Annotated in this window: 39 protein-coding genes and 8 pseudogenes (1 of these 47 running past the window's edge); 24 read left to right on the top strand and 23 right to left on the bottom strand. The window is 53.4% G+C overall.

Annotated elements, in window-relative coordinates:
• Window positions 1-201: the end of an AI-2E family transporter gene (locus HA41_RS00240; protein ID WP_094119052.1), read on the top strand. Its footprint begins 834 nt before the window's first position; 201 of the gene's 1,035 nt are visible here — the last part of the coding sequence; its start codon lies beyond the left edge, outside the window; it ends in the stop codon at window positions 199-201.
• On the opposite strand, the pseudogene HA41_RS00235 reads toward HA41_RS00240, so the two are convergent.
• A pseudogene (locus tag HA41_RS00235) lies at window positions 190-2,918 on the bottom strand (cation-transporting P-type ATPase). The gene HA41_RS00240 and the pseudogene HA41_RS00235 overlap by 12 nt on opposite strands.
• Before the next feature lie 515 nt (window positions 2,919-3,433).
• On the opposite strand from HA41_RS00235, the gene HA41_RS00230 reads away from it, so the two are divergent.
• The 4 genes from HA41_RS00230 (at window position 3,434) to HA41_RS21255 (ending at window position 8,534) form a co-directional block, all read left to right on the top strand.
• Window positions 3,434-4,522, top strand: a complete 1,089-nt coding sequence (locus HA41_RS00230; protein ID WP_094119051.1) for an efflux RND transporter periplasmic adaptor subunit — start codon at window positions 3,434-3,436, stop codon at window positions 4,520-4,522.
• A complete protein-coding gene (locus HA41_RS00225; protein ID WP_094119050.1) occupies window positions 4,522-7,578 on the top strand; it encodes an efflux RND transporter permease subunit in 3,057 nt (1,018 codons plus the stop codon). Before HA41_RS00230 ends, HA41_RS00225 begins: the two co-directional genes overlap by 1 nt.
• Entirely contained in the window at window positions 7,571-8,140 is a 570-nt protein-coding gene (locus HA41_RS21260; protein WP_244175076.1) for a hypothetical protein, read from the top strand. Before HA41_RS00225 ends, HA41_RS21260 begins: the two co-directional genes overlap by 8 nt.
• Window positions 8,141-8,237: 97 nt before the next feature.
• On the top strand, window positions 8,238-8,534 hold the full coding sequence (locus HA41_RS21255; protein WP_244175075.1) for a hypothetical protein: 297 nt from the start codon (window positions 8,238-8,240) through the stop codon (window positions 8,532-8,534).
• Here the strand turns inward: HA41_RS21255 and HA41_RS00215 are convergent.
• The 4 genes from HA41_RS00215 to HA41_RS00200 all read right to left on the bottom strand — a co-directional run bounded on the left by HA41_RS00215 (window position 8,484) and on the right by HA41_RS00200 (window position 11,263).
• Complete coding sequence (locus HA41_RS00215; RefSeq protein ID WP_094119049.1) at window positions 8,484-9,212, bottom strand: DJ-1/PfpI family protein; 729 nt, start codon at window positions 9,210-9,212, stop codon at window positions 8,484-8,486. The genes HA41_RS21255 and HA41_RS00215 overlap by 51 nt on opposite strands.
• A gap of 54 nt (window positions 9,213-9,266) precedes the next feature.
• Window positions 9,267-10,175 carry an alpha/beta hydrolase gene (locus HA41_RS00210; RefSeq protein ID WP_094119048.1) on the bottom strand — a complete coding sequence of 303 codons (909 nt, stop codon included), beginning with the start codon at window positions 10,173-10,175 and terminating at the stop codon, window positions 9,267-9,269.
• 99 nt (window positions 10,176-10,274) lie between these two features.
• Window positions 10,275-10,598, bottom strand: coding sequence for an AzlD domain-containing protein (locus HA41_RS00205; RefSeq protein WP_094119047.1), 324 nt, complete (start codon window positions 10,596-10,598; stop codon window positions 10,275-10,277).
• Complete coding sequence (locus tag HA41_RS00200) at window positions 10,595-11,263, bottom strand: AzlC family ABC transporter permease (protein ID WP_094119046.1); 669 nt, start codon at window positions 11,261-11,263, stop codon at window positions 10,595-10,597. The genes HA41_RS00205 and HA41_RS00200 overlap by 4 nt, the downstream gene beginning before the upstream one ends.
• Before the next feature lie 110 nt (window positions 11,264-11,373).
• On the opposite strand from HA41_RS00200, the gene HA41_RS00195 reads away from it, so the two are divergent.
• Window positions 11,374-11,922 (top strand): helix-turn-helix domain-containing protein, encoded by a 549-nt coding sequence (locus HA41_RS00195; RefSeq protein WP_094119045.1) that lies wholly within the window; start codon window positions 11,374-11,376, stop codon window positions 11,920-11,922.
• Between the two features lie 7 nt (window positions 11,923-11,929).
• On the opposite strand, the gene HA41_RS00190 is transcribed toward HA41_RS00195, so the two are convergent.
• Complete coding sequence (locus HA41_RS00190) at window positions 11,930-12,268, bottom strand: ASCH domain-containing protein (RefSeq protein ID WP_094119044.1); 339 nt, start codon at window positions 12,266-12,268, stop codon at window positions 11,930-11,932.
• A 124-nt stretch (window positions 12,269-12,392) separates the two neighbouring features.
• On the opposite strand from HA41_RS00190, the pseudogene HA41_RS00185 reads away from it, so the two are divergent.
• A pseudogene (locus tag HA41_RS00185) lies at window positions 12,393-13,309 on the top strand (GTP-binding protein).
• Window positions 13,310-13,434: 125 nt separating this feature from the next.
• Window positions 13,435-14,616, top strand: a complete 1,182-nt coding sequence (locus tag HA41_RS00180; protein WP_094119043.1) for an NAD(P)/FAD-dependent oxidoreductase — start codon at window positions 13,435-13,437, stop codon at window positions 14,614-14,616.
• A gap of 3 nt (window positions 14,617-14,619) precedes the next feature.
• On the opposite strand, the gene HA41_RS00175 is transcribed toward HA41_RS00180, so the two are convergent.
• Entirely contained in the window at window positions 14,620-15,990 is a 1,371-nt protein-coding gene (locus HA41_RS00175; RefSeq protein ID WP_094119042.1) for an aldehyde dehydrogenase family protein, read from the bottom strand.
• A gap of 474 nt (window positions 15,991-16,464) precedes the next feature.
• Here HA41_RS00175 and HA41_RS00170 point away from each other — a divergent pair, with 474 nt between their 5' ends.
• From HA41_RS00170 to HA41_RS00155, 3 genes are all read left to right on the top strand, one after another.
• On the top strand, window positions 16,465-17,394 hold the full coding sequence (locus HA41_RS00170; RefSeq protein WP_094119041.1) for a RepB family plasmid replication initiator protein: 930 nt from the start codon (window positions 16,465-16,467) through the stop codon (window positions 17,392-17,394).
• A gap of 1,959 nt (window positions 17,395-19,353) precedes the next feature.
• Window positions 19,354-20,553: an AAA family ATPase gene (locus HA41_RS00160; protein ID WP_094119039.1), complete on the top strand. Its 1,200-nt coding sequence runs from the start codon at window positions 19,354-19,356 to the stop codon at window positions 20,551-20,553.
• 7 nt (window positions 20,554-20,560) lie between these two features.
• Window positions 20,561-21,532 carry a ParB family protein gene (locus HA41_RS00155; protein WP_094119038.1) on the top strand — a complete coding sequence of 324 codons (972 nt, stop codon included), beginning with the start codon at window positions 20,561-20,563 and terminating at the stop codon, window positions 21,530-21,532.
• A gap of 1,348 nt (window positions 21,533-22,880) precedes the next feature.
• On the opposite strand, the gene HA41_RS00150 is transcribed toward HA41_RS00155, so the two are convergent.
• From HA41_RS00150 to HA41_RS21505, 5 genes are read right to left on the bottom strand one after another with little or no spacing between them, the layout of a single operon-like run.
• Entirely contained in the window at window positions 22,881-23,891 is a 1,011-nt protein-coding gene (locus tag HA41_RS00150) for a transketolase family protein (protein WP_094119037.1), read from the bottom strand.
• Window position 23,892: 1 nt separating this feature from the next.
• The gene (locus HA41_RS00145; RefSeq protein ID WP_094119036.1) at window positions 23,893-24,735 is read right to left on the bottom strand and encodes a transketolase; all 843 of its coding nucleotides are present in this window, start codon (window positions 24,733-24,735) and stop codon (window positions 23,893-23,895) included.
• A 12-nt stretch (window positions 24,736-24,747) separates the two neighbouring features.
• Window positions 24,748-26,046 carry an MFS transporter gene (locus HA41_RS00140; RefSeq protein ID WP_094119035.1) on the bottom strand — a complete coding sequence of 433 codons (1,299 nt, stop codon included), beginning with the start codon at window positions 26,044-26,046 and terminating at the stop codon, window positions 24,748-24,750.
• Window positions 26,047-26,100: 54 nt separating this feature from the next.
• Window positions 26,101-26,367 (bottom strand): SDR family NAD(P)-dependent oxidoreductase, encoded by a 267-nt coding sequence (locus HA41_RS21510; RefSeq protein WP_279627053.1) that lies wholly within the window; start codon window positions 26,365-26,367, stop codon window positions 26,101-26,103.
• Window positions 26,289-26,993 (bottom strand): SDR family NAD(P)-dependent oxidoreductase, encoded by a 705-nt coding sequence (locus tag HA41_RS21505; protein ID WP_279627052.1) that lies wholly within the window; start codon window positions 26,991-26,993, stop codon window positions 26,289-26,291. Before HA41_RS21505 ends, HA41_RS21510 begins: the two co-directional genes overlap by 79 nt.
• Before the next feature lie 53 nt (window positions 26,994-27,046).
• On the opposite strand from HA41_RS21505, the gene HA41_RS00130 reads away from it, so the two are divergent.
• The 4 genes from HA41_RS00130 to HA41_RS00115 all read left to right on the top strand — a co-directional run bounded on the left by HA41_RS00130 (window position 27,047) and on the right by HA41_RS00115 (window position 32,036).
• Window positions 27,047-27,949 carry a LysR substrate-binding domain-containing protein gene (locus HA41_RS00130; RefSeq protein ID WP_094119180.1) on the top strand — a complete coding sequence of 301 codons (903 nt, stop codon included), beginning with the start codon at window positions 27,047-27,049 and terminating at the stop codon, window positions 27,947-27,949.
• A gap of 193 nt (window positions 27,950-28,142) precedes the next feature.
• Window positions 28,143-29,591, top strand: a complete 1,449-nt coding sequence (locus tag HA41_RS00125; RefSeq protein WP_094119034.1) for a sugar porter family MFS transporter — start codon at window positions 28,143-28,145, stop codon at window positions 29,589-29,591.
• A gap of 360 nt (window positions 29,592-29,951) precedes the next feature.
• A complete protein-coding gene (gene pagP, locus HA41_RS00120) occupies window positions 29,952-30,518 on the top strand; it encodes a lipid IV(A) palmitoyltransferase PagP (protein WP_094119033.1) in 567 nt (188 codons plus the stop codon).
• 18 nt (window positions 30,519-30,536) lie between these two features.
• Entirely contained in the window at window positions 30,537-32,036 is a 1,500-nt protein-coding gene (locus HA41_RS00115; protein ID WP_094119032.1) for an alpha/beta hydrolase, read from the top strand.
• 45 nt (window positions 32,037-32,081) lie between these two features.
• Here HA41_RS00115 and HA41_RS00110 read toward each other — a convergent pair whose 3' ends face one another.
• Complete coding sequence (locus tag HA41_RS00110) at window positions 32,082-32,936, bottom strand: aldo/keto reductase family oxidoreductase (protein WP_094119031.1); 855 nt, start codon at window positions 32,934-32,936, stop codon at window positions 32,082-32,084.
• Between the two features lie 95 nt (window positions 32,937-33,031).
• On the opposite strand from HA41_RS00110, the gene HA41_RS00105 reads away from it, so the two are divergent.
• Complete coding sequence (locus HA41_RS00105) at window positions 33,032-33,946, top strand: LysR family transcriptional regulator (protein WP_094119030.1); 915 nt, start codon at window positions 33,032-33,034, stop codon at window positions 33,944-33,946.
• Here the strand turns inward: HA41_RS00105 and HA41_RS00100 are convergent.
• From HA41_RS00100 to pdxR, 7 genes and pseudogenes are all read right to left on the bottom strand, one after another.
• Window positions 33,930-38,533: pseudogene (locus HA41_RS00100) on the bottom strand (ATP-dependent helicase). The gene HA41_RS00105 and the pseudogene HA41_RS00100 overlap by 17 nt on opposite strands.
• Window positions 38,534-38,648: 115 nt before the next feature.
• Window positions 38,649-39,848 carry an MFS transporter gene (locus HA41_RS00095; protein ID WP_244175074.1) on the bottom strand — a complete coding sequence of 400 codons (1,200 nt, stop codon included), beginning with the start codon at window positions 39,846-39,848 and terminating at the stop codon, window positions 38,649-38,651.
• Between the two features lie 589 nt (window positions 39,849-40,437).
• A complete protein-coding gene (locus HA41_RS00090; RefSeq protein WP_094119029.1) occupies window positions 40,438-41,046 on the bottom strand; it encodes a glutathione S-transferase in 609 nt (202 codons plus the stop codon).
• 547 nt (window positions 41,047-41,593) lie between these two features.
• Window positions 41,594-42,657 (bottom strand): annotated as a pseudogene (locus tag HA41_RS00080) (mechanosensitive ion channel family protein).
• 1,137 nt (window positions 42,658-43,794) lie between these two features.
• Window positions 43,795-44,313 (bottom strand): Ail/Lom family outer membrane beta-barrel protein, encoded by a 519-nt coding sequence (locus HA41_RS00070; protein WP_094119028.1) that lies wholly within the window; start codon window positions 44,311-44,313, stop codon window positions 43,795-43,797.
• Between the two features lie 117 nt (window positions 44,314-44,430).
• Complete coding sequence (locus tag HA41_RS00065) at window positions 44,431-44,814, bottom strand: hypothetical protein (RefSeq protein ID WP_094119027.1); 384 nt, start codon at window positions 44,812-44,814, stop codon at window positions 44,431-44,433.
• Between the two features lie 778 nt (window positions 44,815-45,592).
• Window positions 45,593-47,059, bottom strand: a pseudogene (pdxR, locus tag HA41_RS00060) (MocR-like pyridoxine biosynthesis transcription factor PdxR); the annotation flags it as partial.
• Window positions 47,060-47,161: 102 nt separating this feature from the next.
• Between pdxR and puuE the strand changes: the two are divergent.
• From puuE to HA41_RS00035, 5 genes and pseudogenes are all read left to right on the top strand, one after another.
• Window positions 47,162-48,426: pseudogene (gene puuE, locus HA41_RS00055) on the top strand (4-aminobutyrate transaminase).
• A 120-nt stretch (window positions 48,427-48,546) separates the two neighbouring features.
• A pseudogene (locus HA41_RS00050) lies at window positions 48,547-49,524 on the top strand (Glu/Leu/Phe/Val family dehydrogenase); the annotation flags it as partial.
• Between the two features lie 2 nt (window positions 49,525-49,526).
• Window positions 49,527-49,790: pseudogene (locus HA41_RS00045) on the top strand (GNAT family N-acetyltransferase); the annotation flags it as partial.
• Between the two features lie 198 nt (window positions 49,791-49,988).
• The gene (locus HA41_RS00040) at window positions 49,989-51,107 is read left to right on the top strand and encodes an alkene reductase (RefSeq protein WP_094119023.1); all 1,119 of its coding nucleotides are present in this window, start codon (window positions 49,989-49,991) and stop codon (window positions 51,105-51,107) included.
• A 16-nt stretch (window positions 51,108-51,123) separates the two neighbouring features.
• Window positions 51,124-51,441, top strand: a complete 318-nt coding sequence (locus tag HA41_RS00035; RefSeq protein WP_094119022.1) for an ArsR/SmtB family transcription factor — start codon at window positions 51,124-51,126, stop codon at window positions 51,439-51,441.
• 234 nt (window positions 51,442-51,675) lie between these two features.
• Here HA41_RS00035 and HA41_RS00030 read toward each other — a convergent pair whose 3' ends face one another.
• Both HA41_RS00030 and HA41_RS00025 read right to left on the bottom strand, forming a co-directional pair.
• Complete coding sequence (locus tag HA41_RS00030; RefSeq protein WP_094119021.1) at window positions 51,676-52,152, bottom strand: nucleoside deaminase; 477 nt, start codon at window positions 52,150-52,152, stop codon at window positions 51,676-51,678.
• Complete coding sequence (locus HA41_RS00025) at window positions 52,145-53,458, bottom strand: nucleobase:cation symporter-2 family protein (protein ID WP_094119020.1); 1,314 nt, start codon at window positions 53,456-53,458, stop codon at window positions 52,145-52,147. Before HA41_RS00025 ends, HA41_RS00030 begins: the two co-directional genes overlap by 8 nt.
• Before the next feature lie 127 nt (window positions 53,459-53,585).
• Between HA41_RS00025 and HA41_RS00020 the strand changes: the two genes are divergently transcribed.
• Together HA41_RS00020 and HA41_RS00015 are read left to right on the top strand one after the other, a co-directional pair.
• Entirely contained in the window at window positions 53,586-54,476 is an 891-nt protein-coding gene (locus tag HA41_RS00020) for a LysR family transcriptional regulator (protein ID WP_244175073.1), read from the top strand.
• A 426-nt stretch (window positions 54,477-54,902) separates the two neighbouring features.
• Window positions 54,903-55,472, top strand: a complete 570-nt coding sequence (locus HA41_RS00015; RefSeq protein WP_094119018.1) for a DUF4142 domain-containing protein — start codon at window positions 54,903-54,905, stop codon at window positions 55,470-55,472.
• 657 nt (window positions 55,473-56,129) lie between these two features.
• On the opposite strand, the gene HA41_RS00010 is transcribed toward HA41_RS00015, so the two are convergent.
• Window positions 56,130-56,564 carry a winged helix-turn-helix transcriptional regulator gene (locus HA41_RS00010; RefSeq protein ID WP_094119017.1) on the bottom strand — a complete coding sequence of 145 codons (435 nt, stop codon included), beginning with the start codon at window positions 56,562-56,564 and terminating at the stop codon, window positions 56,130-56,132.
• A gap of 163 nt (window positions 56,565-56,727) precedes the next feature.
• Here HA41_RS00010 and HA41_RS00005 point away from each other — a divergent pair, with 163 nt between their 5' ends.
• Window positions 56,728-57,618 carry an alpha/beta fold hydrolase gene (locus HA41_RS00005; RefSeq protein ID WP_094119016.1) on the top strand — a complete coding sequence of 297 codons (891 nt, stop codon included), beginning with the start codon at window positions 56,728-56,730 and terminating at the stop codon, window positions 57,616-57,618.
• The last annotated feature ends 53 nt before the right edge of the window (window positions 57,619-57,671 follow it).

Here is a 57,671-nt window from a genome sequence, read left to right as displayed (position 1 = left end):
AGTTCGGTGATTGAACCGCTACTGATTGGAAAGCGGCTTAATATGGCACTGACCAGCCAGCTGCTGGCGTTTCTGTTCTGGCAGGCACTGCTGGGAATAACCGGGGCAATACTGGCAATTCCATTAACCTATCTGATCAAAAAAGTCCTGCTGGCGGGCTATCCGCAACAGCAGGACCAGGAGTCAACATTAACGCAATGAGGCGGTTTTATTGCGCCATGAGCGGGTCAGGCGTTTTTCAATCTCTACCACGATGAAGATCGCCACACTGACAATCAGGGAGATCAGCCAGTAGTTGATCGGCAGCGGACGGGTACCAAACAGGGTATTCATCAGCGGCACATAGATAATGATCGCCTGCAGTACTATCAGCACCAGCGTCACCAGCCAGATACCGCGGTTTTTCAGCAGACCGCGATCCAGTGAGAAGCCATTACCGTTACGGCAGTTGAGCATATAGGCCCACTGTGCGGTCACCAGCATCTGCAGCAATACAGTGCGGATAAATTCCGCACTGTAGCCACGCGGTTGCAGCCAGGCTTCCAGCACGAAGGCGCTGATGGAGATCAGCAGCCCGACAAACACCACCCGCCAGATGGCGTAACCATCCATGACGTGCGCTTTCACATTCCGCGGCGGACGCCGCATGGCATTCGCTTCCGCAGGTTCAAACGCCAGACCAAACGACAGCGTGGCGGACGTCGCCATGTTCATCCATAAAATCTGTACCGGGGTTAACGGCAGCAGGTTCCCCATCAGGATGGCGATAATAATCAGCAGTCCCTGTGCCAGGTTGGTGGGCATGATGAACAGAATGGTCTTCTTGAGGTTGTCATACACCCGACGTCCCTCTTTTACCGCAGCGGCAATGGTGGCGAAGTTGTCGTCGGCAAGGATCATATCTGCCGCTTCTTTCGTCACCTCGGTGCCTTTAATCCCCATCGCGATACCGACGTTGGCCTGTTTCAGCGCAGGTGCATCGTTGACGCCATCGCCGGTCATCCCGACGATTTCGCCACTGGCTTCCAGCGCTTTTACCAGTCGCAGTTTATGTTCCGGACTGGTTCGGGCGAAGATATCGTAGGTTTTCGCCGCTTCAGCCAGTTCGGCATCGCTCATGTGTTCCAGCTGGTAGCCGGTGATGGCCGCGTGACTGTTGCCAATCCCCAGCATCTGACCAATCGCCATCGCGGTTTCCTGATGGTCACCGGTGATCATCTTGACGCGGATCCCCGCCTGCTGGCACTCATCAATGGCCGTGATCGCCTCTGGGCGCGGTGGATCCATCATGCAGGCGAGACCCAGCAGCACCATGTCATGTTTCAGCTCATCATGATCGAGGGAGGTGACCGGTGCAGTGGTTTTCTTCCAGGCCGCCGCCACGGTGCGTAATCCTTCACTGGCATAGGTGGTGATGGCGGCATCCCAGTAAGCCCGGTCGATCGGCTCGACGCCTCCGGGGTTTGCTGCAGCTGGCACAAATTCAGTAATACATCTGGCGCGCCCGTCAGCAGCACATAGGATTCGCTCCCGGCCACGCAGCTGACCGACATATATTTATAAAGAGAATCGAACGGCAGTTTGCTGACCACCTCAACCGGCTGTGGGGCGCTCTGCCCTTTCGCCGCCAGCACTTTTAGTGCGCCTTCGGTCGGACCACCGACAATGGCCCAGTGTCCCTGACTGTCCTGACGAAGCTGACTCTCATTACAGGTATCGACCGCATGCAGAAACTGCTGAAACAGCGGGTCCTGCGCCGCATTCGCGCCGTCGGCTGTAGCCTGCTCGGCCACAATCTCGCCTTTAGGTTCATAACTGTTGCCGCTAACGCGCCAGCGACTTTTCGCCAGCACCACCGCTTTGACCGTCATCTCATTCATGGTCAGCGTGCCGGTTTTATCGGAACAGATGACTGACATAGCACCCAGGGTTTCGACGGTCGGCAGCTTGCGGATAATCGCCTGGGTCCGCGCCATCGACTGCACGCCCAGCGACAGGATGATCGAAATAATGGCTGGCAGCCCTTCCGGTACCGCCGCGACCGCCAGGCTGATCACTGACAGTGACAGCTCACCCAGCGGAATATCGCGCAGCAGATAGCCAAAAATGAACAGCGCCACCATCATCAGCAGGATGATGAAGAAGATTGCTTTACCCAGCTTATCGATCTGCACCAGTAGCGGGGTTTTCACCTCTTTGATGCCGCTGATCATCTCATTGATATGGCCGAGTTCGGTATCGCCACCGCTGGCGATGACCACGCCAGCAGCGGTGCCTGAGCTGACAGTGGTGCCTGAAAAGGCCAGATTAAGCCGATCGCCCAGCGACTTTTCGCCGCTCAGCGTATCGACGCTTTTTGAGACCACCGTCGATTCACCGGTCAGAATCGCCTCTTCGACCCGCAGATTGTTCACTTCAAACAGCCGCAGGTCAGCCGGGATTTTGTCGCCGGGACGCAGCATCACCACGTCACCGACCACGATCTCACGCGTCGGCACGGTGACCTGTTTACCATCGCGCACCAGCATTGCTTCATTTGCCAGCATATTCTGGATGCTTTTCAAAGACTTCTCGGCGTTGCTTTCCTGAATAAATCCGATGAGTGCGTTGATGACAGCAACGCCGAGAATGACAAAGGTATCGACCCAGTGGCCCATAATGGCTGTAATCACCGCGGCAGCCAGCAGGATATAAATCAGTACATCTTTGAAATGTGAAATAAATTTAAGCAGCGCAGACTTTTCTGCTTTTTGCGGTAAGGCATTTGGCCCATATTTCTGCAGACGGTCATGTGCCGTGGCCGAACTTAATCCCGCTGACGAACTTTGTAAGTCAGAAAATATCTCGGCCACACTACGCTGATACCAGGGACGATCGGATAAAGCGGGCGCTTTACCCTGTTTTTCGTTGTTTAGCATATATACCCCGTGCCATTAAGCGATAAATTAAAGGCGGAAATTAAAAAAAACGCATTTTGCGGGATGCAAAACCCGCAGGTAATGACCGACATCATTTTTCTGCAAAAAAAGTTCTGCTGAGTGACAGGAATGGCTAAATTAAATTTAACCTATATTATCAGAATGACAACGTTGTTTTTGTTTAGCTAATGTTTACCCTGGCTCATGCAGTGTGCATCGGATCATCTCGTGGTCTGAAAAAGGAAACTCTGATGAAAAAACAGAGCATTATCGCGCTTTGCGGTTTCGTTATTCTCGCGGTTGCCGCGACAACGCTGGTGGGGTTACTCACCTGGCTGGTTGTTTCACAAATGGCAATCTGAAAGGTAACAGACGAAGCGGCAATGCCGTCTGGCTAAAAAATATTTTGAGCACGTTAAACTTAATTTTAAATCGGTGGCAATAAGCATCAGGCGACGTTATTCCTCAACGCTTATTAAACCGCGGCTAAAATAGCGGAAGTTAAGGCGAAGATAATGATAAAACACAAAATCATCTCGATTTTTTTCTGTTGTGTATTTATGACAGCGTGCGACGAGAAAAAAGAGCCGGATGCGCCGCCGCCGCGTGTAATTAAAACTTTCACTATTGAATCGGATTTTGCTAAAAATATCCGTATTTTTCCTGCACGTATTCAGGCCGGTGACAATACCGATCTGGCGTTTAAGCGTGCAGGACAGCTGATCACACTGAATATACGCGACGGAACAGCGGTTAAGGCGGGTCAGACCCTCGCCACGCTCAACGACGCCGAAGCGCAATTACGGGTACGTGATCGTCAGACCAGCCTGCAACTCGCCGAACGGCAATATCAACGATTCAGCACCCTGGCAAAGCGCAGCGCCGTCTCGCAGTCGGAGATGGATGTGCAAAAAGCCAATCGCGATGCGGCGGCGACGGCGTTGAAACTCGCCAGAGAGGAGTTGCAGTTCCTGACGCTGCGCGCTCCTTTTGATGGTGTTATCGCTCAGGTTCAGGTGCGTAATCATCAGGTCGTCGCTGCCGGACAGCCGGTGGCCCTGCTGACCCGCCCAGACTTACTGGATGTGATTTTTACGCTGCCTGAAACCCTGTTTTCCAGTCTCGATATTCAGAACATCAATTATCAACCCGAGGTGCAGTTTAATGCGCTGCCGGGCCGGGTATTTAAGGCCCGGTACAAAGAACATACCAGCCAGACCGATGCCGCCACCCTCACCTATCAGGTGGTGCTGACTATGCCGCGTCCGGCAGATTTACCCGGCGTTGCAGGACTGAGCGGCTCGGTGCGGGTCCAGTTGCATAATTTGCCCAATGCCCCGGCGCTGCCGCGTCTGGTGGTGCCCGCCGCCGCGGTATTTAATCCCAATCACAGCCCGACTAGTCAGCCACACGTCTGGCTGGTGGAGCAACAAGGTGATGTGTTGCGGGTGAAAGATCGTCAGGTTGAGGTCGGCAGTCTGAGTGCGCAAGGTGTTGAGATTGTTAGCGGACTGCAACCGGGTGACCGGATTGTCGCCGCCGGAGTTGGCGAACTGCGTGACGGAGAAGCGGTACGGATCTGGCAGCGTGAGCGGGGGTTATAATGCGTATTCAGCAGCATTTCCTCGATAAACCGATCCGCTACTGGATGGTCATTCTGCTGCTGGGCGTGGGCGGAATTTATGCCCTGCTCAATATCGGACGACTGGAAGACCCGCTATTTACTATCAAATCCGCCGTGATTGTGACCGCCTATCCCGGTGCCTCGGCGCAGCAGGTGGAGGAAGAGGTCACCCTGCCGCTGGAAAATGCCTTACAGCGCCTGCCGTCGCTGGATAACGTCAGTTCTATTTCGGCCAATGGCCTGTCGCAAATCACCGTCAACATTCATACCCGCTACCTTGCCGATCAGCTGCCGCAGATCTGGGATGAACTGCGGCGGCGCGTTGATGATGCTGCCCGCCAGTTTCCGCCAGGCGTTCAGACGCCGCTGGTAAACGACGATTTCGGCGATGTCTATGGCTACTTTTTTGTCATCCACGGCAAAGATTTCACCAATAGCGAACTGCGTAACTATGCCGATCAGCTGCGGCGCGATCTGGTACTGGTGCCCGGCGTGGCTAAAGTCGCGGTAGCGGGCGTTGAGCAGGAAGAGATAAGGATTGCCCTCTCCGCCAGTAAAATGACCGCCTATGGCCTGACACCACAGCGGGTGGCCGATCTACTCAGCCGCAACAACAGCGTAGCCAATGCCGGTAGCGTGCGGGTGGACAGTGAATCAATCCGGTTCCATTCAACTGGCGAGTTGCAGACGCTGGACGACCTGGCCAGCCTGCCCATTCTGCCGGCTGGCAGTCCGCAAAATGTCCATCTGCGCGATATCGCTACCCTGACGCGCGGCGTGACTGACAATCCGGCAAATCTCTATTTTGCTGATGGCGAGGCCGCGCTGGCGATGGGTGTCTCTTTTGCGCCAGGCGTTAATGTGATTGACGTCGGCGATGCGCTCTCCAGCAGGCTGGCACGCTATCAACAGGATACGCCAGCGGGGATCAGCCTGAAGGTGTTCTATAACCAGGCGCACGAGGTCAAACAGTCGGTTGATGGCTTTATCCTTAATTTCCTGATGGCTCTGGCCATTGTAGTGGGTACGCTGCTGCTGTTTATGGGCTTACGCAGCGGTCTGGTGATTGCCGCCTCGCTGGCGCTCAATGTGCTGGGCACTCTGCTGATCATGAATTTGTTTAGCCTGGAGCTGCAACGGATATCGCTGGGAGCATTAATTATTTCGCTGAGTATGCTGGTCGATAACGCCATTGTGGTGGTTGAAGGGGTCAAAATTGACCACCAGCGTGGCCAGTCATTACAGCAGGCAATGAATCGGATGATACGCCGTAGCGCATTGCCGTTGCTGGGTGCGACCGTGATCGCCATCATCGCCTTTGCCCCGATCGGCCTCTCCCAGGACTCCACCGGCGAGTATTGTAAATCGCTGTTCCAGGTCTTGCTGATTTCCCTGATGCTGAGCTGGGTCACCGCGCTGACCTTAACCCCGGTGTTTATTCGCTGGAGCGAGAAGCGCCAGCCGGCCCGCCAGCCGGAACAGCAAACCGCGCCTCATCAGGGCGTGGTTTTCCGCCTTTACCGCCAGATGCTCAGTGGCTTGCTGCGTTTTCGCCTGATTACCCTGACCGTGATGGTGGCGCTGTTAGCCCTGTCGCTGTACGGCTTTGGTCTGGTTAAGCAGAATTTCTTTCCCTCCTCCAGCACGCCGATCTTCTTTACCGACCTGTGGCTGCCCTATGGCACCGATATCCACTACACCGCCGAGACGGCGGCATCGATTGCACGATTTATCAATCAGGACCCGGCGGTAGAGGCCACGGTCACGACTGTCGGTCAGGGCGCGCTGCGCTTTACGCTGACCTATGATGGCGCACGCCAGTACAGCAACTTTGCGCAAATCATGGTGCGGGTCAAAGATGCCCGTCAGCTGGATGCGTTAGCGCTGCAAGCTGAACACTTTATTCAGCAGCACTACCCACAGGTTAATGAGCGGATTAAACGCATTCAGTTTGGCAGCGCCAGTGACAGCGCAATCGCCCTGCGCGTCATCGGTCCTGATCCGGAAAAATTGCGCCACATTGCCAGCCAGCTGGACGCTATCTTCCTCGCTGACGGCACCACCTTCCCGGTCCGCAATGACTGGCAGGAACGCAGCAAAGTGATCCGGCCGCTCTATTCTGCGCTACGCGGTCAGGAGCTGGGGATTGATAAACGCGATATCGATCAGGCACTGCGAATGAATTTCAGCGGCGATGCGGTGGGAATTTTCCGTGACGGCTCGCGACTGATGCCGGTAATGCTCTATCCAGCGGAAGAGGAGCGTCAGGATATCGATCATATCGTCAATATTCAGCTGTGGAGCGCCGCTTTACAGCGCTTTGTTCCGCTCAGCAATGTGATAGCGGACTTCCGGCTGGAGTGGGAAAATCCGCTGATCATGCGCCGTGATCGGATGCGGGTGCTGACCGTGCAGACCGATCCGGATCCCGCTTCTGGCTTGACCGCTGCGCAGATTGTCGCGCGGGTGAAGCCGCAAATTGATCGGCTTGCCTTACCGACAGGCTACCGGCTTGAATGGGGCGGCGAGCTGGAGAGTTCGCGCGAAGCGCAGAGTGGCTTGCTGAGTTCGCTTCCGGTGGGATTTCTGGCCATGTTCATGATTACCATTCTGATGTTCAATTCACTACGCGACGCGCTGGCGATCTGGATCACCGTGCCACTGGCACTGATCGGCGTTACCTTTGGCTTCTTACTTACCGGCATTCCGTTTGGATTTATGGCACTGATCGGGTTGCTCAGCCTGTCAGGTATGCTGATCCGTAACGGCATCGTGCTGGTGGAGGAGATTCGTCTGTTGCAGCAGGAAAAACCGCTGCAGCTGGCGATCATTGATGCCGCAACCTCTCGTCTGCGTCCTATTCTGCTTACCGCCTTTACCACCGTGCTGGGCTTGCTGCCGCTGCTGCGCGATATCTTCTTCCAGAGCATGGCGGTGGTGATTATCTTTGGTCTGGGCTTCGCCACCGTTTTAACCTTGCTGGTGCTGCCGGTGATCTATAGCTGCTTCCACGGGCGGGAGGCAAAAAATGAATAAAAGCGGGCTGGCGATGCTGAAGATGCTGGCCTGCATCACTGCCGTCTCCTTTTTTACCTTTTATCAGAGCTACGACAGCTACCACTACGACTCCGGTCTGGCGCTGAACGTGCTGAGCTTCGTCTCAACCATTGCCACGCCGCTCTATTTTTTACTGAGCGGCTATATGGATGCGGGCGAGCAGCATACGCCAGCCTGGCAGCTGGGCAAAATCCGCCGTATTTTGCTGATTTTCCTCTTCTGGTTTAGCTTTTTCTGGTTTGCCGGGCTGCATAAAAAAGGCTATTTAATCCAGCCGTGGTTTGTAATTGCTTTAATCGCGATTTATGTGTCACATCCACTGATCGACCGGCTGATCCGCACGCCAGGCAAGATGGCGCTGGGGATCCTGTTGCTGCTGATCTTTGCCTTTGTCTACGATCTGCTGGCCAGTCTCTACCCTAATCAGCGGGCATTTTCACTGTTGCCGCAATACCGTATCTGGACCTGGGTGCTCTATTACCTGTCGGGCCGGCTGATGGCTGCGCCGCAGGTGATCCGTCTGCTGATGTTGCCAAAATGATCAAAAGCAGCCTGCTATTACTGCCCGCGGTCTGGCTGTTTACCTGGCTGTATGAGCGTTACTACTTTATCGCCCGCTTTTTGCCACCAGCAATGAAATGGTTCTCACCGGCTCGCAGGTTTACCTGCTGGTGCTGCTGATAGTGATCAGCATTAATGCCATCAGGCTGCCGGACAATAAGCCCTGGATTACCACCTTCCTGACCACACTGGGCAAGACCATGACCGGCGTTTACATCCTGCACTATCTGATCTTCAATCTGCTGGCACTGGCCATCAGGATTCAGACGCTGGGCGATAAGCTGCTGGTGATTGCCCTGACGCTGCTGTTTTCAATGGCAATCTCACTGTTGATGCTGCGTATTCCCGGCGTCAGTAAACTGATCAGCCTGTAACCGGGCCGCCGCCTGTTCGGTAGCCTGACGACGCCTGGCGATGAAGGCTGCCATGCCCGTTCTTGCCTGTTCCACCTCTTCGGCCGTCGCGGTACGGGGCGAACCACTGTTGAAGGGCGGCGCCGGATCGTATTCCATCTGTAGCTGAATTGCCCTGGCAACGGCATCGCCACACAGTTCCGCCACCAACGTCAGGGCAAAGTCGATGCCCGAGGTCACACCCGCACCGGTAATGCGGTTCCGATCGCGTACCACCCGCTGGCTGACCGGTTCGGCACCCAGTAAGGCCAGCTGATCAATTGAACTCCAGTGCGACGTGGCCCGATAACCCTGCAATAGCCCGGCTGCGCCCAGTACCAGCGAGCCGGTGCAAACCGAAGTCACGCGCTGAGCATGTCTGGCCTGCTGGCGCAGAAAGTTCAGGGTTTCACTGTCTGACATCAGCGCAATTTGTCCCGGACCGCCGGGCACGAAGATGACATCCAGCGGCGGACAGGCTTCGAACGTGATAGTAGGCAGAATCGATAAGCCCCGATCGGAGCGAACCGGCTGCGGGTCCTTCCACACCAGATGACAGGCGAACTGCGGCGTGCGCGCAAAGACTTCCCACGGACCGGTCAGGTCCAGCTGGGTGACATCAGGAAACAGCAACAGACCAATCTGTAGTGGACGGCGCATAAAAGGCTCCCTCTGAGCGTAAACAACTATCATGCGCGGGTTAGCCTGCGGTGATCAATCTTTTGAACCGGAGATTATCTTTAACGTATCCGCCAGCGAGGAGGAGAGGATCTGACCGTGGTTTTGCCCGGTATAGTGGGTCAGATGCAGCGTAGCGTCGGTCTGGCGCAGGATAGGTATCAGCTCAGCCTCTTCCTGTTGCAGGTCATCAGAATGTCCGGCACGCCGCTCAGTGACGCCATCGCTCTCCATCAGGTAGAGTGACAATCGCTTCAGCGGGCCGGGATCGGCACGCCGTGCCAGTTCGATGATGCGTTGCTCGTTCCAGCCCAGCGACGGGGCGGCCGCAAAGTAATGGCTGAACCAGGCGGCCTGATAAAAGGTATCCAGCACGAACAGGCCACCGTAGGAGTGGCCCCACAAGCCGCGCTGATGGGGATCGCTGGCTGCCTGTGCTTCAACCCACGGCACGATGCTGTTCAGCATCAGCTGTCGAAACGGGTGGCTGCCGCCGCCCTTTCGGCCGTGCGGCATGTCGACTATCGGATCTGGCGCATCGTCAGGTGGGGTGTAATCGTAGCTGCGTGCCACTACGTCAAACGGCAGGTTGCTGTCATAACCCACCGCCACCAGCACCGGGGACGAGCCACTGCGTAATTGTTTCAGCTGGCTTTCTGTCAACTGCGCCATCGCCGCGTTACCGTCCAGCATATACAGCACCGGATAGCCTGAGGACGGCGCTGCCATTTTCGGAATACCAAGCCAGACCCGGTAGTGTCGCTTACCATCCTGCGAGTCAAAGGTTCTGCTCCCGAAGCGATACCATGCCGAGCCTTTGTCGGCAATATTTTCGCCCAATGGTCGCAGGTCTGGTTGCGCACTGGCGTGATTCACCGTGAAAACGCACGCCATCGCGAGCAGCAGCGGCAGGACATAACGACGGGAGGTTCGGGCAGTATTCATTCAGCAATGCCTGTTCAGTGTTCAGTAAAACTTAACTGAACGGCATCCTAACAAATATCCACCGCGAAAAAATCCCGCATTTGATAGGGTTATCTCTGGCTAGGGTACACCGAAGTAGCGCAGCAGCGCCGTCATCAGCGCCGCACCGAGAATAATGATAATGAGAGGCGCACGACGCCACGCCAGCAGCAGCGCAAAGCCAACGCCGATGATCCGCGCCATGCCGGAAAAATGCTGACCTTCAAACAAGGTAGTGGTGGCAGCAACGGCTAACAGCAATACCGTGGCGGCGTCCGACAGCATCTGCTGACTACGTTCACTGAGCGGTAAGCGATTCCCCAGCCTGACACCGGCGAACCGCATCAGCCAGGTGCCGGCCGCCAGCAGGCCAATACCGGCGATGATCATCGTCTGGTGGCTCATTTGCGTGATCTCCATGCCAGCAGACCCAGCAGCGAAAACAGCACTGGCATGCCAGCCGGCACCAGCGGCGTCGCCAGCAGCGACAAAGAAGCGCCGAGCAGGGCGGGAACCCGGGTTCGCCGCTGACGCAGAGCCGGAAAAATCAGCGCAATCAGGATGGCAGGAAACACCGCATCCAGTCCGATAACCGAGGTATCGGGAATGAACTGGCCGATGGCTGCCCCGGTCATCACGCTGATCGGCCAAATCAGGCCAATGCCGATGCCACACAGCCAGTAGGCGCTGCGACGCTGCGCCAGTTGCGGCTGGGAGAGTCCAAATACCACGCTTTCATCATTCATGATATGACAACCCAGCCAGCCAGCCGGACCGCGTCCTACCAGATCTTTTACGGCGATACCAAAGGGCAGATGACGCGCATTGACCAGCAGGCCCGCCGCTGCGGCAGTAAACGGACTGCCACCGCCCGCCACCACGCCGATAAATAAAAATTCTGATGCGCCCGCCAGTACCAGAGTGGAGAGCGCCAGTGGCACCCAAAGCGGAAAACCGTCGGCGGTTGCCAGTGAACCATAGGATAAACCGACAATGCCATCAGCCAGACAGACCAGGAAAATGGCCTTTACCACGCCTGTATCCAGCAGCTTTGTTTGTAAAAACGGCATAACCTGATCTCAAAATGAACGAATTATCCATTATAATGAACACCGCTGGCCTGATTTACAAGTCGAACGTAATGTTCGTTATAAAAAACGAATATACTGCAGGAGTCTCTTTGAATACCCCTATCAGCATCATCGCTAACGCATTAGTCCGTGAACGTCAGCGGGCCGGCTTATCGCTGGCAGAAGTGGCTCGCCGCGCGGGTATCGCCAAATCCACCCTGTCGCAGCTGGAGGCGGGCAATGGTAATCCCGGCATCGAAACGCTGTGGTCGCTTTGCGTCGCCCTGAATATTCCGTTTTCACGCTTAATGGAACCGGAAGCCCGTCGTATGCAGGTGATTCGCCGGGGTGAAGGGCCAACGGTGACCGCCGATTTAGCCAATTATCAGGCGGTGTTGCTGGCGACCTGCCCGCCAGGCGCACGGCGGGACATCTATCTGTTGCAGGTTCAGCCTGGCAGCGATCGCTGTTCTCAGCCGCACTCCCCCAACACCATCGAGCACATCATCCTGTCCAGAGGACGTGCGCTGGCTGGCCCGGTCGATTCACCGGTCGAACTGGATGTGGGCGACTACATCACCTACCCCGGCGATGAGCCGCATATTTTCCGGGCGCTGGAGGTGGATACCCTCGCTGTTCTGGTGATGGAGCACGTTTGAGCCCGGTTCAATCTTCTGCCATTTTTTGCCGCGACGCCTCAGGGGTGAGGTGATGCACCAGCTGGACCACACTGTTAAGCTCAATCGCCGGATAGTGTTCACGCATTCCGGCCAGCAGTACGTCATCCGGCCACTCTGCTTGTTTTCCCAGTCTCTCCGCTGCCGCACAAAGCGGCAGCGTCTCAACGCTCGTCACCCATACCACCAGCGTGTCAGCAGGGTTTTGCTGATTACAGTAGCGAAGCGGGCCGGGATGAATATCGCCTTCCTGCCAGCGCAGCGTATGGGTTTTCTCACCGCGTCGGACGGCGGGCAACAGACGCGGAACGATGGATAAGTGTTGCATTTTTAACTCCCGGATAAGGGTTTCTCATTTCCCGACACCAGGCTGTGCCGAAAAGCAATATTAAAAAGCGGGATTAAATGATATGTTATAACATTACAATTATCGTTTTACTGCAGGAGTCATTATGCCACGCTCTCACTTTTCCTCTCAGGATAACCGCCTGCCGGTTGCTGTTCTGTCCGGTTTTCCTGGTGCCGGAAAAACCACACTGCTTAACCCTATTCTCAATAACCGTGAAGGACGGCGGATAGCCGTGATCGTCAATGATATGTCAGAAATTAATATCGACGCGGCGCTGGTGCGCGATGGTAATGCGCAACTGTGGGAAAGGATGATGAGCGCTCAGTAGTCGATCTGCTGGTCGATCAACGCGAGTTTTGTGACTAGCTGGTGCTGAATAAAACCGACCTGCTGAGCGCTGAACAGTTACGCCAGTTGCAGGGCACGCTGAGGGCGCTGAATCCGCATGCACGGCTGGTGACCAGTCAGTTTGGTCAGCTGCCATTAGACCTGCTGCTGGATACCGGCCGCTTTGACTTTGATCAGGCAGCCCAGGCACCCGGCTGGCTGCAAACCTTACGGGGCGAACATCAACCGGAGTCGGAAGAGTATGGCATCCGGAACTTCGTTTATCGGGCCCGTCGTCCCTTTCATCCGCAGCGTTTCTGGCAGGTGGTGAATCATCAGATGGCAGGTGTATTACGCTCCAGGGGTTACTTCTGGCTCGCCACTCGCCCGGAATTTGCCGGGGTCTGGTCACAGGCTGGCGCGCTGGCACGTCAGGGCTATGCGGGTCGCTGGTGGGTCAGCGTTCCACGGGAACAGTGGCCTCAGGATACCGACTCGCTCAATGTGATTGCTGAACAATGGCAGGAGGGAACCGGTGATGCGCGTCAGGAGCTGGTGTTTATCGGTATTGAGATGAATGAAAATGGGCTACGCACCGCACTGAATGAGGCCTTACTGACGCCACAGGAGATGGCTGCGGGTGCGGGAGAGTGGCTGACGTTTGCCGATCCGGTACCGGGCTGGTTTGAATAACCGTCACTCTGAAGCCTTGTTGACGTCGTGACGCCACTCCCTGATAGTAAAACCGGCTGGCGAAAGAGCCACGGACGGCGATTCGCCGTGTTTATTGCAGGTTGATTACTCTGGAGAGGTCCAATATGCCACAACGTATTGCCGTTATCGGTGCCGGCGTGCTGGGCTTAGCGGTTGCGCGATCGCTGGCCAGCCAGGGCGCGCAGGTCACGGTTTTTGACAAACGCTACCCCGGAAGCGGCACCAGCCAGATCAGCTACGGCTGGGTCAATGCTAACGGCAAAGATCCCGCCAGTTATCACCGTCTCAACGCGGCGGCGATTGACGAGCATAAGCGCTGGCAGGCAGAGCATCCTTCGCCTGCGCCCTGGCTGCTGGAAACCGGCACGCTGGAGTGGGCGACACATCCAGTCATTCATCGCCAGCTGGAGCAGCGCGTGGCTAAGCTCAGGGCGCTCGGTTACCCGGCAGAAAGCTGGGATCGCGCCAGGCTGCAGGCTGCTTTGCCGGAGCTGCGGCCTGATCCCCGGGTGCAGAAAGCCTGGTTCTTCTCCTCTGAATGCCTGCTCTATCCCGGCCTGTTCATTGCCCGGATGCTGGCCGATCTGCGGACGCTGAACGGTAAACTGGTCTGCCATGACGAAGTGACTACGCTGTCCACCACCGATCAGGGTGTTGATCTGACGCTCGCCAGTGGCGAGCGCTGGCAGGGCGATCAGCTGGTGCTGGCGACTGGTCGATGGTCCGCTGAACTGCTGGCGCAGTGCGGGTTTGAACTGGCGATGACCGAGGCTAACCATGCCAACCCGGCCGCTTGTAGCTTTCTGGCTCATACACAGCCGCTGCCAATTCAACTCAGCAGCAATATTATTACACCGGAACTGAATGTCCGGCCCGATGGCGGTGGCCGCCTGATGCTGCAGGCGCTGGATCTGGATCAGCATGCCGATCCGGCGCGTCCGGTGGCGGTGGATGGAATGATCGGTAACGAGATGCTGCGGCGACTGCGGCGGTTGTTCGCTAACAGTCAGGATGCGCGCATCGAGCGGATTGAGGTGGGACAGCGATCCCGTCCGGCGGATGGCTTGCCAGCGATAGGATATGTCAGCGGGCTGGCGCGGGTTTATCTGATGGTCAGTCACAGCGGCATGACGCTGGCACCGCTACTTGGCAGGCTGGTCGCCGGGGAGATGCTAAGCGGCGCACGTCCGGCGATGCTGATTGACTTTGCACCGGATCGGTTAGTGCGCCCGCTTATTGAGGATGATAAAACCGCTGCGCCCGCTTATCTTCCGGCGGCGCAGTAAAACTTAGCGGCGATTTTTCCAGACGGTCTGAACGTTACAGAATTCGTGCACGCCAAAGTGTGACAGTTCACGACCGTAGCCACTTTTCTTCACACCACCGATCGTCACTCGTGGATCGGAAGCGCCGTTGCCGTTGATAAATACGGCACCAACCTCCAGCTGCAACGCCAGCTGATCGGCGATCTCTCCATTGGCGGTCCACACCGTTGCGCTTAATCCAAACTCACTGTCGTTGGCGATTGCCAGCGCATGTTGCGGGTCCCGCGCCACGGCGATGGCCGCCACCGGTCCGAACAGCTCCTGCTGAAAAGCGGTCATCTCAGAGGTCACATCTGACAGGATGGTCGGCGCGTAAAAATTACCCTGCCCCGCCACTTTTTCGCCGCCCAGCACCAGACGAGCGCCTTCGCGCAGCGTGGCCTGTACCTGTTGATCCAGTTCATCACGCAGATCGGTACGAGCCATCGGCCCCAGGAAAGTCTTTTCATCCAGCGGATCGCCCATCATCAAGGCCTGAACGGCTTCGGTGAAGCGCTTTTCGAACGCTTCTGCAACCGGCGCTTCCACGATAAAACGTTTCGCCGCCATGCAGACCTGTCCGGTATTCTGAAAACGCCCAACCACTGCTGATTTGACAGCTTCATCCAGATCGGCATCCGCCAGCACGATAAAGGGATCGGAGCCGCCCAGTTCTAATACGGTTTTCTTGAGTGCTGCACCCGCCTGCGCAGCGATAGCCGCTCCGGCTCGTACGCTACCGGTTACCGCGACAGCCGCGATACGATCGTCTTTTATGGCGGCGGAGACGCCGTCGTTGTCGACATTGATCAGGTTAAACCCACCCGCCGGCAGATCGGTGGCGTCAAACAGCTCAGCCATCAGCGTTGCGCTTCCCATGACGTTAGGCGCGTGTTTAAGCAGATAGGTATTGCCTGCAAGCAGCATACTCACAGCGCCCCGCAGAACCTGCCACAGAGGGAAATTCCACGGCATGACTGCCAGTATCACGCCGAGCGGACGGAAACGCTGCCAGGCATCAGCAACCTGAGTGGGTTGATCAGCCAGCATTGCCGGACCGTTTTCCGCATACCAGTCACACAGACTGGCACATTTAAGTACTTCAGCCCGCGCCTGAACGATCGGTTTACCCATCTCGAGAGTGATCATGCGCGACAGTTCCGTTTCGCGCAGACGGATCTGCTCGCCCAGTTGACGCAGTACCTTAACCCGAAGATCCATCGCGCTGTATCGCCACTGTGAAAAAGCGTCTGCACTGCGGCGCAACGCATTTTCCAGTTCGCCGCTGTTCAGCAGTGGATAGCGTGCAATTTCTTCGCCATTGGTGGGGTTACGAGAGATAGCATAATCAGTCATGGCACCCTTTTCCTTATTCAGTAGACAGTCACATCACCATACGCCCGGTAATTAATGATGAAAAATGAATAATAGTGAGGAAGTTCTTTAGTAATTGAGAATGACAGAGGGTTTATTGCGGCCGGTATGATTTATGAGATCGTGGGTCTGGAAGTAATCGTGATAACGATCCCGACAATGTCTTCTGACGGGCATAATGCTAAGAACATTGAGATGTTATCCACTTATACAGTGATTAGTTCCTATATAACGATCCTAAAGAGATCATATAGAGATCCTAAGAGATCCCCGATCGTCGCAGGCCGCACCCAGCAAGGGCTGAAAGGGTGATCGCGTTCACTATAATCAGTAAAGTGTTCACTGTAATCAGTACTTTATTCACTATACCAGGTAGAATGTTCACTATAAACAGTGCTAATGTTCACTGTAGTCAGAAAACGATCCCTTTCATCCACAGAATGAAGATCTCAAGCTATGGCAGATAAAGATAGTGAAAACAAAGCGTTACTAGAACCTTTTCTGTCGGTGACCAAAAACAGCGGTGAAGTTATTCAGCTTCATCCCAACAAGAATAATACGGTTCAGCCTGTTGCTTTAATGCGGTTAGGATTGTTTGTTCCGACGCTGAAATCGACAGCGCGCGGTAAATCGGGTGCCATGGCATCGACTGACGCCACCAAAGAGCTGAAGAATCTCTCGCTGGTTAAAGCTGAAGGGTATGAAAAGATTACCATCACTGGCGCGCGGCTGGATATGGATAACGATTTTAAAACCTGGGCTGGCATCATTCAGTCATTTTCGCGTTATCCGACCAAAGGCGACACGGTGACGCTGCCGTTTATTGATTTTGTAAAGATGTGCGGAATCCCTTCTGCCAACTCCTCTGCCGCATTGCGTAAGCGCCTGGATGCTTCATTACGTCGTATTGCGACCAATACCTTATCCTTTGAAGGCAACGGCAAGGCGTATCATACCCACCTTGTGCAATCAGCTTATTACGATCGTGAAAAAGATATCGTGCGTATCCAGGCGGATCCCAAGCTGTTTGAGCTCTATAATTTCGATCATAAGGTGTTATTGCAGCTCCGGGCGATATCTCGTTTAAAGCGTAAAGAGTCTGCTCAGGCTCTTTATACTTTTCTTGAGAGCCTGCCGACCAATCCTGCACCCATCTCCCTTGCCCGCTTGCGGATGCGTCTGAATCTGGGTTCTAAGACCACGACTCAGAATCATGTGGTGCGGCGTGCAATGGAACAACTGAAAGAGATTGGCTATCTTGATTACTCTGAGGTGAAACGTGGCCGTTCGGTATTCTTCATCATCCATAGTCGGACGCCTAAACTTGATGGCATCAATAATCTTGAGAGCATCGATTCACTGGATGAGATTGAATTTGACGAGTAACCACATTCACTGTAATCAGTACCCGCGCGTTGCAGTGTCACTTCCCGCCTGAAAGTGACACTGTATGCCTGGTTCACCTGTTCACTGTAATCAGCATCCTTCCCCTGTTCACTGCAATCAGTAACATTCACTGTATTCAGCAGTTGTCGCTCAGACGAGCTCCGTGTCTGGCGCTACCCTTTTTAAACACCAGCACTAACAGCTATTTGCATGTTAGTAAGTGCTCACTTAATTATTATGCTCATTACCTTATCGCTGCGTTTAACTGTTTTACTGATTACAGTGAACGTGCCTGACGACTCAAGGCAGTTTGCTGATTACAGTAAACGCTTTAAGATGCCTATTACTGATTACAGTGAATGTTTCATTTTAAGTGATTGAAAAATAATAATTATAACAACTCTGTGCGATATGGGATGAGCATTCCGCTCAGACCCTGTTTTTACAGCGCAATCAGTGACAAACGTGACAGGGTTCGCAAAACTGCTGATTACAGTGAACACTTGAAGTATCGGGTCAGACGGGCTGATCACAATGAAGAGCGGCTAGCATTGGGGTTGGGCTGTTTTCAGCGCTGCAGTTGTGGGACCGGATTACTGATTACAGTGAACGTTTCTCTTCGCCTTGTCAGGCTGGTCACGCAAATCAGAATGTGATGATTTCAGGAGACACTAGCGGGTGCTCAGAATGGCTCGCTGATTATAGTGAACGTGTTGCTGATTACAGTGAATGTTTGCAGCGTAATAGGCGCTGAAAGACCACGGACAGATCGGGTTGTTGACTGCAGTCAGTGTCGGGATGAAAGCGTAAGTGGCGGGCTTACTGATCGCTACCCCAGCCCTGACCAGGTAATGCAGCGCTCAGAAGGCGGTTGCTGCAATTAAGCGGGTAATGCCTGCTCTGCTGCATCCGTAATGAATATCTGAATAAGCTTGGGTTGCACTACTGGCTATTGGTGCAGGACTCAGGACTCAGGACTCAGGACTCAGGACTCAGGACTCAGGACTCAGGACTCAGGACCCAGAGTTCAGAGCCTGGCACCACCAGAGTAGTATCCGCCCTTCCCGGCCAGGCATTCAGAGTGCAGTCAGAATCATATTACCTTTGCCGCAACAAAAATGCAGGTTTGCTGTATGCGATTTACTGATTACAGTGAATGTTATGTTCGGCGCGCTTTTTTACTGATTATAGTGAACGCTGAGTTAGCCGAAGACTCCTGTACTACTGATCATAGTGAACGCTTGTTGCTTTGCTCGCCACTCAGCGTCTTACCTCGATGCGGATCAGTTGCACTTCGCCTGGCAATTAAACACGATGCAGCGTCCGGGCTAAATTCTACTGATTACAGTGAATGTCTGAGCCGTATACAGGAAGCAGCATTAACCAGAATAGAGAGTTTGCTGACTACAGTGAATGTTTGGGGCCGGTGTCATGATGTACATCTCTCTGGTGACGCCATTCTCTGTTTTACTGTTTACAGTGAACGTTGCAGCAAACAGTTGCGTGATGACCTGCGCTATCCCTGTTCATTGTCCAACGTTCAGAGGATGACTTTTCAGGAAAATTTGCGATACACCCTTTCGCGTTTATCCCATACCCGCCATGCGCACTGCGAGAGGATGGCACCAAACTTCAATTGCGGTCTGCTGATTACAGTGAATGTTTCACCAAATCAGCCCGCTAATCCGCGCCCTACCCTCACCCGTCTATCCGATTCTCTGCCAGCGTCATGATCGTTTACTGATTACAGTGAATGATCCGTCGGAATTTTACTGATTACAGTGAACGTTTCGCTGTGCGAAACCAGGTCGATACAGACAGCAATGTAAAAGCAATGTGATGAATCTCACCAAACCACTCTGACTACATAGATACGGGGTTTACGCTGACAAGATAAATTATTGCCTCATGTGCAGGATTTCTGTATAAAGTCATAAATCCTACATGTCCGGAGCAACTATGGCTAACGATGATAAGCAGGTAATGAAGGTGGCGCAGCGTTCAGAACGCATGTTGTTAAGCCTTACCGAGCAAATTCAGGCACAAAAACAAGAGTTACATGAAAACACGTATTATCAGGTCTATGCCAAAGCGGCGTTAGCCAAGTTGCCTAAACTGACCCGGGCCAGTGTGGATTATGCGGTGAACGAGATGGAGGAGAGCGGCTATCAGTTTGATAAGCGCGCAGCCGGATCGTCAGTAAAGTATGCGATGTCGATTCAGAACATCATTGATATCTATCACCATCGTGGCGTGCCTAAATATCGCGACCGCCATACCGATGCTTACACCCTGTTTGTTGGCAACCTGAAAGGTGGTGTTTCAAAGACCGTTTCTACCGTTTCGCTGGCTCATGCGCTGCGCGCGCATCCTCATCTATTGTTTGAAGATTTGCGTATTCTGGTGATTGATCTTGATCCGCAATCGTCCGCCACCATGTTTTTGAATCATGAACGTTCAGTCGGTCTGGTCGAGGCCACGGCGGCACAGGCAATGCTGCAAAATGTCACCCGTGATGAGCTGGTGAATGAATTCATCGTGCCGTCGATTATTCCGGGTGTCGATGTGTTGCCTGCTTCTATCGACGATGCGTTTATTGCCTCACGCTGGGATGAGTTGTGCGCTGAGCATCTGCCCGGGCAAAACGTCCATTCAGTGTTGTATGACAATGTCATTGCTAAATTGAAGAAAGATTACGACTTCATCTTCATCGATAGTGGCCCTCATCTGGATGCGTTTCTGAAGAATGCCATTGCCGCGTCGGACCTGCTGATGACGCCGGTGCCGCCTGCTCAGGTCGATTTCCATTCAACACTAAAGTATCTGACCCGTTTACCAGAGCTGATCGCCATCATCGAAGACTCAGGCGCGACCTGTCGCCTGCAAGGCAATATCGGCTTTATGTCGAAACTTTCTAACAAGGCGGACCATAAACTCTGTCACAGCCTCGCCAAGGAAATCTTTGGTGGAGACATGCTGGACGCAGCCCTTCCCCGTCTTGATGGCTTCGAACGGTGCGGTGAGTCATTCGACACCGTAATTTCGGCAAATCCTTCGACCTATGTCGGCAGTAGCGAAGCGTTGAAAAATGCGCGCTCAGCTGCTGAGGATTTTGCTAAAGCGGTATTTGACCGTATCGAATTTATTCGCCTGAACTGAGGTTTGTATGAGCGCAAAAAGAATTACGATTGGCAGAACCTTCAGCCAGACACCACTGGAAAATGATAAGAGTGATGACCAGCATAGCCAGACCTTCGTGCTAGCCACCGGGAAACGTGCGCTGTTTCGTTTTGAGCGCATTGCAGCAAACGAAGTCGAAACTAAAACTTTTGTCACGATGGAAACGAACGGTCGCGACCAGGCCGGGCTCACGCCGGACTCTCTGCGCGACATCATTCGCACTATTAAGCTGCAACAGTTTTTCCCGGCTATCGGCATCATGCGTAATGACCGCATTGAGATCCTTGATGGTTCACGTCGTCGTGCTGCTGCCATTTATTGCAAAACCGGCCTTGATGTTCTGATCAGTGACGCTGAAATCAGCGCAGAAGAAGCGCGTCGTCTGGCGCAGGATATTCAGACCGCGCGTGAACATAATCTGCGTGAAGTCGGAATGCGCCTGTTAACTTTAAAAGAAGGTGGCCTGTCGCAGAAAGAGATTGCCGAAAATCAGGGCTTATCTCAGGCCAAAGTGACGCGTGCTTTGCAGGCAGCCAGCGTACCGTCTGATTTGATTTCACTTTTTCCGAATCATTCTGAACTTACCTATCCGGACTATAAAGCGTTGTTGCAGGCTGCGGACAAGTTGAGCGAGTCCGGACAAACTGTTGAAGCATTGATTGACTCGATCTCAATGGAAATTGATGTGGTCTGTGCGCGTGAAGGACTGGCTGAGGATGAGCTTAAGAATCACATCCTGCGTCTGATTCGTCAGGGCAGCCAGACGTTGATGAAAGAACCTGAGAAAGACAAAACTCAGGCGACGACACTTTGGTCATTCGCGGATAAAGATCGTTTTGCACGCAAAAAAGTTCGTGGCCGGATGTTCAGCTATGAATTCAACCGGCAATCAAAAGAGCTGCAGGAAGAGCTGGATAAAGTCATTACCGAGACACTGAAAAAATTTCTCGCCCGTTAACACTCTCATCCGATAAAAAACCAGCTTTGAATAGCTGGTTTTTTGGCTGTAAACCCTTCACTGCACCGCTTTACGGGCGAATTTCAGGCTGAAATCGCCAGAAATTAACCTGGTATATTTAAATTATCTTACTGTTTAATATAGATAAATTATAGTCACTACCCTCTTCAGTTCGCATGAAGTCGCTGCGGTTTCTGCCTGAATATTCGCGGGTTCTGTTGTTTAAACTGCCACTGTTTAAGTCTGCAATGAGCTGCGCCTGGGCCTTGATCGTTAAGGCTGCGACTTTCGGCAGCATCCACGTTTACGGTAAAGGTGATACAGGCCAGCTGCTCATTGTGTAATGAACAGGTGTTAACCGCTGCAGCATTGTAGCGAAAAGATATCTGACTCTATCAGCAGGTATCTATATCAGAATAGTTAACCCGCATTGACCAGGTTGATTGCTGATTCACTTGCTGAGTTATACCGATAGCGGAGCGCCAGCCACTCGCTAAAAATGACAATGCAACAAAAGAAATTCGAAGGCTGGTTCATTAGTAACCAATCATTTTTTACTTCACGTTCATTGAAGTACGGTCAGACTCGTTGGTGCTAGTTTATGATCAACTGGCCTCTGGAACCCAAACGATGCGCCAGCCTGATTTCGTTTCTAACTATCTGTTTTTTAAAAGATAGCATGGAAAATTTCACCCTGAAATCGCCAGATTTTCAGGCTGTTTCGCCGCAGGCTTTCGCATCAGGCTTATGGAAAAAAACGATCAGAATAAGCGGTACCGGTCAGCCAGAGGAGCCCTGCAGCGGAGTAAAAAAAGATACTCAGAAAATATCCCTCAGTTATCCACAGAAAAAGTGGATAACTTTTTTCCGATGAAAAAACGAAGCTCTTCTGCCAGCTCTTATTTAACAGGCCATCATCCAGTCTCAGGCAGCCAGCACATAACTCTGTTTATCCTACAATCAGAATAACGCCGGCTAACCGATTTTAATGTCAGTGCCTCATCCGTCAACGTGCATTCACTGCGATCGGTAAACCGGATTGTCACTGATACCAGAGAACGCCTCCTGCCCCGATGACTTGCCGCCCTGTCTGCCGGGTTTAACTGGCCTGGGCCGGATGCTGTTTACAGTGAATAGCCTGTTTTTTGCTTTTGTCGGATACCGATAGCTTCACTACACGGTAACCGGACTGGGGTAGTTACCGGCACTTCATTCTTGTGACGGTCACCGGATGACCCGATTCGCTGACCACTGCAATCAGTGAAAGACCGTGCTAAGTCAGCCCCGACCCGATTAAGAAGGTTTAAACGACGAAAAAAAACCGGGCCAGGCCCGGTTTTAGTGAGGATTATGCCTCCAGCCAGGCGGTGATTTGCCTGATCATTGCCTCGGTTGAAATGCCATAACGGTCATGCAGCGTTGGTAGCGCGCCTGCTGCCAGAAAAGCATCTGGCAATGCGATTTGCCTGTAGCGCGGCGTCACGCTATTACGCATTAACAGGCCAGCAATGGCTTCGCCTAATCCACCCACGACTGAATGATTTTCTGCGGTGATCACCAGTCGGTTAGCATCAGCTGCCTCACCCGCCTCGCGCAGAATGGTCGCTTCATCCAGCGGCTTAATTACCGGTGAATGCACTACACCTACCTCAATGCCCTGCTTCTCCAGCGCTTCAGCGGCTTCCAGAGCCCGCATCGTCATCAGCCCGCTGCTAATGATCACCGCATGTTTACCGCCACGCAGGCGCTGCGCTTTTCCGTGCTGATAACGGTAATCATATTTATCCAGCACCAGCGGTACTTTCCCTCGCAGCAGGCGCAGATAAACCGGTCCCTGATGCTCAGCCATAGCCGGAACGACCTGACTAATCTCAAGCGCATCACAAGGATCGATGATGGTGAGATTGGGCATTCCGCGGAAAATCGCCACATCTTCCGTTGCCTGATGGCTGGGTCCGTAACCGGTGGTTAAGCCCGGCAGCGCGCAGGCAATTTTGACATTCAGATTCTCTTCGGCAATAGCCATACAGATAAAATCATAGGCGCGACGTGAAGCAAATACCGCGTAGGTCGTGACAAACGGTGTAAAGCCTTCACGCGCCATGCCAGCGGCTGCGCTCATCAGCAACTGTTCTGCCATGCCCATCTGATAGAAGCGTTCCGGGAAGGCGTCGGCGAAGAGATGCAGGTCAGTATACTTGCTTAAATCAGCCGTCATTCCGACTACATCAGTTCGTTGCTGCGCCAGCGATACCAACGCATGACCAAACGGTGCAGAAATTGTAGGCTGTCCTTCTGCGGCTATCGACGCGATCATTGCCGAGGTGGTCAGGCGTTTTTTTTGCGGTTGTGAATTCATCTCAGACTCCTTGCTCAAGCGCGGTCAGGGCTTTGTCCCACTCATCGGCATCAACCCGGATAAAGTGTGTTTTCTCACGGTTTTCCAGAAACGAGACACCTTTGCCCATCCGGGTATCACAGATAATCACGCGTGGCTGCGGTTCAGCCCAGTTAAGCGCCGCATCAAACGCGGATTGCAAAGCCGTGATGTCATTGCCATCCACCCGCTGCGTATACCAGCCAAAGGCCTGCCAGCGATCCACAATCGGTTCAAAGGCCAGGATCTCGCTGCTATGCCCATCCGCCTGCTGATTATTAACATCAATGATGGCGATCAGATTATCCAGTTTCCAGTGCGAGGCGGACATCGCCGCTTCCCAGGTTGACCCTTCGTTCAGTTCACCGTCAGAAAGCAGGTTAAAGACCCGCGATGCGGAACCTTTTTGCTTCAGGCCCAGACAGGCGCCGACGGCGATACCTAAACCATGCCCGAGTGAACCGCCAGTGATTTCCATGCCCGGGGTATAGGCCGCCATGCCGGACATGGGTAAACGGCTTTCATCGGTGCCGTAAGTCTCACGTTCTGCTTCCGGTATCACGCCGGCTTCCAGCAGTGCTGCATACAGAGCGATAGCATAATGGCCAATCGACAGGTAAAAGCGGTCACGCTCTTCCCATTCAGGCTGATCGGCGCGATAGTTCATGGCATGAAAATAGCTGACAGCGAGGAGATCGGCCGCGCCGAGCGCCTGACCGATATAGCCCTGTCCCTGTACCTGACCCATCAATAAAGCGTGGCGGCGAATATTAGTGGCGCGTTGCTGCAATGAGAGACCGGATGATGCGTGCAGATGGTCAGTCATATTACCTCCTGATTAACGATTAACATCCGCTGCCCGGATGCGCAGCACGCAGAGCGCACCACCCAGCAGAACGGCAGCGATAAAGTACATTCCTGACGCGGGTGAACCGGTTGCTGTGGTAATGGCTCCAATCAGCCACGGCGAAAAGAAGCCGGCCAGATTGGCTATGCAGTTCACCGCGGCGATGCCTGCGGCGGCAGACACGCCACCCAGCAAATTGGTCGGTAGCATCCAGAACAGCGAAGACGCAGAGAGTATCCCGGCGGCGGCAATGCACAGTGAGAGCAGCGACAGAGAGATGCTATGACTCAGTAACGTCGCCAGCGATAATCCGATCAGTCCCACCAGCATCGGGATAACCAGATGCCAGCGGCGCTCACGATGTCGGTCACCGCTGCGACCGGCCAGCAGCATAAAAATAATGGCGCACAGATAGGGCAGACTGGTCAGAAAGCCAATATGCAGCGGCTCACTGACGCCGGAATTTCTGACCAGTGTCGGTAACCAGAAGGTCAGGGCGTACTGTCCCATCACCACGCAGAAGTAAATCAGCGCCAGCAGCCAGAGACGCTTATCCGCAACGAACGCCTTTACCGTGCTGTGACAGGCCTTCTGCTGATTGTCTTCATCGAGGTCGGCGCGGACACGGCGTTTTTCTTCTTCATCCAGCCAGTCCGCCTGCTCAACGCGGTCTTTCAACACCAGCAACACCACTAAGCCCATAGCAATCGTAGGGATAGCCTCCAGCAGAAACATCCATTGCCAGCCGGCCCAACCGTGGAAACCAGCAAAGGTTGCCATAATCCAGCCAGATAGCGGGCCACCAAGCATCCCGGAAAGCGGAATGGCGATAAACCACAGCACCGTCATGCGTGCGCGGCGGCTGGCGGGGAACCAGTAGGTGAGATAGAGCAGAAGACCGGGCGCGAGGCCAGCCTCTGCCACGCCGAGCAGGAAGCGCAGCAGATAGAACTGCCATGCGGTTTCAACGAAGGCGAACAGGGCCGAGATAAGACCCCAGGTGATCATGATGCGGGCGATCCAGCGGCGAGCGCCGACCCGATGCAGAATCAGATTACTGGGTACTTCAAAAAAGAAATAGCCGATAAAAAAGATCCCGGCACCCAGACCATATACCGTTTCGCTCAGTGACAGATCGTCCATCATCTGTAATTTAGCAAAGCCGACATTAACGCGGTCAAGATAGGCGCAGAGATAACACAGCATCAGCCACGGCATTAATCGCCAGGCTATTTTGCGATAGGTGATATCGCGCGCAGCCGCAACTGCGCTCAGGTTAAGCGTGCTCATGATATTCACTCCTGGTGTGAGCCCGCCATTCATGCGGGCAGGGCAGGGCGCTTTTTAATGGATAAGCATGCCGCCGTTAACGTCCAGCGTGATGCCGGTCAGGTAAGCGGAGAGATCGCTGGCGAGAAATAACGCTGCGTTGGCGACGTCACTGGCTGCGCCGAGGCGGCCAAGCGGAATACCGTCAATGATGGCGTGGCGACGTTCATCCTGCAGCAGCCCGCCGGTAATATCGGTCTGAATCAGACCTGGCGTAATCGCATTGATACGGATCTGATCGGGTCCAAATTCGCGCGCCATCGCTTTGGTGAGTCCAAGCACGCCAGCTTTGGCTGCGCTGTAGTGTGGTCCGCCAAAATACCGCCGCCGCGCTGTGCGGAAACCGATGAGAGGCAGACAATACTGCCGCTCTTTTGCTGCTGCATGGTGGGGATCACCGCTTGTGACATAAGCAATGTGCCGCGCAGATTCACGTCAAGGATGCGATTGTAATCCTCAGGGCCGATCTCCAGCGTTTTCACCGGCTGCGTAATACCAGCGTTGTTGACCAGCACATCTATCCGGCCATAGTGCTCAAGTACCTGATCGATTGCCCGGCGAACGCTAAGCGGATCGGTCACATCTGCGGCCAGCCCCAGATGTCCGTCGCCACAGGCAAGAGCACTGGCCTGCGCAGCTTGCAAATCCAAATCCAGCACCACGATACGGGCGCCGTGCTGAGCAAAGCAGGCTGCGGTTGCCCGGCCAATCCCGCGCGGGGAAGCTGCTCCGGTGATTATCGCGACTTTATTTTCAAGTAACATAGTCCACTCCAGAAGAATAATTATTAGTGGTTCGGTATTGCTACCGGCAGGGTCACGATCAGAATTGATAAAGCCGTCGATATTGGCAATGCAAAAAAATTCATTTGATGCTGAATGAATTTGTTGGTTTGATGCAGTTAACATTTCTGCGTTTTATTAATGGGCATTCATCACATATTTCCGTCACGGAGAAACCGATGGACAAGCAGGCTGACCACTTACCTTCGATTAAATCACTGCGGGTGTTTGAGCAGGTGGCTCATTTTGGCAATGTGGCGCGTGCGGCGGAGGAATTAAGTATTACGCCTTCTGCGGCCAGTCATCAGCTGGCAAAACTGGAACGAGAGCTCGGTTGCAGCCTGTTCAATCGCTCAGCTAAAGGCGTAGTGCTGACGCTGTCAGGCGAACATTACCTCAAGGAAATCAGCCCGATACTGCTGGGCCTGGCGCAGGCGACGGCGCGCATCAGTAACGAGAAGACGCGCAGTAATCTGCGGATTCACTGTGCGCCGAGTTTCGGTCTGCTGTGGCTGTTGCCGCGGATTCATAAATTTCGCGACAGCTACCCGGAATTTCAGCTGACGCTCTCCTGCTCATATGAAAACTTATCGTTCAGTCGCGATAATATTGATATTGCGGTGCGGCACGGTTTCCCGGACTGGAAATCGTTTGAGATTAAAACCATCCGCCATGAAAGGATGTCGGTACTGGCTTCGCCCGATTATCTTGAACGCTATCCTGTTAATCAGGCCGGGGATCTCATTCATCACGCGCTGATATTATCGGAATCACCGCTTATTCAGTGGCCACAATGGTTCGCTGCTCAACAATTACCCCAGCCGGACAAAGAGTGGTTATTTCGCTTTGACCGCTCTTATATGAGTCTTGAAGCAGCCATGCTGGGTCACGGGCTTATTTTCGAGAGTGAGTTGCTGGCTGAAGATTATTTACGCAGCGGTAAACTGGTCAGAGTGCTGCCAGAGCCCTATAGCCTGCCGGTCAGCGCGCACCACCTGGTTTACCCGCGTGGCTTTGCACAGTTTCCCCGCGTCAGTCATTTCCTGAACTGGATCCAGCACGAACTAAACACGTTAATTTAATGTTAAAGATAGTTTCGGTTCGCCACTATTTCCCTGAGTTTTGTAATTAATTATCCCGCCAGAAAAGAGGCATTGCTAAAGCTAAGTGATAAATACCGTCTACACTTCATCTCCCAATCGGTAAATATGTTCCAATTTTATTCCGTATGAAATTTCATCTACGGATGTTTAACTTGTTAATGGCAGGGTAATTATGAGTACGAATAGACCAGACGCGGGTGAAGCGGGCGAACACGCGCCTGCCGACACGGTACGCCAGCGTATTTTTCTTGTGGTGTTGGTTGCCACTATGGGTGCGCTGGCGTTCGGTTATGACACCGGGATTATCTCCGGTGCCTTACCTTACATGACTTCTCCGCCGGATCAGGGCGGACTTGGGCTGAACTCCTTCACCGAAGGGCTGGTGGCCTCTTCACTGGTGTTCGGTGCGGCCATCGGTTCGTTCCTGAGCGGCTTCTTCTCCGATCGCTTTGGTCGACGTATCACGCTGCGCAGCCTGGCTGTGTTGTTTGTGCTTGGCTCGCTGGGCACGGCGCTGGCGCCATCGGTCAATGTGATGGTGGCGATGCGTTTCCTGCTCGGTATCGCGGTGGGTGGCGGCTCTTCGACCGTGCCGGTGTTCATCGCTGAGATTGCCGGCCCACGACTCCGTGCGCCGCTGGTCAGTCGTAATGAACTGATGATTGTCACCGGTCAGCTGATCGCCTACGTGGCCAGTACGCTGCTGAGTTATCTGCTGCACGATCCGCATCTGTGGCGTTACATGCTGGCCATCGCAATGGTGCCTGGCCTGTTGCTGTTTATCGGAACCTTCTTTGTTCCGGCGTCACCGCACTGGCTGGTGGCGGAAGGCCGCCTGAAAGAAGCGAAAAAGATCCTCAAATACCTGCGGGAAACGCCGCGAGAAGTGCGTCATGAAATGGCGCAGATGAAGAAGCAGGCGCGGGCGGCGGAACGGGGTCCTGATGCAAAAACCCTGATCCGCGAGAAGTGGGTAATACGCCTGATGATTATCGGCGTCGGTCTGGGCTTCGTGGCGCAGTTTACCGGGGTTAATGGCTTTATGTATTACACGCCTATCATCCTGAAACAGACCGGTCTTGGCACCAGCGCCTCGATCGCCGCAACCATCGGCAACGGGGTCGTTTCGGTCGTGGCGGCGATTGTGGGTATCTGGGCGGTCAGTCGTTTCCCACGCCGGGCGATGCTGATCACTGGCCTGTGTCTGGTCATCACTTCGCAGATTATGCTGGGTGCCGTGATGACCTTCATCAGCCCGAGCCTGATGCAAAGTTACCTCGCCCTGGGCTGTATTCTGCTGTTCCTGTTCTGTATGCAGATGTGCATCTCACCCGTTTACTGGCTGATGATGTCAGAACTGTTCCCGATGCAGTTGCGTGGGGTATTAACCGGCGGTGCCGTCTCATTACAGTGGATCTTTAATGCGATAGTCGCCTTTGGCTTCCCACCGATCATGGAATATGCCGGCAGCACAACCTTCTTTATCTTTGCTGCGATTAACGTCGGCTCGCTGATCTTTGTGATGGCGATGGTACCGGAGACGCGCGGTAAAAGTCTGGAAGAGATTGAATCCCATATGAAAGAGAAGTTTGGCGAAAAATCACAGGCTGCTGAAGCCTGATCCCCTGAACCGGACTGACTCCAGTCCGGTTTTTTTTCTGCCGCCTGTCCGCCGTTAACCTTCCGCTGTACCGCTCAGACATTCACTGTAATCAGTGGCCAAAATGCCTTCACTGCTGGCGATTTCAGCCTGAAATTCAGTTCCTGGCGGGCTGAAAACAGCACCTTCATCACTGACAGTTTGCGTTAATTAGCGCATTATCCGCTAATTACGTGAAGCATGACGAATGACAATTAGCGCGTTAAGGGCTCCGCTATACTCCTTCGTCATTGATTAAACGAAGCATGACGGGTGACAATCAGCACGTTAAGGACTGCGCTATACTCATTCGTCATCACCACCGCGCTGACGGGACCTGTCATGAAAATTGCTACCGCAACGGTATTGCTTGCTTCAACGCTGGCCGCCGGTCCGCTCTATGCTGAAACCGCGGTCTCCTCTCTGTCATCCTGGTGGGATGGGGTGACGGATGATGTTGCCCAGACCTGGAATGCACCGCAGCATACCGATCTCTATCTGCCCTTTATCAGCTGGCATGCCCGTTTTATGTATGACAAAGAGAAAACCGATCACTATAACGAGATGCCGTGGGGCGGTGGTCTGGGTGTCTCCCGTTTTGATGAGAGCGGCAACTGGAATGCGTTATATGCGATGGCGTTTAAAGACTCGCATAATGAGTGGCAGCCGATTGTGGGTTATGGCTGGGAAAAGGGCTGGTATCCTGGTGAAAATCAGGATTTCCGTTTAGGCGCGGGAATAACCGCGGGTATTACGGCACGCGAAGATTTCGGTGGATATATTCCGTTGCCGATCGTCCTGCCGCTGTTCTCTGCGGGTTATAAAGCGTTGAATGTGCAGTTCACCTATATTCCCGGCACCTACAACAATGGCAATGTTTTATTTGCATGGCTTCGTTATGGATTTTAATTTTTCAGGAAAGGATGCATGACCAGGACGTTAAAAATAATCTCCCGCTGGAGCAAACGCTTTCTTCTCGGCGCGGGATTGATTGTGGGGCTATTGCTGATCTTCCGTGTGTATGAGGCTGAGCGCGGTCCCGAATTACATCGCTGGCACACCTGGGTCCCCCATGAATTAACAATTGAGCAGCTTGATAAGGCCAGTTATGCCGATTACCTTGCGGCGGAAAACCGGCTTTTTGATGAGATGAAACAGCAGGTCAGCAATAAGCTCGAGGCGGACGAGAAAACGCCGCTTAACCGTTACTATGCCCGCAGTCTGATCTACCCCGAAAATTTTGATCACGACTGGAACCGCTCCTATATTCTGCGACCCACTGGCGTACCGAGGGGTGCCGTCGTCCTGCTGCACGGCCTGACCGACAGTCCCTATAGCCTGAGACACGTAGCGGAAACCTACCGCCAGCAGGGTTATGTTGCGGTGGCGCTGCGGTTACCCGGTCACGGCACGGTACCGGCTGGGCTGACGGATGTAGACTGGCAGGACTGGCTGGCTGCCACGCGGCTGGCGGTACGTGAAGCGACCCGGATGGCGGGTGAGACGACGCCTCTTCATCTGGTCGGATTTTCTAACGGCGGGGCGCTGGCGGTGAAATACACGCTGGACAGCCTGACCGATCACCATTTACGCCGTCCGCAACAGCTGATTCTGTTGTCGCCGATGATAGGCGTAACCCGTTTCGCCCGCTTTGCCGGTATCGCGGGGCTGCCGTCGATTTTTCCCGCTTTTTCTAAAACGGCGTGGCTGAACATTGTGCCGGAGTTCAATCCCTTTAAGTACAACTCCTTTCCGGTGCACGCCGCCCGTCAGACCTATCTGTTAACTCAGGCACTGCAACAGCAGATTGTGCAGGCGTCACGTCAACAACAGCTGGTGGCATTCCCGCCGATCCTGACCTTTCAGTCAGTAATGGATTCCACCGTCAGCACCCCGTCGGTGATTCGTTCTCTCTATAATTACCTGCCGGATAATGGCAGCGAACTGGTGCTGTTTGATATCAATCAGGCAGTCAGCGTTAGTCCGCTATTCCGTCACTCTTCGTACACCGCCGTTAATCAGCTGCTGCCGGCCGCGCGTCGGTTATACGCCTCAACGGTGATCACCAACGCAACGGCGACGTCGTTAAACATGGTGACAAAAACCGTACCTGCCGGTGAGATCAGCGAGCAGACGCAGCCTCTGGCGATCAATTATCCTGCCGGACTCTATTCACTCTCCCACGTCGCGATTCCGTTTCCGGCGCAGGATGGTTTATATGGCAATGAGCCAGCCATCAAAAATGAGTACGGTATCAGCTTCGGCACCTTATCACTGCGGGGTGAGAGTGCCGTGCTGATCGTCGGGCTCGACTCGATAATGCGCGCCACATCGAATCCGTTTTATCCGTATATGATCGACAGAATTGATCACCACATCCGCTGTAGCGATCGGCCCTCGCGGGTGAACTGTCTTAAGCAGTTCTGACACCGAACAGCAAATAAAAAAAGCCCGCCTGGCGGGCTATGCGCTTCAGATACCGTTGAGCTTTGCCATGATCTCATCGGTTAACGTCAGTTGAGCACTGGCCAGATTTTCCTGCAAATGCTCGGACGAGGAGGTGCCAGGGATCAATAAAATATTCGGCGAGCGGCGCAGCAGCCAGGCGAGCGCTACCTGCATCGGCGTGGCATTCAGCGAGGCAGCGACCTCATTTAACTGCGTCGACTGCAACGGCGAGAAGCCACCCAGCGGGAAGAACGGCACATAGGCGATCTGTTGCTGTGCCAGCTGATCGATCAGCGCATCATCCTGCCGGTTTGCCAGGTTATACATATTCTGCACACAAACAATCGGGGTCATTGCCTGCGCGTCAGCAACCTGCTTCGGCGTGACGTTACTCAGGCCAATATGCCGGATCAATCCACGCGCTTTCAGTTCCAGTAGCGCAGTCAGCTGCGGTTCCAGCGACCCCTCTTGTGGTGCAAATACCTGAAACATACTGCGCAGATTCACTACGTCGATGACATCCACTCCGAGATGACGCAGGTTATCTTCTACCGCCTGGGTCAGCGCGTCGGGCTCCATAGCGGGCAACCAGCCACCTTTAGCATCACGCCGGGCACCGACTTTCGTCACAATGCAAAGATCCTGCGGATAAGGATGTAGCGCTTTTTTGATGAGCTTGTTGGTTTCGTGCGGTCCATAAAAATCACTGGTATCAATATGATTAACGCCCGTGGCAACCGCATCGCGTAGTACCTGAATGGCCCGTGCTTCATCTTTGACCGGACCAAAGACGCCTGGTCCCGCCAGCTGCATAGCGCCATAGCCCAGACGGTTTACATTACGATCGCCCAGCTGATAGGTCATGGTGGTGTGTGACATGGAAACCTCCTGCGTGAATGTAGAATGATTGTAACGGGGTTAAGGTTGTGCAACTATCCGGTGAAATCAGGACAGACTGTACGGAGTGCTGCACAATGGCGGTAGAGATAGCGTTACTGGAGGCAGTCGTTGCGGTGGCAAAAGCCGGTGGATTCCGTGAGGCGGCTCGGGTGACCGGCAGTAATGCGTCACGTCTGAGCGATGCGGTGCGCCGTGCCGAACAGCAACTTGGTATCCGGTTATTTCACCGCACCACGCGGACGGTCGTGTTAACCGAAGCGGGCAGGGCACTGATGGATCGGCTGCTCCCGGCAATGAATGAAGTCAACGCTGCGCTGGATGCGATCAATCTCTACCGCAATACGCCAGGCGGTACGCTGCGGCTCAACGTACCGGTCAGCGCCACGCGTCTGGTGTTACCGGCGTTGTTGCCGGAGTTCCTGCGGCGATATCCCGATATTCAGCTGGAGATCGTGGCGGAAAGTAACGTTCAGGATGTCTTTCGCGACGGCTGCGATGCTGGCATTCGTTACGATGAGCGGCTGGAGCAGGATGTGGTGGCGATGCCGATTGGCCCACGCCGCCAGCGCTTTGCGGCAGCGGCTTCAGCGGCTTATCTTGCCCGGTATGGCCGTCCCGATCATCCGCGCGATCTGATCCATCATCGCTGTCTGCGAGGACGCTACGCCAGTGGCGTTATGCCGGACTGGGAATTCAGCCGGGATGGCAGTGACGTCACTGTGCAGGTGAGCGGACCGCTGGTGGTAAGTGTTGGCGGAGCAATGGATCTGGCCGTTGAGGCGGCCATTGCCGGTAGCGGAATTATTTATCTGTTTGAGGAGTGGCTGCGGCCCTGTTTTGACAGCGGTAAACTGGAGCCGCTGTTGCAGCCCTGGTGGCTGAGCTTCTCTGGCCCGTGGCTTTACTACAATGACCGCCGGTTAATTCCGGCGCCGCTGCAGGCCTTTATCGATTTTGTTCGAGAAGACAACCTCAACCGTACCAGCTGAATCCCTGCGGCACGCGGGAGAAGCCGGCATGGCGCAGGGTGTTGAGTAACGGCGACTGCGAGACCGGCTGACCGTTTACCGTTTCCAGCGTAAAGCTCAGCGATTTTTCACGCTTCAGCGCCCGCGCCAGTGCCGCGATGGCGGCCTGCTGTTGCGCTTCATCCGGCGTAAAGATCAGCAGATCTTTTCCGCCCTGCGGCAGATAGAGCGCCAGTTCGCCGCCCACAATCGCGATCCGCGCACCCAGCTTCCGCACCGGGCGTGCGCCGGACATATGGACAGGCCAGCCAAGCGTGGCACCGAACGGATTCGCCGGGTCCATGGCGGCAAGCGCCACTGCAGCGGTGGTGTCAGCTGGTTGCTGTGCCAGTTCACGCAGACGCTCAATCGTCAGGGCATCAGCGAACTGCGCGCCGCCCGCGCCAGCGATAAAGCGTCCACGCATAATCCGTCCTGCGTCCTCCATGCCGCGCAATACCGGCTGCAAAGCAGGGAAACCGCCTGGGATCTGTTCCGAAATTGCGCTGCCACGCGTGATGACGCCGTAGCGGTCGAGCATATTTTCGGCCAGCGCCAGCGCCTGACGTGTTGGTGAAATATCCCGCCGGACAAGACGTGACCAGCGTCCGGCAATGGTGTTGACGCCCGGACCGCGTCCCGTTGGGGCTGAGGGCGCGAACCGCTGAACGTGACGGCTTCGCAGGCGCGCGCAGGTCGGGAACGTGTCGCGCCCGGCGAGCCCAGCAGCCCACGCACGGCAGTCCAGGTATCGGTGGTGATGTCGCCCTGCCACACCAGTTGCCATAAAGCGGCATAAATATCGCCGGACGGCGGCGTTTCCGGCCCCGCAAGTTTTGTCATGATCTCGTGGGCGAACCACGCGCCGCCGTGGCTAAGTGCCTCAAGAATGGCTTGTTGTAATTCTGTCGGTGACGGCGTTGAGTCTGATGGTGGCAGCGTTTCAGCGGCAAATTCGGCGAGATGGAGCGAAATTAACCCGTCATTGTGTCCTGACGCTTTATGACCGCACCAGAGCACCTCGCCGTTAGCTAACAGTTCATCCAGCATCGCGGGTTGATAATCACGAATTCGGGCGCGAAGGATCTGCGACTCCCACAGCGAGGCAGGCAGCGCCACGCCCGCCAGCTGCTCTATTACCCGCGCTAGCCCATCAATGCCTTCATACAGGGGTTGCGCGACAGGCAAGGTTTCACGGGTAAAGGTGGCTGCCGGATTAAGCACGCCGTGCCGCTCCAGCAGCAGCGTTACCCAGGCAGCAGGCGGGACCGGACGTGTTGCCTCGCGAGCTGATTGCAGTGAACGTAGCCGCAACCGTTTGAAAACGTCGGCTGAGACCCAGACGCCGTCAGCCTGGCCGGTTTCGCTGCCGACGTGCAGCAGGTTGCCTTGCTCGCGTAAAGGCAGCAGTGCGCTGTTGATAACCGCGACGCCCACACCATAGCGATCGGCAAGCTGCTGCGCGCTGAACAGGGCGTGAGTGCGGGCATAACGGGTGATCAAATCGCGGATCGGATCGGGTAGCGGCTGTAAAAAGGTGGCGGGCAGATTGTCGGGGATGGCAGTAGCAAGGGCATCGCGCAGACGGGCAGCATCTTCCACCACCGCCCAGCGCGCCTCACCGGCAACGGTGACCGAAATCACCCGCTGCGCCTCTTCAAACTGCTGTAATGCCGCGACTGCCTGTGAGGGATCGCCGCTGAAACGTGCTTCAATTTCGGGTAGCGATAGCGGGCCGAGTTCGCGTAGCAGATCGACGATGCCTTCGGTATGCTGGGCCTGATAGCGTGGGTCCAGGCGCTGTAACGCCTGCTCTACCTGCTCAACAACGGCGGGAGCCAGTAGATCACCTTTATCGGTCTGACCCAGCAGTTCGCCCAGCAGGTTACTGTCGAGCGCCAGCAGTGAGGCGCGGCGTTCAGCCTGCGGCGCATCGCTGGCATAGATAAATTCGGCCACATAGCCAAACAACAGCGGCGCCGCGAAAGGCGAGGGGACGTCAGTCGTGACCTCGACAAACTGCACGCTTCCCTGCTGTATCTGATTCATCAGGCGGTGCAGAGCGGGCAAATCATAGACATCCTGCAGACACTCGCGTGCGGTCTCAATCAGGATCGGGAAATCTTCATACTGGCGAGCTACTTCCAGCAGCTGACCGGCCCGCAAACGCTGCTGCCACAGGGGTGAACGTTTACCCGGATTACGCTTCGGCAATAGCAACGCGCGCGAAGCGCATTCCCGAAAGCGGGCAGCAAACAATGCCGAGCTGCCTATCGTGTCAGTGACTTCCTGCGTCAGGCTATCGGCATCAAACACAAACAGTTCCGCTCCCGGAACCCGACCTTCGCTGTCGGGGAAGCGGGCTATGATGCCGTCGTCGCTGGCGACCACCGACGCATCAATGCCCAGTCGCCGCTGGATGCGTGCCGCGATCGCCAGCCCCCAGGGTGCATGGATGCGTTGTCCCCAGGGTGAATGCAGGATCACCCGCCAGTCACCGCTTTCATCACGGCAGCGTTCAATCACCAGGGTGCGATCGCCAGGCAAGACACCAGTGGTAGCGCGCTGCTCAGCCAGTAACGACAGCAGATTAGAGATGGCATTATCATTCAGCCCGAGGGAATGCAGATGCTGTTGTGCCTCTTCGGGCGTCGCATTATCAAGCTGACGCAAGAACACCGCCAGGCTGGCACCTGAATCTGCGGCCCGGCCAACGCCTTCACCGCGCCAGAACGGCAGGCGTGCGGATCGGCCTGGCGCTGGTATGACGACGACCTGATCATGAGTTATCTGCTGGATCCGCCATGACGTCGCCCCGAGGGTGATGATGTCATTGACCCGCGATTCGTAAACCATCTCTTCATCCAGTTCGCCGACCCGCCGCGATCCCGATTGCTCTTCGCCTTCAGGCAGGATAACGCTGAACATACCGCGATCGGGTATGGTGCCACCGCTGGTAACGGCCAGATGCTGGGTGCCAGGACGGGCCGTTAACAGGCCGCTTTGGCGATCCCAGACCAGGCGGGGCCGCAGATGTGTGAAATCATCCGAAGGGAATTTTCCGGCCAGCATATCCAGCGTAGCGTCGAACAGGCGGCGCGATAGGGCGCGGAACGGATCGGCACGCCGCACCCGTTCAAACCACGCATCCGCCTGTAAAGGTTCCATGGCGACAGCGGCCAGCGTCTGCTGCGCCAGGATATCCAGCGGATTACGCGGCGGTGAAAGGGCATCAAGCTGCCCGGCCTGCATCGCTTGCAACGTCACCGTCGCATCAAGCAGGTCGCGGCGGGTGCGAGGAAACAGAATCCCGGTGGAAGCACCGCCAACCTGATGTCCGGCCCGGCCAACCCGTTGCAGCGCGCTGGCGACTGACAACGGTGCACCCACCTGGATCACCAGATCAACCGGCCCCATGTCAATGCCGAGCTCCAGGCTTGACGTCGCCACCACACACCGCAATTCGCCCTGTTTCAGCGCCGATTCAATTTCGCTGCGCTGCTCTTTCGACACCGAACCGTGGTGAGATCGGGCGATAACCGCGGGCGCGCTGTCACTGCGATTCTGGCTGCCACCGGAAAAGGAGGCATAGTGTTGCGCCGGCTGCGGCAGGCTTTCTGTCTGCTGTTGAACCGCGTAACGTTCGTTCAGTCGCGCGGTGAGTTTTTCAGCCAGCCCGCGTGAGTTAGCAAACACCAGCGTGGCACGATGCGCCATCACCAGTTGCAGGATGCGCGTCTCGATATGCGGCCAGATAGATCCGCTGGGCTGACCTGTGTTGCTATGGGGATTCGGATCGCTGGCGATATCGGTCATATCCGTTACCGGCACCTCAATGCTGAGATGCAGAGTACGACCAGCGGCGGGATTCACCACCAGGGTTGGCTGACAGCCACCCAGAAATTCAGCGACGCGTTCGACCGGGCGTACCGTGGCAGAAAGCCCAATGCGCTGAGCAGGCTGCGGCAGCAACGCATCCAGCCGCTCAAGGCTTAGCGCCAGCTGCGAGCCGCGCTTTGATCCGGCTACCGCATGGACCTCATCAACAATGACCGTGGTCACGCCCTGCAACGTAGTGCGAGCTTTCGAGGTCAGCATAAGAAATAACGATTCAGGGGTGGTTATCAGAATATCCGGTGGACGTCGCAACAGTTTTGCCCGCTCAGCCGTTGGCGTGTCGCCGGATCGCATCCCGACATTGATCGTGATCTCTGGCTCGCCCCGTTGCTGACGTTCAGCCATCACGCCGGCCAGCGGCAGATTGAGGTTGCGCTGCACATCTGCCGCCAGCGCTTTGACCGGCGATATATACAAAATACGGGTGGTGGATTCGCGATCGGGCGCAGGTTGCTGTGTCCGGGTCTGGAACAGGGAGTCGATGGCGGTCAGGAAGGCCGCCAGCGTTTTCCCTGAACCGGTCGGGGCAATCACCAGGCAGTGCTGACCGCTGGCAATTGCCTGCCATGCCGACTGTTGCACCGGCGTCGGAGCATCAAAGGTCGTGGAAAACCAGCGCCGCGTCGCGGGCGAAAACAGGGCTAAAGCATCATCAGGACGGGATTCAGGCATGATATTTATGGCGTTACCCAACAGCAGGACTCAGTGAATCGAACCGTTTGAGTGTAAATGATAATCCCGATTTGTGAATGACGTGGCGGGGAGGCTGGTCATTCAGTCCCACTATTTAGCTGTGCGCCCGGGCAAATGAACCGGATCTGACCGCCAGCAACGACACCAGCGCCAGCATCACAATCGTCATGCCATAAAGAAACGCGGTCAGGGTCAGGCCAATGTGTGGCGCAGCGATGCCTGCCAGAATCGCCGGTAGCGCAAAGGCGAGATAGCTTTTGATGAGAAAGGCCGAGAACAGCCCGGCGCGCTCATGGTTTTCAGCGAGCTGCATAATAATCTTCAGCACATTTGAAAAGATTGAGCCAAATCCCTGACCCGCAATGGCCGTACCGAGATAGAGCCAGGCGACGGCATGCAAACCGACTCCAGAGAGAGTGAGACTGACGCCGGCTATCAGCATCAGCGTTCCAACAAAAAGTGCTCGCGTGGGTGGCAGCGACCGGAAGAAAAACACCGCGGCGGTGGCGCTCAGCATCAGGGTTGCTACCACACTGCCACCGATAAAAGGCGACGTCAGGCCGGTGGCGCTGATCACCAGCGTCGGCATCAGTGAAAGATAGAATCCGCCCAGCATCCAGGTTGCAATGTTCACCGGCGCGACTTTCAACAGAGGGCCCAGTGCACGACGCGGAATCTTCACCTGCGGCCGCAGCGCAGCCAGCACCCCAGGCTGAGGTGAAATGGTTTCGGGTATCAACGGCAACAGCGCCATTGCCACCAGCATCGCCAGTAACAACAGCGCATAAAGCATCACGGTAGGGAAGGGGGCGTAAGTGACCAGGATGCTGCCTGCCAGGGTTCCCAGCGTCATTCCCAGAAAGGCGGTGACGGAGTTGAGCAGCGGACCGCGATGTTTATTGGCATCGATTAGGGTCGCACCAAAAGTCGGTAAGGCGATGCCGGTCGCAAAGCCCTGCACCAGACGTGCGCCGATTAAAACCGTAGCGGAATCAGCACAGATAAAAATCACCAGCGCCACGCTATTGAGCGCCAGGGCCAGCAACATCAGTGGTCGTCGGCCGGTATAGTCAGAAATTTTCCCCACCGTCAGCAACGCGGCCAGCAGCGCGAAGGCATAGACACCAAATATCAGGGTGAGCAGCGACGGGCTCAGATGAAACAGCGTGCGGTAGAGCGGATAAAGCGGCGTCGGTGCGCTGCTGGTGGCCGAAATCAATACCGCGCCGATGAAGCTGAAAAGCGTCAGACGTGCAGCGGAACGGGGAGGCAGAACGGGCGGGATGGCTGTCATGATCGATACCTTAATGCAAAGGATTAGCTTTAGTAAGGTATACGGGCAGTACGGGCTTAATGCAATATTTTTGCTTTAACCTTTCCTGCGATGCAGATATCGCGATGGGGTCAAACCGTTCAGAAAAGCGAGAAAAGTGAGGTTGGCGGAGAATAAGTCATTGAAACAATTAATGTCTATATCGTTAAGCACAATGAGGCATAACTGTCAGCCTGTTTATACAGAATGTCTGCTTCCTGGATCTCCGCAGTCTGATTTCACTGATTACAGTGAACGTTGTGGTGAATTGAGACATCCCGGAAGAGACGTGAATAGGCGATGTGTGCCGTCGTCCCGTACCTTGCTGGAAAGAAGTTCAAAGCCGGGCCAGCGCCTGCCTGTTCAGCCCGTCACTCTATCCAGCCGAATATTGTGCGATTAGCAAGATGCTGATAGCCGGACTTAACCGCAGCCGCGGTTGAGCCGCCCCGACGGTAAACTGGCACCGGAATCCATTTTCATCCATAGCAATAAGCCAGCCCTGTATGGAATGTGAAGCCGAGGGCAGTTCAGCTATCACGGCCTGCGTTACCGCGCTTTAAATGACTCTTCAGGCCTGGTTCATGGGCGTTGTCAAAAATTCCGGTCGCTGTTCGGCCAGTAGTGTAAATCCGGCCCCTTCAGGATAGCGCGTACGATTCACCGTATCCGGCAGCATCAAATCTGTAAAACTCCAGGCTACTGCAATAGTAATACCGGCTACAGACAACATGTCTGGGTGACTTTCCCGCAGCCCGTTATCCAGCGTTTGCCAGGCGCCATGAAGTTGTTGAGTGACCCGATTCACCCAGGGCTGATGTTGTTTTTCTTCCGGCCTGACACGCTTTTCATACACAATCTGTACCGCTTTTTCGCAGGCTGCCAGGGCGAATCCGGTAAGATGCAGATCCCGTATTTGTTCCGCTTCAGACGCTGATGTGGGTGCAGGCGTATGACCGCAATATTTTTCAAGGTAATTAATGATCAGTGTTGAGTCGATCAGCACCTGATTATCATCTGTGATAAGCGTTGGGACTTTAACGGCTGGGTTAATTTGTGATAAGGCGTCAAAATTGCTGAATACCGAAAGCGGGCGATGTTCAAAATGAATACCCAATACCTTCATGTAAATAGCAACCCGTCTGACATAGGGTGAATCCAGCATTCCGATCAGGATCATGGCTCTACCTCATATTATGTTGATTAACAAAGTCAATTAACTGTGCGGCGACAGGCAAGGGAGCATCTTCCATTAGAAAGTGTCCGGCCTGCTCATAGATATGCAGTGTGGAAGAGACAATGTCGCGCTGCAAACGCTTTCCATACTTAACGGGTTGCTACTCATCTTCGGCGCCCCATAAAATCTGTACTGGCAGCCGGAGTTGCGGCAGTTTTTCTGCAAAGTCAGTGGTGTAACAGGCAGTAAAGTGTGCAACCTGATGCGGATAAAATGAAGGCTGGCACCACACCACAAAGCGGCGCGAGATAACTTTCCGGCCACGCTAAACCTGGTCTGTCACAAGAGTGGCAATGCTATGCGGAGGCTGAAAACTATGCCGGATCGACGCCGCCGGTCATATAAATCAGGCGATTGACTGACTGCTCTGGCCTGGAGCGGAAAGCAGAGTGCGGCACGTTTGTGAGAGGCGGAAGAACAGCGGCCCTGACGCCGAGAAGGCTCACTGTATCTTCCGCTTTTATTCGACTGCAACTCACCTCACCGCCTGTCAGGCAGCGGTATCGGTAAGTGACGCCCTGACGTGAGGCAGGCTCTGCGGGTAATTCTGCTGAATAAATTCAATCATTTTTTCCCGGACGTGACAGCGTAAATCAAAGGCTATCGGGGAATTTTGCGCGGTCATCAGCATCCTGATCGTCATGGTCTTCTCGGTGGTATCGGTCACCTGAAGCACCTGAGTTTCCCGATCCCAGAGTTTGGTTTCATTCAGCACTTTTTCAAAATGCTGTCGCAGCGGTTCTAACGGCATTGAATAATCAACGTAGAGGAAAACAGAGCCCAGAATCTGCGCATTATTGCGCGTCCAGTTCTGAAACGGATTTTCTGTAAAATAGGTGATGGGCAACACCAGTCGGCGCAAATCCCAGATTCGCACCACCACATAGGTCAGGTTGATCTCTTCAATCCAGCCCCATTCTTTTTCTACCACCACGGCGTCGTCAATTTTGATCGGCTGGGTAAAGGCGATCTGAATACCGGCAAACAGATTGACCAGCGACTTCTGCAGGGCAAAACCAATGATGATGCCGCTACGCCAGCACCGGCGAGGATAGTGGTACCGAATTTTCTCACGCCGGGAAAACTGAGCAGAATCAGAGAGAGGCAGAATAATACCAGTATGACAATGACCACTTTCTTTACATAAATAATCTGTGTGCGAATTTTACGCGCACGAAGGTTATTCGAAATATTGATGTCGTAGCGGATATATAGCATATCCTGCGCCACGTTCGTTAATCGAATTAATACTGAGCAAAACGATAATATTATAAAAACATTCACCGTATTGGTAATAAAAACCAGCAGATCCGGGTGAATGTCGATGTAATTAATCCCGACATTGACCATCAATAAGGGAATGAATAGGAACATCGAGCCACGAAGATGTTTTTCGAGGGATTTGAACAGTTTTCGATCACGACTCTGCCAGTAGCGAATAAACCTGAGAAGGATAAGGCGTGCAAGAAAACCCAGTACAAATGAGAGCGAGAAGAGTAATACAACAGGTACCCATGATGGCAAACCAGATAACTCATCAAATAGCAACGGCATTATTTTCCCTTATATTCAGCTAACAACCCTGAGTTGTCAGATAAGTGTCAAACATTCAGTAACCGTTGTCTTCACGGTTATCCGTTAAATGCGCAGCATTTATTATGAACCATAGCCGCAGGGTTAACCGAAATTGTTTTGGCTGAGGTGGTCCGCCCGGACATTGGCGCGGATGAACACCCTGAGCACTTCACGTGACGCTCAATGGATTAAATATCCGTGATGGCTTTCAACTGAGCCGTCTTCATCGCGCCCGCCAACAGGGCATCCAGGTGCAATAACATCACTCCTCATAAGGACTGTCTATGCGTGCTGCTATCGTTTCCCGTTTTGACATGCCGCCTTCATATGGCGATTTTCCTGAGCCGCAGGCCAGCGAAGGTGAAGTTGTGATACGTGTGCAGGCTGCGCCTATGAGCCCGATCGTTAAGCGTCTCGCTGCGGGCAGGTACTATACGCGTGCGGCTGAGTCAAAATTTGTTCAGGGCATTGATGGCGTGGGAATTAGCCTGGATGAACAACGAGTCTACCGCCTGTTTGCTCTATCACCGTTTGGTTCAATGGCTCCTCAGGTACTTATCTCAGTTTGTTCAGTCGTGCCGGTTCCGGACAGCGTGGGTGATGCACGGGCTGCAGCGGCGATAACTGCCGGACTTTCTTCCTGGGCTGCGCTTACACAGCGAGCCGGATACTCACGCAGGCCACGGCGAATCGGGGCTCACGGCTGGGGAACCGTGTCTGCGGTATATTCAGCTGGGCTCCGTTGCTGGCGAACAAATCTCTGTTTCTGCGTCGTCCCTTCGCAGCCCGGGCCTTGAAATTCTGGGTAGCGGCATCCGCAGCCTTTCCGTCCAGGCACTGGTGAATGGGGCGGGTGAGTTGCTGGCTGCCATTCCACTGAGCGGATTCGACACGCCGCTATGAACCTCTGCGCTTTCAGAGGTAAGCAGAATCTGGCATAAAGATACCGGCGAGGAAAGGCTGATTCTGATCCCGTGGAGATCTTTTCAAGACATTGTTTTATTCATCCAGGAAAAGATGTTCCGGACGATCAGCAACCAGACAGAAAAAAGCCACTCTACTAATCTTAGGGTGGTTTTATGGATGATAAATTACCCTGGCGGGTTAAGGAGCCAATCAGAATCGGTAGCCCGCACCTGCAGTGAATGTCTTCACCTGAGTATCAAAGAGTCGTGATCCCTCATAGCCCAGATCAATAAAAATATCTTTTACGGGTTCGATTTGTAGCCCCGCACCATAGGAGAACGCCGTATCGTGATCTTTGATCGTCTCTTTGTTACCTGCATAGCTAACATCAATTTTGTAGCCTGCCCGACCCACACCCACCATCGCATACGGTTTAACCCAGTCAGTGATCTGATAAGTGGCACCTATCATTAATGAGCCATATCCGAGAGTACCATCGGTTTTCACGCCGTCTTGCTGGTTTTTATCACTGTCACCGGTCAGCGTCACCGACGTGATTAAGCCCAGAGCAGAATCATCGGGCTGATAACCATACTTAATGTTACCTCCGTTAAGGTGATCCCCATCGCCGATATCAGAACGTGAATAACCTAATCCAAATGAATGCTGTGCAGCAAAAGACGGAGCAGCCATAGCAAATAAAGCGACAACCAGACATATATTACGCATTTAACGTTATCCTTTAAATCATTGATGATATTCAGAAAAATCTAAAAAGCGCCCTATTGCGAGGGCTGAGGTAAAGCGGTTGTCAGGGGGAACGAATTAAGTCCCTGGCTATACTCCTCAAATTAACGGGCTGTTCAGTAAGAGGCTTTTTAAGAATATTTCTGATTGGCCCGGTTGAAAGGCGCCTGAAAATAGCTCAGAAGTTGGTGTGGCTGAATGAACGAAATGATGTCCTGTCTGGCGGTAGTCGCCGAACGCGTTGTTGAATGCAGGGCAGAGGCAGGAGAACGAATTAACCAGAATCTCTGCCGGATGAGTTTTGCTAATGTCGTGAACAAACTGTTGTTGTAAAGTAGCATCCGCACCTTCAGCGGAGCAGTGTGTCTGGTATGAAATTTCTTTTGTTGTCCTATTCAGGATCTTTATTTCATCGGCGGCAGTAGCAGATGAGGAAATAGCCTTCATAATAGCAGCAGGGATAATTCTGACTGGCGTTATCATAGTGAATCCCTGCATTATTTTATTGGCTTTCAGTTGCGGTTAATATAATGATACTCACGTGTTTATTAATTGATCTGCCTGTAAATAATACGCAGTAAAAAAGGTTGTTTTAAGTATCGCTGTTTTATTGAATTCGTTATCGTTAAGTTAAAATCAGTCAGAATTAAAAAATACCCCTTAATGCATACCGGACAAAAAGGGGCTAATAAAGCTCTCAGAGTGACTTGCTTTGCAGCAATAATTAACATTGCGGATTATATGGGAGGGGATTTGATCGTATATTGATCTGTATCAATGATAGTCGTCATTGACAATAATAAGCACGAATTGAACTTTTAATTAAATTTTCTCTTGTTTATCAATAAATTATTAGGATATAAAAACTCTGGCGAGCTGTCTGATGTGACAACACCGGAACAGTGTAATTATGCAATGTTAAGATTATGCGGATGCTGTTTTTTACGTAAAATTATACTCTGACAGCCGGATTTTCTGTGTGTAACATCCGAACTGATTTATCTGAATGCAACGACAGGATGTTTTTTGCTAAAGGGATTGCTAAACTTTAGCAAAATTTTCGCCTGAAAAATGAGCAGTATTATAATGCAATAAGATGGCAGTGCGTCACAATGCGCACATCTCAATAATGTGCTGCTCCGGGAGTCAAATGCAGAGGTGACATCGTTCTTAGCCAGACTTATCAGCGGATCGCTTGTTTATTCTTCGATGACAGTGTGTCTGGCTCGCTAACATCATCAGGATTGTAATCACCCACCTTATTGACTTGTATAATTTTACGCAGCCGGGTGAAAGCCATTTCAATTTCTTTTTCATCCATATGCGCAAAACCCAGCAGTAGTCCGCGTATTGTCACCTTGTCCACAAAGTAACGCGATAATGGACGAACCAGTAATCCGGCATTATTGGCATCAAGAGCGATTTTGACATCATCACTCTCAACAGGAAGCTGCAGGATAAGATGCAGGCCGGCGTTACTATTGTACTGGCCTAAATAGTCGGGTCCCATGCCGCGGGTGATCAGATTTACCAGACACTGCCTGCGGCGGCTATAAAGCTGACGCATTTTTCGGATGTGTGCAGCGTAATAACCTTCGCGGATAAATTCGGCTAACGCCACCTGAATCTGAAGATGGCCGCCCCGATAGAGCTCACTGTGCATTTTTTTGAGCGGGGTCGATATCGCTTTTGGCAGGACCACATAGCCAAGCCGGAGAGCGGGGTAAAGAGTTTTGCTGAATGTACCGATATAAATGACCGGACTGTTTTCTTCCAGTCCCTGTAAGGCGGGAATAGGCTGGCCGGAAAAACGAAACTCGCTGTCATAGTCATCTTCAATAATCCAGCTGCCGCTATCACGGGCGAGGGAAAGAAGCCCTTGTCTGCGGCTCAGGCTCATCACTGAACCCAAAGGGTACTGATGCGAGGGAGTGACGAACATCAGCTTTGGCGTAACTTCGGTCGTTGCCGCCGGTATCAGCCCCTGTTCGTCTACCGGCATGGGTAAAATGCCCACGCCATTGATCCGAAGAATATTCTTTATTCCCCAGTATCCGGGCTCTTCAGTCCAGGCGGTATCACCTGGATTGCAAAGCGAACGCGTCACCAGGTCAAGCGCCTGATGAATGCCTTCCGTAATGAGAATCTGATCGGGCGTACAGCGAACGCCGCGAGCGGTTCGAAGATAGTCTGTCAGGGCCGCTTTGAGATCCTGCGCGCCGCCAGTCGAATCATAGGTCAGATGTTCCGGAAGAGGCTTTCGCGCCTGACGATCGTGGATTTTTTTCATTACCCGATGCGGAAAACTCACCACATCCGGTACACCAGGCAGAAAGGCTCCCCACTGTCGTGGACTGGCACTGGCATGTTGCAGAAGCACCCGGCACCGGTCAGACAGAAGTGAACGGTCTTCAGCAGGCGCCTCATCTGCGTTCAGCAGCGGTCGGGTATCGAGATTATCCAGCACGCTATGGGTGACAAACGTCCCATTGCCTCTCTGCGTTGAAATGTATCCTTCTGCCTGCAATTGCTCATAGACCCGAAGCACAGTATTGCGCGACAGCTCAAGTTCTTCTGCTAAATCGCGCGTCGGCGGCATGCGGGCTGAAGGGTTGAGATTCCCCGTGAGGATCGACTCTGTTATGGCGATATAAAGCCGCTTATGAAGTTTTCCTTCTTCACACTGGGAAAATGCCTGTCTGATCACATCTCCGGCAATTGAACGCATTTGGATCCTATAAATAAAACATTCTGGCTCTCGTTAAAGGTGCCAAACGCTGACAGATTATTCATCGTATTACAAACAAATTGAAATCGATGAGGCATCAACATGAGTAATAACAATCTCCAGCAGCGTCGTCTGAGTGCAACCCCGCGGGGTGTAGGCGTTATGTGTAATTTCTTTGCGATGTCGGCAGAAAACAGCACGCTGACAGACGTTGAAGGGAATAACTATATCGATTTTGCCGCGGGTATAGCGGTGCTGAATACCGGTCATCGCCATCCACGTCTGATTCAGGCGATGGAGCAGCAGTTGAAGGCGTTTACTCATACGGCGTATCAGATTGTGCCTTATGAGAGTTATGTTTCGCTGGCCGAAAAAATAAATGCAGCCGCGCCTATTGATGGCCCGCTTAAGACCGCCTTTTTTCAACCGGCGCTGAAGCAGTTGAAAACGCGATTAAGATTGCCCGCGCGCATACCGGACGGCCGGGCGTTATCGCCTTCGGCGGGGCTTTCCATGGCCGCACTTACATGACGATGGCGCTGACCGGAAAAGTGGCTCCGTACAAAAAAGGCTTTGGTCCCTTTCCGGGGTCGGTCTACCACGTCCCTTATCCCTCTCAGCTCCATAACATCTCAACGGCAGATACGCTGATCGCCATTGAGCGTCTGTTTAAAGCAGATATTGATGCAAGCCAGGTCGCCGCGATTATTTTCGAACCGGTACAGGGAGAAGGCGGATTTAATGTCGCCCCGCCGGAGCTTATCGCGGCTATTCGCCATCTCTGCGACGAACATGGCATTGTCATGATTGCCGATGAAGTGCAGAGCGGCTTTGCCCGCACCGGCAAACTGTTTGCCATGGATCATTATGCGCATCAGCCCGATCTGATGACGATGGCCAAGAGCCTGGCGGGGGGAATGCCGCTGTCGGGCGTAGTCGGTAAAGCCGACATTATGGACGCCCCCTCGCCTGGCGGACTGGGTGGAACCTATGCCGGTAACCCGATGGCAGTGGCGGCGGCACATGCTGTGCTCGACATTATTGAGGATGAAAAGCTTTGCCAGCGTGCGGATGCGCTGGGCGAACGCTTACGGATTGCCCTGCTGGATTGCAAAGAGTCGTGTTCGGAACTGGCGCAGGTTCGCGGTCTGGGCTCGATGATTGCGGCAGAGTTTTGTGATGCTAAGACCGGCGAACCCTCCGCAGCGACGGCACAGCGCATCCAGAAAAACGCGCTGGATCAGGGACTGCTTCTGCTGACCTGTGGGCAATATGGCAACGTAATCCGCTTCCTTTACCCATTAACTATTCCCGATGACCAGTTTGACGCAGCGCTGAACATTCTCCGATCGGTGATGAAACACTGATTCACTGAAGCACTGGCGTCACCCTCGCCGTAGTACTTAGCTCTCAGGAGCGCCGACGATAGGTCTTTATCGTCGGTTTTTTGTGCCCTAAAACTTACATAGTCTTATTCAGGAGGTTGCATGAAAACGCTGTCATTTTTAAGTGAGAATAAAGATTCTGCATGGAATATTTTTATTACTCAGGTGGAAAGGGTACTGCCTCATTTAGGCGAGCTGGAATACTGGGCTAACACATTGATGCGGCCTAAGCGGGCATTAATTGTGGATATTCCACTTGAAATGGACGATGGAAGCATCAGACATTTTGAAGGCTACCGGGTGCAGCACAACCTGTCCCGCGGACCGGGCAAGGGCGGCGTCAGATATCATCCGGATGTCACGCTTGAAGAGGTCATGGCACTGTCAGCATGGATGACCGTGAAATGTGCGGCGCTGAACCTGCCATTAGGCGCGAAAGGCGGAATCAGGGTCAATCCAGCGTCACTGACCAGCAAAGAGCTTGAGCGGCTGACGCGACGTTATACCAGTGAAATCGGGCTGATAATCGGTCCTCAGCAGGACATCCCGGCACCCGATGTCGGCACCAATGCACAGGTCATGGCATGGATGATGGACACCTATTCGATGAACGTTGGTGCGACCACCACTGGCGTGGTCACCGGCAAACCGGTTCATCTCGGTGGATCGCTGGGTCGCGTCAAGGCAACCGGAAGAGGCGTCTATGTTACCGGGCTAAGGGCAGCTGAACGACTGGGAATGGCCATCCACAATGCGCGTATTGGTGTTCAGGGTTTCGGTAACGTAGGGAGCGTTGCGGCACAATTATTTGCCCAAAAAGGGGCGAAAGTCATCGCCGTACAGGACCACTCCGCCACACTCGTCAATGAAGGCGGTATCGATGTGGATGCGCTGATTGCGTGGCAGCAGCAGCACGGTGAGATCCGCGGTTTTAACGGTGCCGGAGAGGCAGAAGAGGCGGCATTCTGGAAGCTCAGCTACGAAATTATTATTCCGGCGGCGTTAGAAGGGCAGATTACGGCTGCGCGAGCAGAAGAACTTACCTGCCAGTTGATTCTTGAGGGTGCTAATGGACCGACCGTATCCGTCCACTCGCGAATGATATAGCTGAACTTAAGAGAATGTATTCAGATCGAAGTTCTGCTGGCATTGGCAATGCGTTACTTACTTTTTTAGAAAGCTCGGCGAAGAGTATGGGTTATCACGCGCTGTGGCTTGAAACCCGGCGGGTCAATCGTCGGGCGGTTGAGTTTTATAGTAAAAATGGCTACTCAGTCATTGAGAATTACGGACCTTACAGCGGCCGGGACGAGGCGGTGTGTTTCGCAAAAAACCTGCAAGGCTGAGAGAGCGTTGACTTAACCCGCGTAGCGCGGCTGACGGCCTTAAATAACATCTCCTGGCATGACGCATACAGACTAAGCGCACCGTCAGGCTGCAACCCCTTGTCACCTCCAGCAGGGCAAAAAGCACGAACTACACATTTACAAATTTAAATGTGTAAATATAATGTCGCCACTTTCGACACTAAAGGATTTTTTGTTATGCCCTCTTTATTCGCTCCCCTGACGCTGGGTGACCTTCATCTCCGTAACCGCATTGCACTGCCGCCGCTGACACGTTGCCGCAGTGAGCAGCCCGGCAATATTCCTGGTGAGATGATGGTGGAATACTACCGCCAGCGTGCCGGTGCGGGTTTTATGATTACCGAAGGCACACAGATTGAACCCCGTGGTCAGGGATATGCCTGGACGCCAGGTATCCACAGCGAAGCACAGATCGCCGGCTGGAAAAAAGTGACTGAGGCAGTGCACCAGCAGGGCGGCACGATTTTTTGTCAACTCTGGCACGTCGGCCGGGTATCGCATAATGAACTGCAGCCAGGCAAGCAGGCGCCGGTCGCCCCTACAGCCGTTGCCGCAGATAACGTCAGAGTTTTTATCGAAACCGGACCCGGTGCCGGCAGGTTAACCGCGCCCAGTGCGCCGCGTGAACTGACCACTGCTGAAGTCAAAGAGCTGGTGGCGCTTTATCGGCGCGCCGCAGAAAACGCCAGGGAGGCGGGTTTTGATGGCGTCGAACTGCATTCAGCCAATGGCTATCTGATTAACCAGTTTATTTCCGAACACACTAACTTCCGTACAGATGAATATGGCGGTTCACTTGAAAATCGGCTGCGTTTCCTGCGCGAAGTCACCGGGGCGGTCAGTGCGGTATTTGGTAGTCACCGGGTAGGTGTCAGGTTTGCTCCGCTGTTTTCAAGCACCGATGAAGAGCGCGTCTACCTTGGGCTGGTAGAAAGTGACCCTCATGCGACATACCTGCGCGCCGCGCAGCTACTGAATGAGCTGGAAGTCGGCTATCTTTCCATTGCCGAAGCCGACTGGGATAACAGTCCGGATCTGCCTGAAGATTTCCGCATCGCGCTGCGCAAAACTTTCCGCTCGCCGATTATGTACTCTGGCCGCTATACGCAGGAAAAAGCGCAGCGGATGCTGGAAAAAGGCTGGGGCGACCTGTTTGGTTTTGGCCGTACCTTTATCGCCAATCCTGATCTGCCTGCGCGATTGAAAGCGGGTCATCCGCTTAACAGCGTGGATCACGCCTCCCTGTATGGTGGCAGTGAGAAAGGATATACTGACTATCCGGTCTATCCATCCTGATGTTTTGCGAGGCGGCATGTCACCCGAAAATGCCCTGAAATTACTCTCCAACCCGACACGGGTGGCAGTACTTAAATGGCTGAAAAATCCTGACGAAGCGTTTGCGGGTTATTCTCAGCTCTATCCCTTCGATCAGTATGGCGTCTGTGCCAGTCTCATCCAGGACAAGGCGGGCTTATCACAGCCCGCCACGTCGTTATGCCTTAAAGCGCTGCAAAACGCAGGTCTGGTGGAAGCCAGCAAAGTGGGTAAATGGACCTATTATCGTCGAGCCGAGCAGCGTATTCATGAAGTCACTGCTGCGGTGACACAATCGCTGCAGCAACTTTTATAATTTCCTTTCATCAGGTTGATCTTTTGTGATTCCAGTCCAACGGATTGGCGAGGCTGGCTTTCGGCGCAGCGAGTTTAGTAACCGGCGCGGTGGCTGGCTGAACAGGGAGCGCGCTTTAGGGGTTGCCTGATATTTTAATTTTTCCGGGCTTATTGCTGAAAAATAAGTCCGGAAACGGAAAGATTTTTATTTCCGGACTAAACATGCAGCCTGATACGCTGAAATGTTATCGCCTCATCGGGTTGCCCAAAAATCCTTCTGCAACTTAAGCGTCTCTTCTTCAACTTCCTCTACCGGGCCTGTCAGTACAATGTTTTTCTGCCCATGTTCAAAAACATATGACGCAGGGATATGCATGGTCGGGTTTTCATTGTGGTTACCGGTACACTCAAGCAGACGCGCTTCGCTCATTCCGTAAACGACCCGGCCAATATTGGCCCAGTAAATCGTCCCGGCGCACATACAACATGGCTCTACCGCGGTGTAAAGCGTACAATTCCAGAGATATTCAGCAGAAAAATTGCTTGCCGCTATTCGCGCCAGTGTCGATTCAGCATGATTAACGCTATCGATATTACATTGGGTCAACAGCACCGTCTCCTTATCAGGGGCCACCAGCACCGCACCGAAAGGATGATTACCTAAAGCGATAGCGCGTTTCCCGACCTCATTCGACATTTTCAGGAATTTAATATCCGTTGTGTTATTCATATTTTTCTCCTTTTCGGGCGTTCAGTAAGGCATTAAGTAAAACAGCGGTGAACCCGCCCATAAAAATACCGCTGTCAAAAATTAATCTTAACGATGACGGAAGCGAATTAAACAAAGCAGGGAAAGCCATTGGGATAACACCGACGCCTATCGATACGGCAACAATCAGCATATTATTATCATTTTCAAAACTGACCTCTTTGAGTTGCTGGATGCCAGCCGCCAGCGTCATGCCAAACATCAGAATGCCCACACCGCCCAGTACGGGACGAGGAATAGCTGACACAATCGCACCCAGTTTAGGGAACAGGCCAAGCAACACCAGTATCACACCTGCAGCAGCCAGGACTGATCGACTGGTAATGCGCGTGAGCATGATCAGCCCGGCATTTTGAGAAAAGGCATTGTAGGGAAAACTGTTGAGACAACCGCCGACCATCGTTGAAAGACCGTCTGCACGAATCGTATCGGAAAGGCGTTGTGGGGTTGTCGGACGACCTATCAGCTTATCTATCAGCAAAACATTACCGGTTGTTTCTGTCATGACGATGATCATCGCCAGACAGGATATAAAAACAGGAACGGGTGAAAACACTGGCAGGCCAAAAGAGAAGGGCATACTGATACCGATCCATGCAGCATGACTGACGACGGAGAAATCGGTTAATCCTGCGGTAAAAGCGATCAGGGTGCCCGCCCCCATACCCGCCAGGATAGCGAAATTTCTGATGATGCCGCGCGTCTTGCAGTAGAAGATCAGCGTGATCACCAGAGTAGCCAGACCAAGTAATAAATGAGAGGGACTGGCAAAGTCAGGGGCGTCAGGATTTCCGCCGCCAATCCAGATTGCCGCTGCAGGCATCAAAGTAATGCCAATGATGGTAATCACACAGCCAATCACAATGGGCGGGAAAAAGCGGACCAGGCGGCTAAACAGCGGGGCGATAAGCACAGTAAACAACCCACACGCGATAGCCGAACCAAAAACCGTCGTAATCCCATACTGCTGGCCGATCATCGCCATCGGTGCCAGCACGATGAAAGAGCATCCCTGGATTAACGGCAATCTTCCGCCAAAGCGACTAATACCGACAGACTGAAGCAGGGTAGCAAGTCCGGATGTCAGCAGGCAGGCGTTAACCAGCGTAACCGTCTGAGCGCCGTTTAAGCCCATTACTGACGCAAGGATTAAAGGTACCGTGACCGTACCTGCGTACATAACCAGTACATGCTGGAAGCCCAGCGACGCTATGCGCCCGGGACTCAGCGAGCTTTGAGGTGTCTTTGCTGCAATCAACGTTTCCATAAGCATCCCCGTCATAATTTTAAAAAGAGAACTCACTCTATATGTAAAAAAATGATAAAAGTGAGTGAGCTGTTTTCAGAAAAATTGAAAGCTGAGAGGTAATTTGAAATATTCATTGGAACAACTTATGACGTTTGAACAGGTTGCCAAATCGGGGTCCTTCTCTGCTGCTGCGCGTGATTTGAAGAAATCCCAGTCTTCCGTGAACATGGCGATGAGTAATCTGGAAATTGAACTCAACGTTGCTCTTTTTGAGCGAACGCCAAGGCAGGTAAGGCTTACGCCAGAAGGGGAAGTGCTGCGGGAATATGTCAAAACGATACTGGAAAGATGTCATGCTTTTGATCAACGCGTAACCGCGTTTAACCAGCAGATTGAGAGCCACGTCAGCCTGGCCATCGAGCTTCCCTACATCACTATTGCGCCGGTGCTATATGAATTCTCTATGACCTTTCCTGAGGTCGATATCCATATTAAGGAACCGTTTCGTGGCGACGTGGCAGCCATGGTGAAAAGCGGTGAGGTGGATCTGGGTATTACCCTTTCTCATTCTGTTGAGAGTGAGACCATTCAGTTCACCCAACTAGGTAAGGTGGTGATGGTCCATGTCGTCAATGTTGATCATCCTCTTGCTCAACAAATCCCGGTCTCCTTTGCCGATCTCCACAACTGGCGACACATTACTTTTGGCTCACAGGATAAAAAGATCGCGACGACAGAATATTTAGGCAGCCCAATGCTGTGGCGAGTGGAGAGCTACAGTGCCATGCTCGATGCGGCACTTGCTGGTCTGGGATGGGCTTCGTTACCCCGCGAATTTGTTAATCGTGAACTGCAAGACGGCAAGCTGGTTGAATTACGGCAGCAGGAATATCCGCACACAGACTGGATTGTCGCGGTGGATCTGCTGTGGTCAAAACAGGCCAAAGCCGGAAAAGCACAAATCTGGCTTCGCGATCGACTGGTGAAGCATAAGATTTTTGAGCAGGATAATGCGGGGAACAGGACTACGCTGTAGTTCTGCTATTCTCCTTCGCCATAATTAACGCAGTACGGATTTAGCCACCTCTGTTTCAAACACCCGGCGGACGGTAACCGGCATTTAAAATCTGCCCGGATTAAGGCTGATCTCCTGACCGGCCATTAATATTTGCTTTCAGATTTATTATTTTTTTACCGTAACGGTAAGACGCATTCATCCGATGAGAGGCGCGTATGGGTGAGCGTCAAGCCGCCATTCCGACCCTCGTCGTTAATTTCGCGCTCCGTTTATCATTGCACTGTATTCACATTTCCTGCCTTCCCGCAGCGGGGGAAATAGCGCCACCGACTGTCAGGAATCGTTGATCCACTATACTGATCGATGAAGGTGCTATTTATATTCGAGGCTGTTCACGGTTAATGACTTAATTCCGTCCTTAACTCTGGCTATCAGGAGAACAAAATGCAAAAGAGTCAAATGATGAAAGGGCTGTTAGCCGCATCGGTATTAGCAGCAATGTTCAGTACAGTCGGTGTGCAAGCTCAGACCACGTCCAGCGCCGCGCAGAATGGCGCTGCATTGCAGGGGGAATCAAGCGCTAAGCTCAGCGCAGGTGATGAAAAAGCGGTGAAGGACATGGCGCAGGCCAATATTAATGAAATTGCCGCCGCCAAAGTCGCACTGAGTAAGGCTCAAAGCAGCAAAGTTAAAGCCTTTGCGCAGCAGATGGTCAGAGACCACGGCGATGCCCTGATCAAAGTCCAGACGGTCGCTAAGCAAAAAGGCGTAGCATTGCCAACTGAGCCGGATGCCAAACACGCGGCCATGGCTGCTAAGCTGGAAAAACAGAGCGGTGACGCTTTTGACAAAATGTACATGGAAAACGCCGGCACCATGGACCACAAGATGGTGCTGTCGAAGTTGCAGAAAGATGCCAGTACAATCAAGGACCCGGATGTGAAGGCGCTGGCCGACGCGCACACACCTGTGGTTGAACAGCATCTTAAGGCCGCTCAACAGATGGCGATGTAACCATTATGCCAGCAATAAATGAGTAAACCGGTTGTCTGGTGGGCAGTGTAACCTGCGAGCCGGACAACCGTTGTCCCCGAATGCAGAAAGGCACCGCGTAAGGGCGATGACTGGAGAGCGGGACAGGTAATATCACGCTGGCGACCGCAGCTCACATGATGCAGTCGCCAGCGGAGAGTGACGTCAGGGGCTGAAAGCCCGGATTGGCCTGAAACTCTCGCTCCGACAGGATAAATGGCGCAGCCGGTGTTAAGGATCGCTTTTAGCACAGCGCTATCTGAGACCGACTTGCGTTCGGCTATGCGCAAAACGTTGAGGTTGAATAGTCAGCTAAACCTTGCCGAACACGTCAATAAAGTGTGGTAAATCGGCGGCGCAAAATAATGTTCAGGCCTGATATCACCTGCGGATTTATGATGAAACAATATTGCCGTTCGCGTATAAATCATGTCGTGACAGGAATTAATTTTAAACAGGCTAAGCAGAGTTGCTATTTATCCATGTAAATCCTATCCTATACGACAACTTTTAATCTCATTTTCCAGTAAAATAGCAACAGCAAGCCAGATTAAATGTGTGAGTGTAAATAGCCGATCAATCCACCGTTAATTAAAACGCTTTACTACCTATTTATTAATAAAACGTGCAGGATGCCCTTTATTCATTTTTCCTGGAATTCAGGTAAGGCCTCCCGTTACTTCTGCGTGCGTCCCTTTCCTCAACCTCAGCGAGGCTGACATCATAGGCTTCCTGCGCTTTTTCAATATCATCAAGATGATTAATCGCCCAGTCATACATGGCGTTAAAGGGTTTTTGCAAAGAGCGGCCGAGTTCGGTGATTGTGTATTCAACGGCAACCGGAGAAGTGGCCAAAACGGTGCGCTTAATCAATCCGTTACGTTCCATTTTGCGTAAGGCCTGGGTAAGGGCTTTGTGGGTGATACCTTCCATGCTGCGCTTCATCTGGTTGAAGCGTAGTGTATTTTCATTAAGTAAAGTCAGTATCATGACGCTCCATTTGTTTGCGACCTGATCGAAAAATACACGGGCGGCGCAGTCTGCAAAGAAAACGGGATCAACAGTATTTGTCATTTAAGTATCCTTCAGTATATCTACTCGCTTCAAAGTGCGTAATTGACCTTAGCTGAATGTTATATACCATGCGATTGACGTTGGGATAAATATCTCACCTGCGACCGCATCGTCTGCTAAATAAAACGGCGGGACAACGTTTAGCGTGCACTAAGGAACCCTCATGAAAGAAAAAAACTTCTCTCTGTCCAGACGTAACCTGCTGGCTTTTGCCAGCGCGACCGTTGTTTCGGCGGCGGTTAAAGCCAGTCCCGCTGGCTATGCGCCAAAGGTGTCGTCAACGGCCCGACTTTTCTATACGGAAAAAGGAAAAGGAGAAAATATAATGGTATTACACGGCTGGACGTGTGATTCACATGACTGGAGCTGGCAATTACCCGTGCTTGAAAGCAAATACCGTACGGTAGCGGTAGATTTACGCGGGCATGGGCGATCGGAGGTCAAGCCATCAGGGCATTATACCCCGGCTGACTATGTTGCTGATATTGAGGCATTGATTCTGTCACGCTATCCCGGCCAGAAATTTATTCTGATTGGTCACTCCATGGGCGGCCAGATTGCCGCGCGGCTTGCGGAAAAAAGGCCCGATTTAATAAGTGCAGTCGTCTCGGTAGACGGTTCGATGGGATTCCCGAATGAACAGGCGGCCGTTTTTCAGAAAGCCACTGATGATCTGCATAAAGGCGATCCTTATGTAACCGGTCCGGCGCTATTTGAGCTTTTTTACGATAAAAATACCCAGCCAGCTTTTAAACGCTGGCATGCAAGACGCCTTCAGGGTGTGCCGCTGCATGTGGTACGGGAATCATTCGGCCCACTGTTTCTGGGCGCGGGACAAGTCGGAGTGGGCAAAGCGAGTGAAGACTTTTGTCGTCGCTTAACGGTTCCTGTTTATCACCTTTGTCGTGATGCCACTCAGGCTGAGAATATGCGTCAATGGTTTTCAAACCCGAAGTCAAAAACAGATTACTGGACGCAGACGGGGCACTGGATTATGCAGGACCGCAGCGAGGACGTGAACAACGCTGTGACGGCATGGATCGATGGGCTTTAATGTCGATAGCAGCAGAATCGGCACTTTTGGCTTGCGGTATGACTCTTTTCGGC

Source organism: Pantoea conspicua, assembly GCF_002095315.1.
Lineage (GTDB): Bacteria > Pseudomonadota > Gammaproteobacteria > Enterobacterales > Enterobacteriaceae > Pantoea > Pantoea conspicua.
Note: the sequence above shows the minus strand (reverse complement) of the source record. Positions and strands in the feature narration are given on the sequence as shown.

Excerpts from the sequence above, each read along its gene's own strand:
- HA41_RS00230 (WP_094119051.1), top strand. The coding sequence starts at position 3,434 with ATGATAAAACACAAAATCATCTCGATTTTTTTCTGTTGTGTATTTATG.
- HA41_RS00225 (WP_094119050.1), top strand. The coding sequence starts at position 4,522 with ATGCGTATTCAGCAGCATTTCCTCGATAAACCGATCCGCTACTGGATG.
- HA41_RS21260 (WP_244175076.1), top strand. The coding sequence starts at position 7,571 with ATGAATAAAAGCGGGCTGGCGATGCTGAAGATGCTGGCCTGCATCACT.
- HA41_RS21255 (WP_244175075.1), top strand. The coding sequence starts at position 8,238 with ATGGTTCTCACCGGCTCGCAGGTTTACCTGCTGGTGCTGCTGATAGTG.
- HA41_RS00215 (WP_094119049.1), bottom strand. The coding sequence starts at position 9,212 with ATGCGCCGTCCACTACAGATTGGTCTGTTGCTGTTTCCTGATGTCACC.
- HA41_RS00210 (WP_094119048.1), bottom strand. The coding sequence starts at position 10,175 with ATGAATACTGCCCGAACCTCCCGTCGTTATGTCCTGCCGCTGCTGCTC.
- HA41_RS00205 (WP_094119047.1), bottom strand. The coding sequence starts at position 10,598 with ATGAGCCACCAGACGATGATCATCGCCGGTATTGGCCTGCTGGCGGCC.
- HA41_RS00200 (WP_094119046.1), bottom strand. The coding sequence starts at position 11,263 with ATGCCGTTTTTACAAACAAAGCTGCTGGATACAGGCGTGGTAAAGGCC.
- HA41_RS00190 (WP_094119044.1), bottom strand. The coding sequence starts at position 12,268 with ATGCAACACTTATCCATCGTTCCGCGTCTGTTGCCCGCCGTCCGACGC.
- HA41_RS00180 (WP_094119043.1), top strand. The coding sequence starts at position 13,435 with ATGCCACAACGTATTGCCGTTATCGGTGCCGGCGTGCTGGGCTTAGCG.
- HA41_RS00175 (WP_094119042.1), bottom strand. The coding sequence starts at position 15,990 with ATGACTGATTATGCTATCTCTCGTAACCCCACCAATGGCGAAGAAATT.
- HA41_RS00170 (WP_094119041.1), top strand. The coding sequence starts at position 16,465 with ATGGCAGATAAAGATAGTGAAAACAAAGCGTTACTAGAACCTTTTCTG.
- HA41_RS00160 (WP_094119039.1), top strand. The coding sequence starts at position 19,354 with ATGGCTAACGATGATAAGCAGGTAATGAAGGTGGCGCAGCGTTCAGAA.
- HA41_RS00155 (WP_094119038.1), top strand. The coding sequence starts at position 20,561 with ATGAGCGCAAAAAGAATTACGATTGGCAGAACCTTCAGCCAGACACCA.
- HA41_RS00150 (WP_094119037.1), bottom strand. The coding sequence starts at position 23,891 with ATGAATTCACAACCGCAAAAAAAACGCCTGACCACCTCGGCAATGATC.
- HA41_RS00145 (WP_094119036.1), bottom strand. The coding sequence starts at position 24,735 with ATGACTGACCATCTGCACGCATCATCCGGTCTCTCATTGCAGCAACGC.
- HA41_RS00140 (WP_094119035.1), bottom strand. The coding sequence starts at position 26,046 with ATGAGCACGCTTAACCTGAGCGCAGTTGCGGCTGCGCGCGATATCACC.
- HA41_RS21505 (WP_279627052.1), bottom strand. The coding sequence starts at position 26,993 with ATGTTAACTGCATCAAACCAACAAATTCATTCAGCATCAAATGAATTT.
- HA41_RS00130 (WP_094119180.1), top strand. The coding sequence starts at position 27,047 with ATGGACAAGCAGGCTGACCACTTACCTTCGATTAAATCACTGCGGGTG.
- HA41_RS00125 (WP_094119034.1), top strand. The coding sequence starts at position 28,143 with ATGAGTACGAATAGACCAGACGCGGGTGAAGCGGGCGAACACGCGCCT.
- pagP (WP_094119033.1), top strand. The coding sequence starts at position 29,952 with ATGAAAATTGCTACCGCAACGGTATTGCTTGCTTCAACGCTGGCCGCC.
- HA41_RS00115 (WP_094119032.1), top strand. The coding sequence starts at position 30,537 with ATGACCAGGACGTTAAAAATAATCTCCCGCTGGAGCAAACGCTTTCTT.
- HA41_RS00110 (WP_094119031.1), bottom strand. The coding sequence starts at position 32,936 with ATGTCACACACCACCATGACCTATCAGCTGGGCGATCGTAATGTAAAC.
- HA41_RS00105 (WP_094119030.1), top strand. The coding sequence starts at position 33,032 with ATGGCGGTAGAGATAGCGTTACTGGAGGCAGTCGTTGCGGTGGCAAAA.
- HA41_RS00095 (WP_244175074.1), bottom strand. The coding sequence starts at position 39,848 with ATGACAGCCATCCCGCCCGTTCTGCCTCCCCGTTCCGCTGCACGTCTG.
- HA41_RS00090 (WP_094119029.1), bottom strand. The coding sequence starts at position 41,046 with ATGATCCTGATCGGAATGCTGGATTCACCCTATGTCAGACGGGTTGCT.
- HA41_RS00070 (WP_094119028.1), bottom strand. The coding sequence starts at position 44,313 with ATGCGTAATATATGTCTGGTTGTCGCTTTATTTGCTATGGCTGCTCCG.
- HA41_RS00065 (WP_094119027.1), bottom strand. The coding sequence starts at position 44,814 with ATGATAACGCCAGTCAGAATTATCCCTGCTGCTATTATGAAGGCTATT.
- HA41_RS00040 (WP_094119023.1), top strand. The coding sequence starts at position 49,989 with ATGCCCTCTTTATTCGCTCCCCTGACGCTGGGTGACCTTCATCTCCGT.
- HA41_RS00035 (WP_094119022.1), top strand. The coding sequence starts at position 51,124 with ATGTCACCCGAAAATGCCCTGAAATTACTCTCCAACCCGACACGGGTG.
- HA41_RS00030 (WP_094119021.1), bottom strand. The coding sequence starts at position 52,152 with ATGAATAACACAACGGATATTAAATTCCTGAAAATGTCGAATGAGGTC.
- HA41_RS00025 (WP_094119020.1), bottom strand. The coding sequence starts at position 53,458 with ATGGAAACGTTGATTGCAGCAAAGACACCTCAAAGCTCGCTGAGTCCC.
- HA41_RS00020 (WP_244175073.1), top strand. The coding sequence starts at position 53,586 with ATGACGTTTGAACAGGTTGCCAAATCGGGGTCCTTCTCTGCTGCTGCG.
- HA41_RS00015 (WP_094119018.1), top strand. The coding sequence starts at position 54,903 with ATGCAAAAGAGTCAAATGATGAAAGGGCTGTTAGCCGCATCGGTATTA.
- HA41_RS00010 (WP_094119017.1), bottom strand. The coding sequence starts at position 56,564 with ATGACAAATACTGTTGATCCCGTTTTCTTTGCAGACTGCGCCGCCCGT.
- HA41_RS00005 (WP_094119016.1), top strand. The coding sequence starts at position 56,728 with ATGAAAGAAAAAAACTTCTCTCTGTCCAGACGTAACCTGCTGGCTTTT.